We start from the raw sequence: 57,671 nt of genomic DNA, 5'->3' as shown, positions 1-57,671 counted from the left end.
AACGGGAAATGTTACGACTTCAAGGTTTCCCTGATTCTTACAAAATAGTTGGCAGTTATCAAGCTGTGAGAAAACAAGCCGGTAATGCTGTGGCTGTTCCTTGTGTTGCGGCTGTTATCCATTCGGTTATAGATGCAATGGCAATAACTGTTACCGAATCTACAACCCTCAAGCCTCATACCCCTAGAAAATTGACTTTGATGCTTGAGTCGGCTGTTAGCATATATACAGCTAGCGGAGCGTAAAAATGCCGACATTTGAAGATGCAAAAGAAAGATTAGATACCATTATCAACAAGGCACGGGTTGACCTTTATAAGCCAATTCAAATTGCCGAAGTGCTGAGACACTCACGGCTCAACGGCGATCTTAACATCCAAGACAAAAACACATACCAAAATCCCTCAATTGCTTGGCGCGATGAAGTAACACGGCGTTTGTTGGGCAAAATTTGCACATCTTCAGCGAGATACCAGCATGATGTGTGGAATTCTACAGCGATGTATCCTGAACTGCTCGCAGTTCTTGATACTGAAAACAAACGCACTCAAGGCGGAGTAGAGCGTTACATATACTTACGATTTAATGAACGGCAAGAAACGGTTGGGAGCATTATTGCTTTTGTGGAGAGTACATCCCCAAAAGATTTTCACTTGAGTGTTCTACTGGAAAAATTCATCAAACAAAGGGGTATCAGGCGAAGTATTGATAAAGCTTATGAAATTGTCACCTATAGCCTCTTTGAAACAATTGTGGTTGCTCTTAGTACAACTATCAAAGTCAGTATTCCCTCCGAAAATAAAGAATTACTTGCTGAGTTTTCAGATTTGACAGGGGTTTTGCTGGGGTTGGAAGTAGGAAAAGAAAGTTGGGAATTCCCGGCTCATGTCTATCGTGTAGGTGTCACTAATGCGGCTGATAGGGGCTTGGATATGTGGGCTAATTTCGGGCCTGCAATTCAAGTCAAACATCTGACGCTTGATAGCAAATTGGCTCAAACAATTATTGACCAAGTAGAAAGCGACAATATTGTGATTGTATGTCGTGATGCTGATGCAGAAGTAATCAAAGTTGTCACCCAGCAGATTAGTTGGGGGCAGCGTGTGCGTGGCATTGTGCGCGAGTCTCAATTAATTGAGTGGTATGAACGTTGCTTGCGTGGTCAGTTTGCCGCACAACTGGCGTATCCTCTAATTGAGCGTCTAGCAAATAGCTTTAAATCAGAGTTTCCACAGGCTAACGCTATTGTGGATTTTTTAGAAGAGCGTAAATATCTTTCAATACCTGTGGACGAAATTTGGGTAACAGAAATTGATGTCAAAGTAGAGTAAGAATAGAAATTATTGACAGTCAAAATGAGTATAAGACAACTAGCAGAATCTAGAGGTTGCTAGTTAATTAAAGCGAAGCTTAAGCCTTCTGGAGCGAGACGCTACGCAAACAGCGATCGCATCCCCCAATTTCTTTACACACCCTAATTCAATTTCAGAAATCTTTTAATTTTTTGACACCATTTCCCTAATAAAGATTTAGGCGCAGATTTATACTTAATCCGGGAACCATAAGCCGTTTTTGGGATTTTACCCTCTAACTGTGCGGCTTTATTTAAATCTGATGTGGCTCTATATTCATAACCTAATTGTGAGCAAACAAACCCACGGGATTTATAAGCAGCAGCATAGCGAGGGTTGAGCCTAATTGCTTGGGTGAAATAATCCAGTGCTTGTTGATATTCTCCTTTAGCGACACTCTCCACACCGTAATTATAGAAAGTTTCTGCATCCCAACGATTGACGGTTACTTGTGGAGAATTTTGTTGCACAGATGCAGCAGACTTGACAACAGGCGGATTTTGTGATTTTAGGAGATTATAAGCGGCGTTGATTTGTTTAATTTTTGTCTCTGCTTGTTGTTTCTGCTGGGGATTAGTAAAGCGATCGGGATGCCAAATTTTCACGAGTTGGCGGTAAGCTAGTTTGATCTCTATCTGCGATGCACCAGCTTTTAACCCTAAAATTTCATAAGCATGATTGATGTCAAAGCGATCGCGCATACTGAGAATAAGCTATATATAGATATATGTTAACTATTCCAGTAAACCGTCAACAATCAACTCAAACGCCCCATAGCGGCTACCATTGGGATGGTAGTAGTCGCCGTTTCTTTGAAGGCTGGTATTATCGTGTCACTTTACCCGACTGTGGTCAAACTTTCGCCTTCATGTATTCCATCGAAGATCCTATTGGTGGAAAACCCCATAGTGGCGGTGCGGCTCAAGTCCTCGGTGCGGATGATCAATATGTCTATCGCACTTTTCCCGATGTAACTAAATTTTGGGCTAGTCGAGATGTTTTAGCTTTAGGTCATTGGGGTAAAACTCACCTCAACACTCCACCAATGTACCTTTCCCCCACAGAGTTTACACGCCACATACAAGAAGGTTATCAAGCCACAGCCAACTTGAACCAAGGTTTTATTCAAGATCCTGCCACTGGTTTTTATTGTCGTTGGGAGTATGAAATTCAGCCTGTATATGGCTGGGGTAATCAAAATAGTATCCAGCAATCAACGGCTGGCTGGCTGTCGTTTTTACAAATCTTTGAACCGGGATGGCAGATTTTGATGGCGCACGGTTTAGCTAGTGGTTGGATTGACTGGAACGGTAAAATTTATCAATTCCAGAATGCGCCAGCTTACGGTGAAAAAAACTGGGGTGGTGCTTTCCCGCAAAAATGGTTTTGGCTCAATTGTAATAGTTTTGACGGTGAACCGGATTTGGCCTTAACTGCTGGCGGTGGTAGACGTGGTGTGTTGTGGTGGATGGAATCTGTGGCGATGGTTGGCTTGCATTATCAAGGTAAGTTTTATGAATTCGTTCCCTGGAATGCAAAAGTTACATGGGATATTCAGCCTTGGGGTAGATGGCAAATGAAAGCCAGAAATTTAGAGTATGAGGTTGAATTAACCGGAACTACCCATCTACCCGGTACACCTCTACGTGCGCCGACAGTCAACGGTTTACAATTCTGTTGTCGGGACACTATGCAAGGCAAGCTGAGTTTAGAGTTGCGGCAAATAAGGGGTAAAAACCCTCTAGTCATTCTCACAGCAGACAGTTATCTTTGTGGGTTAGAAATTGGTGGCGGTGATTGGAACAATTCCTGGCAGTCTAGCTAAAACTACTGCTATCATAATAGGTGCTTCGTAGTTGGGGCTGTAGCTCAGCTGGATAGAGCGAGCGCCTCCTAAGCGCTAGGTCGCCGGTTCGAATCTGGCCAGTCCCGTTATCAACCACTCATTCACTCAAAGTATAGCGATGGCGCAAGCCCCACCCTAGGTGATCGCTATGCCGTTCTCTGGCAAAATTACTCAATATTTGCAAAAACACGCTAATACGCATTTAATTCTGTATTAATTAAATATGCAAATATCTATTTGGGTGAATTTGCCCGTTGAACATTGTTATTTTTCGGATTATTAGAAAAAATTATTTCCACAATCAACGAAGTTATAGAGCCTTGAAGAATAATCTATTGTTTAAAGGTAAGTCATTTCAGTTTGTGGTTCTGTTTATACCACTACTAATGTTTTTGGGATACCAAGAAGCCAAAAACAATGACAAACAACCCGAAGCAATCATAGTGTTAGGCGGTTCTACCAAACACCTAGAAAGAGAAAAGTTTACAGCTAAATTTGCTAGTCAGCATCCAAATTTACCTATTTTAATTTCTGGCGGTAGTCCGCCTACATTTACCAGACGGGTTTTTGCCAAAGCTGGCATTAATTCCCGGCGATTACATTTAGATTATGAAGCGGTAGATACAGTAACAAATTTTACCACTTTAGTAGATGATTTACAAGCTCGCAATATAAAGAGTGTGTATTTAATTACCTCAGATTACCACATGCGCCGCGCCCGTGTAATTGGTGAGATAGTCTTGGGTAGTCGGGGAATTGGCTTTAAACCCATATCAGTACCTTCAGAAAACCCACCGGAACCGATTCAAAAATCAGTCCGTGACGGAGCTAGAGCCTTGTTGTGGGTAGCAACTGGTTACACAGGCGCGGATAAGAAAAAACACTGAGGTAAGAAGGCAGGGGAGCAGAGGTAGACAATGTAGACAAGGGAGAAATTCTTTCCCAGTTCACAGTCAACAGTCAACAATCAACTATCCCCATTTTGAATTTTGTAGGCGTAAGCCTTCCCTACGGGACGCTACGCGATGCCGTAGGCTATTTTGAATTTTGAATTGATTTGTCCCCACTCCCTGTTTTCACATCAAGCGGCGATTTCTTGGACTAGAACATAAGGCTGAAGGATGAGGGTGTTAAAACGCTTTTGGCGATCGCCATTCCATTCTCCCATTTGGGTAACTGAAGGTTTAGTGAGTAATTGCTCATTTATCCATTGTTCCACTGATGAGGTGTTATCAGAGGCGATCGCTTCTCCCACAGCCAGTAAATCTAAGTCTTGTGACACCACAATCACCGCATCTCGTTGCACATGAGGAATTAACCATTCCCACTCTGCTTCATCCAAGGTTTCTCTTAATTCTTCTCTTAAATCTGACATGATTTTTTGTTTTTGTGTGTATATGTTGATTTTACAGTAATTAGCTAAGGGGAATGGGGAATGGAGAGTAGCGGACACAGAGGAAATGCCGAAAAAAACTAATAACTAATAACTAATGACTAATGAATAATGACTAATAACTAATATCTAAACCTCTGATTTCATTGCATTAATTTCAAACAAAGAAACAATTACTCCTGTAATGGGAATTGAAATAAAAACCCCTAATAATCCTGCGACTCTTGCACCTACTAATAAAGCAAAAAATACCACTACCGGATTTAGATTGAGTGTCCCTTGCATCACACGGGGAGCAATTATATTGTCTTGGATTTGCTGGAGAACTATGCAAGCTGCTAAGACTCTTAATGCTAACCAAACATTTTGAGATAACACAATTAAAGTAATGGTGCTGATGCCTAAAGTAGCTCCTATCCCTGGAATAATATCCAATATTCCCACTATTAAAGATAATAATAAAGCAAAAGGTACTTTAAATAATATAAAGACAATAAAAGTTGATGTAGTTAGAAATAAAGTTAATAATAATTGACCTCGAAAAAAGCCTAAAAAATTCCGGCGAATCACCTTAGTAAATTTACCGCGATGCTGTTTTGGTACGATTCTGAGAATAAAATTCCACAGTTTTTCGCCGTCCAGTAGCATAAAAAAGGCGACAACCGCAATTATTATAAATGTAATAAAATTAGTCAAAATTTGTTGCACAATGGCTAAACTTGTGACTAGAGTTGATACGGCTTGATTACGTAACTGTTCTTGAACTACGCTTAAATCTATTTGTAGGTTACGATTACGTAAAATTTCTTCAACTCTTTCTAATAAGGGGACTAAAGAAGCTAAAAAAGCGGAGATACTATCAATTAACTGTTGTCCTTGGGATAAAACTGCTAAACCGACTGTGATAAATAACCCAGACAACACAAAAATACTAATCAGGAAAACTACAACAACTGCTATTCCTTTAGGTACAAAACGCCGTAACCATTTGACAGGATAGCTGAGTAAAAAAGCCAAAATTGTGGCAAAGGTAAAAATAATTATTAAGGTTTGAAAATAGGCTAAAAGTTGAATAATAGTCCAGCCAACGGCTACTAAGAGCAGAAAGCGGACTAAAACCGAATTATTTAAGCGATTCCACAGGTTTTTGGCTTCAAAGCCACTCATAGATGTTTGAGATAAGTTGAGCAACTGACTTTGAATTTACAAAAACCAACAGGCGATCGCTACTTTCTTAAAGCATATTTTCTAGATATTTTCACTAACGCCCTAAATCGTGCATCTCATTAATCACTGCGGCGCACTTTTGCGTCACCGTCTCCAATTCCTCTTTATTGGTTGAACTAGGAGTAGGAATTAACTGACCGATTCTCACAGTCAGGGGAACTGCACGAGGTAGGGGTGAACCTTTTTGTAAAATCTGCTCTGAACCCCACAAACATACAGGTAATATCGGTGCTTTAGCCTTAGCGGCTAACAAAGCTGCACCCCTTTTCGGATCTTGAATCCGACCATCGGGGGTGCGAGTACCTTCTAAAAACACACCCACAGCCCAGCCATTATCAAGATACTCTAGTGCGGCGCGGATAGCATTGCGATCGGCACTTCCCCGACTGACTGGGTAAGCACCATATAGTTTAATCGCCTGTGCCAACACTGGAACATTAAATAATTCTTCCTTAGCCATGTACGCCACAGGGCGACGCACACAATTAGAAACAATCGGCGGATCAAAGTAGCTAGCATGATTACTCACAACTACCAAGGGGCCAGATTGGGGGACATTTTCCACACCGTAAATCAGTCCCCGAAAATAAGCGTGAAGCATGGGACTGACAACTGACCACTTAAAAGCGTGGTAGAGTGCCAGACTAATAAACGGTTCGCGGCTTCGAGACATAAGGGATTGGGGGTTGGGCATGGGGCATGGGGCATTGGGCATGGGGTATTGGGCATGGGGCATGGGGCATTGGGCATTGAATTTTACTCTCTGCTTCTCTGCTTTCCCAGTCCCCAGTACCCAGTACCCAGTCCCTAGTCCCTAATTTGGTAATTCCGCAACCTTGCGGACGTTTTCTAAAATTAAATCAGGTGTGGTGCGTTTAATCAAACCTGTGAGGACGTTACCAGGGCCGATTTCTACTACTTTCTCAATGCTGTTGGCTGGTAGTTGTAAAGCAATTTCTCGCCAGCGTACTGAACCAGTCATCTGTTGACTGAGACGTTGCTTTAAAATTTCGGCATCAACGGCGGGAACTGGTTCAACGTTAGATAATACTGGTACTGTGGCAGACTGAAACTCTACAGTGTCGAGAACTTCTTGAAACTCCCTAGCAGCAGCAGCCATAAAGTGTGAGTGAAATGCACCGGAAACTTTCAGGGGAATGGCACGTTTAGCTTTCACTTCAGACATAACTGTTTGTACTGCCTCTGGAGTGCCAGAGATAACTACCTGTGCTGGGCTGTTGTCATTTGCTAACACTACATCAGGAGTTGTGGCAATCACTGTTTCTAATTGTTCGCGCTCAAAGTTCATCAAAGCTGCCATCATCCCCCCGGCAGCATTATCCATCAGTTCAGCGCGTCGCTTGACTAGCTGTAATCCCACTGACCACTCGAACACACCCGCAACGTAGAGAGCAATATATTCTCCTAAACTGTGACCTGCAACTAAATCAGGCTGGTGTCCTTTTTCTCGAATTAGGTCGGCGAGGATACTCTCAACCACATAAAGACAGGGCTGAGTGTAGAGTGTTTGGGATAATTTTTCTTCTTGGTTTTGGCAGATGTCTGTTACCGACCAGCCTAAGATGCTTTCAGCTTGGGCAAACTTGTCTTTGGCAGCAGGTATATCTAATAAGTCGGTTCCCATTCCTAATGCTTGAGAACCTTGTCCGGGAAACACCCATGCAGTTTTAGTCATTGGTCAATCGCTTCGCTCAAATTCAAAATTAAAAATGCAAAATTCAAAATGAAGAATCCAATTTTTGAATTTTGCATTTTGTAGGCGCAGCCTTCCCGCAGGGTATTTTGAATTGTTTATCGTCCCCATTGGAAAATTGCTGCGCCCCAGGTTAAACCTGCTCCAAAGCCGGAGGCGGCGATAATGTCGTTGGTTTTGATGTTACCTTGCCGCACGGCTTCATCTAAAGCGATGGGAATGGAGGCGGCGGAGGTGTTACCGTAGTTAGCAAGATTACTGATAACTTTGTCATTAGGAATCTTGAGGCGTTGGGCAACTGCGTCAAGGATGCGCTGATTCGCTTGATGTAGTAGCAGCCAGTCGATTTGGTCAACGGTGAGGTTGGCGGCAAATAAGGCTTTATCAATGATTTCTGGGACTTTTTGGGCGGCAAATCGATAAACTTCTTTACCGTTCATGGTGATGGGTTGATAAGTGCCTTGAGTAACGTTTACGCCTGGGATGATTTCTTGAGAAGTGCCTTGATAGCCGAGGTTGAGGTAGTGGTTTTGAGTCCCGTCACTTTTGAGGGCAAATCCTAGTAAGCGATCGCTTGTATTTGCCTGTAAGACAACTGCCCCAGCACCATCGCCAAACAATACGCAAGTGCGTCTGTCTTGCCAATCTACCCAACGAGAGAGGATATCTGCCCCGATTAATAGTACATTGCGGTATGCGCCTGTTTTAATGTATTGGGCGGCGGTGACTAGCCCAAACACAAAGCCAGAACAAGCGGCTGTCAGGTCAAAGGCTACTGCTTGGGTAGCACCTAACGCTGCTTGAACTTTACACGCACTACCAAATAAATCATCCGGGGTGGAAGTTGCCAGCAAGATTAAGTCTATATCGGCTGGTGTAATTCCGGCGGAGGCGATCGCCTGAAGACTGGCAGATGTGGCTAACCCACTCAGGGAATCTGTGGGATTGGCTAACCGTCGCTGACGAATTCCGGTTCTGGTAGTAATCCACTCATCAGAGGTGTCTACCAGTTCCGTCAGTTGTTGATTGTGAAGGGAAGTTGTGGGTACTGCCGAACCACTTCCTGTAATTGCTATACCTAAATTTTGCACTCCTAATCTCCCAAGCTATCAGCTGTTAGTCATTAGTCATCAGTCATTAGTCATTAGTCTTTAACTGCTAACCAATGACTTGTTACTAGCTGTCATTACTAGTTTTTTGGCTGATTGCTAACTACTCTCACTCTGTAGCATCTCATATCGGGATTGCAATTGTTGCATGACCTGATTATCTACAGCTTCTTTTGCCATGCGAATGGCGTTAAAAACTGAAGGTGCTTGAGAACTACCATGACCGATTAAACACACACCTGACACACCTAACAGCAACGCGCCGCCATGTTCGGCGTGATCCATACGTTGCTTAATGCGCTTCAGGTTCGGTCTTAAAATCGCTGACCCAATTTGACCGTGCAAACCTTGGGGTAATTCTTCCCGCAAAATTTGTAAAATCACGCCGCCAACCGCTTCGGCAAATTTGAGTAAGATGTTGCCCACAAAGCCATCGCAGACAATCACATCAAATTCACCAGACAGAACATCTCGTCCTTCCGCATTGCCTAGAAAGGCAATATGGGGATTAACTCGTAACAGTTCGTGAGTACGTAGGGCTAACTCATTACCTTTAGTATCTTCTTCGCCAATGTTCAACAAACCCACCTTGGGTTCATTTGTACCGAGAACATACTGACTATAAATCGAACCGATGACGGCGAACTGTTCTAAAAACTTAGGACGACAATCTACGTTTGCGCCCACATCCAGAATGAGAACTGGCTTACCTGCTTTGACGGTGGGAAAAACTGTCCCAATTGCCGGACGGTCAACCCCTGGCAATCTTCCCAAGCGAAGTAGGGCTGATGCCATTGCTGCCCCCGAATGACCAGCAGAAAATACCGCATCTGCCTGTTGTTGCTTAACTAAATCCATCGCCACATTAATAGAAGCCTTGCGTTTGCGTCTCACCGCATTCAAAGGCTCCTCATCCATTGCGATCGCATCCTCAGCCGGAATGATTTCCACTCCTGCCACATTAGTTTTTGGGGGCAAGGCAGCTTTAATTTGTTGGGGATCACCCACCAATAAAACTTTCACACCTAATTCTTCACTGGCTCGCACCGCGCCAGTAACGATTTCACCGGGAGCGTTATCCCCTCCCATTGCGTCAATTGCTATCCGCACGCCAGTCGATCCCATTGCTCAGTGCTTTTTAGAAACCTTACAAATTTTACCAGATGCCTTTGCTAAAAAATCTTAACTTTCCATCTGCCGATTACTGTTGTGATTTTTGCAACAAGTTCTCACGGTAAACCCACGATAACACGAAATATTGGGGATTGGGGATTGGGGATTGGGGCATCAATCAATTCAAAATACCCTACGGGTTCGCGGTAGCGTCTCGTAAGAGAAGCAAGCTACAAAATTCAAAATTCAAAATTGAAAGAATTCTAAGGAAAAAATTTCCCCCTGCCCTTAAGAGGCTCCCTCATCCCCCTCATCTCCCTCATCCCCCCTGCTCTCCAGTCCCTTCCAGTACCTAGCCCCCAGTACCTAGTACCCAATCAACTAGGGTTCTGACACCGAAACCAGTGGCACCAGAGCCGTTATAACCACTGTCTTTGTCTGCCCAAACTGGCCCGGCTATATCTAGGTGCGCCCAAGCTGTGTCTTTGACAAACTGTTTGAGGAACAAGGCGGCGGTAATCGAACCACCAGCACGCGGCCCGGTGTTTTTCATGTCCGCAATCCCAGATTTGAGTCCCTCAAAATATTTGTCTTCCATTGGCAGCCGCCAAATTTTCTCACCTGAACTGTCGGCAGCTTGTTCTAGTTGTGCTGCTAAACCATCATCAGGCGTGAATAAGCCAGCAATATCATCTCCCAAGGCAACGACACAAGCCCCGGTAAGGGTGGCTAAATCAACAACGGCATCTAATCCTAATTTGTCGGCAAACACTAAGGCATCTGCTAGGGTTAAACGACCTTCAGCGTCGGTGTTATTGACTTCAATGGTTTTGCCATTGGATGCGGTGAGGATGTCTCCTGGGTGCATGGCGTGGCCGCTAATCATGTTTTCTGTCACAGCCGAAATAAAATGCACTTCCACATCTGGCTTGAGTTGACCTATGGCTTTGGCAGCACCTAATGTAGCGGCTGCGCCTCCCATATCGATTTTCATGGTTTCAATACCGCTACCCGCACCTTTGATGTTGAGTCCACCAGAATCAAAGGTTAAGCCTTTGCCAATAATGCCTAGTTTACGCTTGGCTGTACCTTGGGGTTTATATGTCAGGTGGATGAATTTTGGCGGCAAATCAGAAGCTTGGGCTACTCCCAAAAAAGCACCCATGCCTAATTTTTCACAGTCTGCTTTTTCCAAAATCTCGATTTGCAAACCGTGTTCTTGGGCAATTTGTTGGGCTGTTTCTGCCATTGTAATCGGGGTGACGGCGTTGGCTGGGGCTGCTACTAACTCTCTAGCCAAGATTACCCCAGAGACGATTTGATTGGCTTTGGTAATCGCTGCTTCTTGTCCAGCGAATCCTAAAAACTCGATGGTTTCGACTTGTGCGCCTTTGTCTTCTGATTCTGATTTAAAGCGATTGTCTTTGTAAAGGGCTAGTTGCACACCTTCAGCTAGTGCTTGCACAGATGCAGATGGGTCATTGTTCCATAAAGGAAAACTACAGCCTAAAACTTTGGTTTTTTGTTTTTTGGCAACTTTCCCGACTGTCGCTGCCGCTTGTCTGAGGGTGTCTAGTTTGAGGGTATCGGGTTTTCCTAAACCTACTAAAATCACTTTTTTGATGGGGCTAGCACCTGTGACGCGAGTAAAGATGCTGCTGTTGGCTTTGCCTTTAAATTCTTCTTCTGCAATGACTTCTTTTAAAATGCCGGCAAACTTCTCATCTAAAGTTGCCAGTTCCCCTGTTAACTCTACTGCTTCTTCAAATAATGCGATCGCTAGCGTATCGCCAGCCCACTCTAGCAGAGGTTTGTCACTCAGTTGAATTGCCATTTTTGGATTTCGCGTAAATATTCCTTCTTGTACAAGTATTGCTCAAAATTTTCCGAGTGAGGGATTGGGGACTGGGGATTGGGGATTGGGGACTGGGGACTGGGGACTGGGGAGATGAGGGAGAAATTCTTTCTCAGTCAACCGTCAAAAATTAACAATTAACAATTAACAATCACCAATTTTGAATTTTGAATTTTGAATTGAGTTATGCCCCATGCCCAATCTCTAATGACTCATGACCTTTTGACACTCTCCGCCCTAAAAGTGCGGAGATTCTTGGGCTGAATCCTGCCTCCACCAACGATGTTGATTTTGGTCTTACAGTTTCATGTCTAGTCCGAAACATATCTCTCGATATACCCCACTTAAGGACTACTCCCCAAGCGTAAATTTGGGTATGCCCTACCCTATTTAATTGCTTTTCGACCTTACAGTTTGGACTTATTTTTACACCATTGACTGTTAGGCATTTTGAGATCACGGAGTAGGACGTTTTACCTGTTTCCTCCCTGCGGGACGCTACGCGAACATCGTTCTCACGGTCTACAACCTACTGCTAGTATACCAGAAAGCCGTCGTAGAACGACGGGGTTTTCAACCCAAATTTTCGATAATTGAAACAGTTAAAGCAGCGATTGCGTTCTCTCGGTGTTGATCCTGAGCAACGCTAATAACTATTGACTGTTGACTTGATTTTGATTTAAGTCAATATCAAATTTGTTAGCGATCGCTCTGATAATTTCTTGCTCTACTGCTGTGGTTTGCTTGTCTATTTGAGCAATTCTCTGACATTGCGCTAGTAAGGGTACGGCAAAATCAGGATCTAGTTGATTAAGTAGTTGCTCTAAGGGTTGGGGTGATTTGATGTTTTTGGCGATCGCTGATAATGAAGTTTCACTCAGGTTAGCGGCTTTGAGTTCTGGTAATATTTGTTGCCAAGTTTTTTCCGGGTGACTCGCTAAAATAACATGGACTAATATCTGATCCATGACGGCTTGTTGCGCGATCGCCGTTTCTAAATATTGTTCACTCTCGGCTTTTAATTTCGCCAGTGTTTCCGGTGATTCTACGGACACTGATTCGTCTAGTTTGGCTTCATAAAACCGACAAGCCGCATACCCTAAAGAATAACTCATTGTAGCATTGGCACTGGCGGCGATCGCTGCCCCAGCAAAGGGGACATTTCGCAACCAAACTAATCCGGCGGCTTTTAACAGCCGATTCCCACCTAAACCCAACCCAAAAATCGTCAATAGTTCCCCTTTACGTGCTGGATCTTGTAAGTCTAGTCCATACACCCCGGCAATTTGATACAGCATTTCTGTCTGCAATTTCATGGTTGCAGCTAAGTCTACTGCTAGCAACGCAACTGCTACTCCTGGCAAAATACTACTTGCTAACCCAATTCCACCGGCTTTAGTGGCTTTTTCCATCATGATGCGGTGAGCAATTTGTTGAGGTGATTCTTGGGGGTATTTCTGCTTGAGTTTGTTAACTGCAATTTCCACTTTTGCTAAATCAACATCCTCACTCGCACCGATCAGCCAGTTGAGATTTAAAAACCCAGATATTCTTCTAATTAACCAATTTTGCCCAATCTTATTGATAACTTGTCCTGTGATTTTAGTTGCTTGCCCAAATAAATTATATGTAGTTTGTGCTGTTGCTGTCCCTACTACCACTGCTGTATCTACAACTGTTTTTCCAGTATTAACAGCAGTTTCAGCCAAAGTATCTATTAGAGACGTTTGATTTTTATCTGCTTCAGTTTTTTGAGTTTCAGGTGAATTAACTGATGGGTTGATATTTGTGTTTTTATATGGGGATTCTTCAGACATTTTGGATAATTATCCTCATTACAGCCTCTCTTTTTCGGTTGTAATGAAAAATTTACCCGCTTGACATCTTCCAACCAGTGCAAATTATTTTTGCATGGGATGAAAAATTACAGCAGGTTACAGATTAACTTACTATCAAAGTATCTTTTGATGCAGTTTATGCTCTTGTAGTTCTAGGAAGTTATGAGCCTGAAGAATTTGGTAGAGGTTCACATCGTTCTCTAGTAAGCAAGCGTGTCCGCTTTCAGGTAGAATAACGGTTTTGGCGTTGGGGATGATATTCGCTATACGTTTGACTTCGGTGACGGAAGGTAAGAGGCGATCGCCAGCACCAGCAATTAACAAGACTGTTTGTTTCAGAGAACTCAACTTTTCTTCATCAACGCTAAACTCTCTTAACAAAGATATCCGCCAATTCACTGTCTCTGGTGGTACAGAACGCATTGTTTTCAGCAATTCATATCTAATACTGCGAGAAATTCGCGGCAAAGATGCCAAGAATGGTAATAAACCCAGTGCGCCAATCTCGTAAGCACATTCTGGAACTATATCCATCAGTTGAGATGTCCAATTTAACCAAGGCCGTAATTTAAAGGCGGATGCTGGGTTAATTAAAATCATCCGTTTAAACAATTGTGGGGCTTGGGTGGCGACTTTCATCGCCAAGCAACCACCAAAGGACTCACCACACAAGTAAACTGATCTCTGGGAACTTTTCTCTAATTCCGCATGGATTAAGTCTAAAACATTACTTGTGAGGATTTCCCAACTCGTGAGGTCTTTCCGTGGTATTGCTAAACAACGAACATCAAAGCCAACTTCTAATCCCGTAGTTTGCGATCGCAATAGTTGACCTGTTCCATCCATTCCAGGCAAATACACAAACAACGGATATTCTGGCTGAATGCGTCTAGGTGTAAGGAAACACGGCTTTAGTTCAACTTCTGGCATTATGGCAAAATAAACGTCAATTTCCTAGTTGTATCGGCTTCCAGCTATGACCATCTCATACTTTGTAGAGTGAGGATAAAAGCAGGTGACAGCACAATCATCAAGGTTAAGTTCCTGATCAAATCATAGCTTTAAATGTAACAAATACTTTAGATATAGTTAAACTGTTTAATAAAAAATTAACTTAAATTCAGCATTGCCCAGCCTCCTTATGAGATATAAGTGTTAACACAAGGTTGTCCAAGAGTATTGATGATTTCCCTAGAGATAATTCTAGAAAGAGCAGATAATTTTTCGATTCTTGGTGATGCTTCTAAGCAGTTATGTAACAGCATTTGCAACTTTAATAACACCCCTGAATTAATAAGTTAGCAATTTCACTGTGACAATATGTGGTGAGATCAGCCACTACATTTTTTGCCTGTTTACCGTAATATTGTTGTTGATGTTGCGGTGTAATCCAATAGGGACGACCAATTAACACTGCCACCCGATGATAAATTACTAGAGGATGCCAACCAGCTTGATTAAATAACGGTTCGCCAGGATCAAATAAACTTAAAAATTTTAAGGGAAAAGCAGCAGTGTTCACTTCTTCTAAAGAGGCGATCGCGATTGGTAAAACGGCTAAATCTGGTACGGCAGAACGTAATGCCAGATGAGCAAAACCCCGACGAAATTCACCCAGATGATTGGCTCTTGTGTATTTCACCATCGGATCTGCACCTTCGGGAAACACTCCCACCATCTGTTTTCTTTTTAATAGCTGCTGGGACTGTACAAAAAAGCTATGCTGGCGGTTTTGGTTGTCTTCTAAGGGAAAGCAGCCTAATTGTCCTGTAACAATCTCGCGCAGAATTGGCACTTGCCCCATGTAATGATGGCAAGCAAAGCGGATTGGACTGCCTAAAGCTGCCATTAAAATTAGAGCATCCATAAAACTGCGGTGATTGCTCACTATTAACAAACTGGCATCTTCAGGGATGCGATCCTCATAATAACGAAACATTCTGACTGAGAGTGCTGTTAAAAATGAGCGAGAAATATCTAGGGGTCTATTTATGCTCATAGTTCATCAATCTATTTTTTTTGGAAAATATCGCAGTTTATCTTGATTTAATTTTTACATTTCTTTACCAATACCATGACCGTCTTAAGGTAGAAATGTTTGAGCAGCAGAAGCAGCCCCAGAGCAAAGATTTCGGGGTTTTCATACTCTGCCACCAAAGATGTAAAAAAACATCCCCCAAGATTTCGAGGAGTGAATTCCCGTCTTTTGGCTGAAAATTTAGCGGAATTTATAAACATTAAAAAATCATGCTTAACCAGGGAAATTTGCTAATATTAAGTTAGAGTTTGAAAAAAAAGGTAGTAATGTTATATAATTGCTTGGTTTTACCTAACAGTAAACAAGAAACGTTTTAATAATTTGATTTTTATTTTGCATGAATATAGTGGATCAAACAGAAAAGACATTTGCACTCACAACACCTCTGTATTATGTAAACGATGTTCCCCACGTAGGCAGTGCTTATACAACGATGGCGGCGGATACACTGGCGCGGTTTTATAGACTGTTGGGGCGAGAGGTACTGCTGATTACAGGTACAGATGAACATGGGCAGAAAATCCAGCGTTCAGCAGAGAGTATTGGGAAAGCACCACAAGAGTTTTGTGATGGCATCTCTGCCAGTTTTGCCTCCCTGTGGGAATTACTGAATATTAAGTATGATCGCTTTATTCGCACTACTTCATCACGCCATGAAGCCATAGTGAAAGAATTTTTTCAGCGAGTCTGGGAATCTGGGGACATCTACCAAGGACAGCAAAAAGGCTGGTATTGCGTATCCTGCGAAGAATTTAAAGAAGAAAGAGACTTGTTAGAAGGGAAGCGTTGCCCCATACATACTAACAAAGAAGTTGAGTGGCGAGATGAGCAAAACTATTTCTTCCGTCTTTCTAAATATCAAACTCAATTAGAAGAATTTTACCAGTCGCGCCCGGATTTCATCCAACCAGAAAGTCGTCGCAATGAAGTTCTGAACTTTGTTAGCCAAGGTTTACAAGACTTCTCGATTTCTAGGGTGAATGTAGATTGGGGTTTTCCAGTACCCACGGATGCCAAACATACCCTATATGTCTGGTTCGATGCCCTGCTGGGTTACGTCACAGCACTGTTAGATCCTGATGTACCACCCACATTAGAAAACGCCCTAGCTAAATGGTGGCCGATTAACCTGCACTTAATTGGTAAAGATATATTAAGGTTTCATGCAGTTTATTGGCCTGCCATGTTGATGTCGGCTAAATTACCGTTACCCGAAAAGGTGTTTGGGCATGGCTTTTTGACCAAAGATGGTCAGAAAATGGGTAAAAGTCTGGGTAATACCCTAGATCCTGTCGCACTCGTTCAGCGTTATGGTAGTGATGCCGTTCGTTATTACTTCCTTAAGGAAATCGAATTTGGCAAAGATGGCGATTTTAATGAAGTTAGATTCATTCATGTTCTGAATGCAGATTTGGCAAATGACTTAGGTAATTTGCTCAATCGCACCTTGAACATGGTGAAAAAATACTGTGCTGACAATACTCTGTCAGTCGGTAATCCAGACATTCCTGCGGAAAATGCTTTGAAAGCGATTGGTTTAAATTTGGGTGAAAAAGTCAAACAAGCTTATGCAACACTAGCTTTCAACCAAGCTTGTGAGATGGTGCTGTCACTGGTGCAAGCCAGCAATAAGTATATTGACGAGCAAGCTCCTTGGACATTATATAAACAAGGAAAACAGCAAGAAGTAGAAGCCGTACTGTACACAGTTTTAGAATCTGTGAGACTAGCTGCTTATCTGCTTTCCCCAGTCATTCCTAATATCAGTAGTGATATTTATCAGCAACTAGGCTGGGAAATTGATTTTAACGAACAAATAGCAATTGCAATTAATGCTCCTTTTTCCACCCATGCAGCATGGGGATTACTTTCTAGCGCGCAAAATTTGGGTAAACCCCAACCAATTTTTAAACGCATAGAACCCATAAAAAACGATTGATAACTTGAGTTTTTGCTTGATGGCAATCTAGTTCAATCTCTTATTATTTTCGCAAAAAATTAATGGGGCTGAACTTGAAATTAGCCCCAGTAAATTATCATAAACCAATCTAGCATTCTTTCCTTGAAAACTTGTATCAAAAATATCAAAGATAAAATTGAGGTATGACAACAATGTTGAATAACTTAGAAAATGATTCCATATTCACACCGGAACAGGTGTTAGAAAATCGGGGTCGAGTAGCTATATTTATTGATGGCTCAAATCTATTTTACGCTGCTTTGCAACTAGGAATTGAAATTGATTACACGAAATTACTATGTCGCTTAACAGGTGGTTCTCGATTGTTGCGGGCATTTTTTTACACAGGTGTAGACCGCACTAACGAGAAGCAACAGGGGTTTTTGTTGTGGATGCGGCGTAACGGTTATCGAGTGATAGCTAAAGATTTAGTACAGCTACCAGACGGTTCTAAAAAAGCCAACTTAGATGTAGAAATAGCCGTAGATATGATGGCTTTGGTAGATTCCTATGATACCGCCGTGTTAGTCAGTGGTGACGGGGATCTAGCTTATGCAGTTAATTCTGTGAGTTATCGTGGTGTGCGGGTAGAGGTGGTCAGTTTGCGTTCTATGACAAGTGATAGCTTAATTAATGTCAGCGATCGCTATATTGATTTAGAAGCTATAAAAGAAGACATCCAAAAAACCCCACGCCAAAGCTATCCCTATCGACCCTTATCTGGTATGGGATTTTTAGATGACCCTAGCGATGGACAACTAGAAATTCAAGATTAATGACCAAACACCAAGGTAGACAAGGAAGAAAAGCCTATTGTCATCGGGGGGAACTAACAACAGTTTCCCCCATTTCTGTAGATTTGAATAGCCAGTTTTTCTTAAAAATCAGAAATTTTTGCCATTTTAAAACAAATTGGTATTACCTGCCTGTAATTGTTTTCTTAATCATGGGTTTAGTGGCTTGTGGAGGTAAACCACTCCAAAATGCCCAACCAAATAATTCTGAATCTCCTCAAGATAGTAATTTAACTTTCTTTGATGTGATTCTGGAACAAGCAGATGAAGTAGGGCGACCAGTTTGGAGAGTCAAAGCTAAACAAGCACAATACACCAAAGAAAAACAAATTGGTGAAGCTCAAAGTCCCTACGGGGAACTCTATCAAGATGGCAAAGTAATTTACCAAGTCACAGCCGAAACCGCCGACATCGAACAGGATGGGAAGCAACTATTTCTCAAAGGAAAAATAGTGGCGACAGACCCAATTAATGGCATTGTGTTACGAGGCAATGAATTAGAATGGCGACCCCAAGAAGATTTATTAATTGTCCGCAACCAAATTAATGGTACCCATAAACAACTCAATGCAGTAGCACAGGAAGCCAAAGTTAAAACCCGTGAACAGCGCATGGAATTTTTTGGCGGTGTAGTGGCAAATTCTGCCGATCCCCAGATGCAAATGCGGACTGAGCATTTAATTTGGCAGATTCCAGCCGAAAAATTAATTGCCAATCGCCCTTTACAAATTGACCGTTACAAGAATAATCAAATAAGCGATCGCGGTCGGGGTAACGCCGCCGAAGTCAACTTAAAAACTAAGATTGCCACAATTAAACAAAATGCCCAATTAGATTTATTAGATCCTCCAGTTCAAATTGCCAGTAACTCCATGACTTGGAATATCAACGGCGAAAAAGTTACTACAAATTCCCCCGTGCGCGTGTTGCATCGAACCGAAAACATCACCGTCACTGCTAACCGAGGGGAAATGCAAATTCCCCAAAAAACAGTTTATTTAACCGGGAAAGTTAATGCTGTCGGGCAGCGTCGCCAAACCCTTAACGCTCAAAAAATGACTTGGTATTTAGACAAAAAATTATTAGAAGCCCAGGGAAACGTCGCTTATCGACAAGTTGATCCACCCTTAAATTTTCAGGGTGAAACAGCTATAGGTAATCTACAAACAGAAAATATTGTGGTTAAAGGTGGCGGTTCTAGAAACAGAGTGGTGACTGAGATTATTCCAGAGACTAGGAATTAGGAATTGGGGACTGGGGACTGGGGACTAGGGACTGGGTAAAAGATTCTCCCTTGTCTTCCTTGTCTTCCTTGTCTCCCTTGTCTCCCCTGCTCCCCTGCTCCCCTGCTCCCCTGCTTCTTCTCTCTAGCCTAACCTTGATAGACAATTTCCTGGCGACTGATATTACCTAAATCCGGTAATGATTTAGTTGTATGCGGGGTGAGAGATGTTGGTACTGTGGGAGCTACTTCTAATTGTTGTACTAAACGTTGCAAAAGCTTGTCTTGTTGATTGCGGAAGGCTGTGATTTGTGAACCACGGTTGATGATGGCGAACCAAACCAAACCGCGATCGCGTGTGGGGACGACACCAGCTAAAGCACTCACATCTCGCAAAGTCCCGGTTTTCATCACAGTCGCACCCGGTAGATTTCTATATTGCATTGTGCCTCGCTGATCAAAACCAGAGGTGGGGAATAAATCAGCTAGGTTGAGTTGATGAGCAGCTGCTTCTTGTTGCAGTGCCATTAACATTGCACAAGCAGCCCTGGGCGAAATGCGGTTTTCTTGTCCGAGTCCTGAACCATTGATTAATTGAATTTCTGTCTGTGGTACATTAGCTAGTTGGGCAGCTTTTAACTGCACCACGGTATGGCCGCCTACTGATTCTGCTAGCATTTGCGCCATCTCGTTATTACTGTAAACGTTCATCTCCTTGACTAATTGGTGCATAGGTAGAGAACGATGGCGGATGAGCAAGGTTTGTTGAGGGTTGGGTTGGGCGGCGACTTTGACTTGACCGGCGATCGCTACTTGGGGTTTAGGTGTACCCTTGGGCATAATCGAGTGGGTGTAAGTTGCCGGACGAGTCCAAGTTTTAGAGTTTAGGGCTTGTCTGAGCATTTGCCCAGCTAACAGGGGTTGACGCTGGAAGTTCATGGCGAAATTGCCAGTAATTACCAAATTTCCTTTTATCTGCTTAATCCCCATTTTATTGAGAGTATTACCCAAGGCGATCGCCTCCTCCCAGACAAACATCGGATCACCACCACCAGTAATCACTAAATCTCCCTGCACCACCCCATTGACTATCGGCCCTGTAGCACTAATCATCGTGTCAAATTGGTGGTTTGGCCCCCAGGTTTTTAAAGCCACCAACGAAGTTGCAATCTTGGTCAGAGAAGCCGCAGATAGAGGTGTTTTACCTTGATGGTCAGCCATCAGCATCGGCCCTGACTGTATCCAAATTCCTTGACTTTCTGTGAGATTCTCGGTGATTAGCTGAGATTTCAGTAGCCCTTGGAGATATTCTTTCAGGGTATTAGCTCCGGCTGGATTGGGATCAGTGGCAATAACCAAGCCTGGACTACTTTGCCAAGTTAAAGCTTCTAAGGCATCTGATGGCTTGATGTTTACTCCAGCCATCTCCAGCCAGAGAGAAACCAAACCTGAACCCAACAATTCCAGCATGATGTAATCCCCTTGTTAAGATGTAGCAGAATAGAATAATATATTGTTGTTTACTGTGGTAATATACTGACTTTTTAGAAATTATCAGCATTGAGACATAATAATTGGTGTTTTTTTCTCCGGTTTGAGTCAATTAAGTTACAACCTTGTAGTTGCTACTTTGTAACTTCCTCACGCTTGAGAGTGAGTCAAAGAAGTCAATATTTAACTGGTGTAGTCAAAAAGCCTGATACTGTCCACAAATTCAACAACGACAACAGTAAAAGAGAATGGCTACAACAAATCAATGAAGGCTAATGCTCAGAAATTATACTCGTGATTCAAGTTTATGCAACTGCTCAGAGCCAGCGATCGCAGAGATATTTCACTAACTTATCGAGATTTAGCAAATTTTTCCATCCTCATAAGTAGAGCCGGAGAATCTCCGGCTCTGACCACAATCTTTTCCAGAGTAAAAATACTTATTTTTTTTCAGGATGTAATTGCTCGTCAGGGGTATGAATACCCATCCGGTTGATTGTGGCAATCATCTGATACAAACGTCCTAAGTCCCGTTGATTGAAGTACAAAACTAGACGAGGTAGTTCAACGGTTTCGTCTTGACTTTCTTGAGGTAAAGCTTGACTTTTTTCAATCTTTCCTTTCACAAGAATGTCGCTAAATTCAGCATTAAGTTGCTCTACTTCTGCATCTGATAATTCTTGCATTAAGCGAATTACCAACTGATCACCTACATAGCGACTGGAGTGATAAACCTGATAAAAACGAGTAATCGCATCACAAGCAACTTCCAGGTTATCTGTGACTGTGTACAGGCTGGGATCTTCAGGACTAACTAAACCTGTTTTCACCAAATGCTGATCAATATATTGGCTCCAAGACTGCCAATAATCACCACCTGGATGGTCGATTAAAACCACGGGTACGGGGCCAAATTTACCCGTCTGACTGAGTGTCATACACTCAAAAGCCTCATCTTGAGTGCCAAAGCCACCAGGAAATAAAGCAACAGCATCACTTTCTTTAAGCAGAAATAGCTTGCGAGTAAAGAAATACTTAAAGTGAATTAATTTAGGATCGCCTTCAATAATTGGGTTAGCTTGCTGTTCAAAGGGTAACTGAATATTTAAGCCAAAGGAATTTTCTCTTCCCGCGCCTTCATGCCCAGCTTGCATAATGCCGCCGCCGCCGCCTGTCATCACCATAAATCCCAACTTGGTGACAGCGCGACCAAATTGTAATGCCATTTGGTACTCTGCGGTTTCTGGTGATAGGCGAGCCGAACCAAAAATCGTGACTTTGCGAACGTGTCGGTAGTCATAGAATAACTGGAAGCCTTTTTCCATGTCTGCCAAAGCCGCAGACAGTATCTTCCAATCGAGACGATCAATGTCACTATCAGCCAGACGGACGATAGTTGCTAAAGCCTGCTGAATGAATTGGTGATGTTTTAATGTCGGTAAGCGATCAAGTAATTTAGCGATATCCGCTTGGAGAGACTCGAAGGTGTCAAACGACGCAGATGAGGTCATGAGAACTGCCAACACAATGGCATTACATTTTACCTAATTTTGGTGTGCAATGTATTAACTGCTGAAAACAGCTAATAAGGCAGACGCACTCAGGCGATTTTCAGGTGTGAAATGTCAGTATCTAGTGGAAAAAATGTGTCAATTCTAGAGCAAACTGTGATTTCTTGCTGATTGTAACCTCAGCTATCTGCCCAAAATCAATCTTCGAGGCATCATCTTGACAGATTACTTTGAGAAGAAATACAGAATTTATTTGGCGACGATAATTTTAACTTATTTTCCACTATTTAAAGTTTTATTGAGGCGCATAATTATGCGCCTGACAAACTTATTGACAAATACTGACCTAAATTTAATTCCAATAGACTAATCAACAGGGGTTGACTGCTGGTTGAGGTTCAACCAAGATACTTATCCAAAGTGTTGGCTAATGTACTTTTAGGTACCGCACCGACTACCATATCGACTTTCTGCCCACCTTTAAAAATCATCAGAGTGGGAATGCTGCGGATACCGTACTGACTAGCCACTTGGGGATTTTCATCCGTGTTGACCTTCACAACTTTTAGTTGACCTTGGTACTGAGCTGCAATTTCATCTACAACCGGGGCTACCATTCTGCAAGGCCCACACCAGGGAGCCCAGAAATCAACTAAAACTGGTACTTCGCTGTCGAGTACCTCTTGCTTAAAAGTAGAATCTGTAACTTGTGCGGCTGCTGACATGCCTAAAAACCTTTGCCAATTATATTTCTGACTTTCGTCAAAATTCTACCATAGCAAAAACAGCAGCCGAAAATCCCAGGATATACATTTACAAAGAAGCTAAAGAATTTATGCAAAAAATACAGACATAAGGAACCGCCCGAACAGTAGTCCGGGCGGAGTGTGGTGTGAGGAGTGAACGGAAACATGCGTCTCCGCTTTCTCTATTGTAGGCGACAGATGTGATTTTTCCCGTGAATGTTGAAAAGTCTGGAAAAATTTTTTGATGGATTTAGAGATATCTCTACTAAGGAGTAGGTATTTATTCTGTATTGGGTATAGGGATATATTTTCCTATTCCTTGGTTAAGGATTTAGGGCTATGGGGGGGCAGGGGGCAGGGGAAGCGGAGGAAGCGAGGGAGGCAGGGGTGCAGGGAGCAAGGAGCAAGGGGGAGAGAAATTTCCCCTTTTCCCCCTGCAAAGAGCCTCAATTCTTCTTATTTCCCAGTCCCCAATCCCCATTCCCCAGTCCCTATTCCCTTTATTTACCCATACCTAATTGTTGAGCTTTTTGGTAGACTTTGCCTTCTGTTAACAAAGAAGGAGCAATGACTACTTCGACTTGCTGCATTTCTTTGAGATTTTTTGCTCCTAAAGTACCCATGCTAGTCTTTAAAGCTCCTAACAGGTTATGAGTACCATCATCCAGCCCGGCAGGGCCGATGAGAATTTGCGCTAAAGAGCCTGTTGTACCGACTCTAATCCGCGTTCCACGGGGCAGTACGGGGCTAGGAGTTGCCATACCCCAGTGATAGCCCCTTCCGGGTGCTTCTGCGGCTCTCGCAAAGGGAGAACCAATCATTACCGCATCAGCTCCACAGGCTATACATTTACAAATGTCGCCACCGGTGATTAAACCGCCATCGGCAATGATGGGGACGTATTTACCAGTTTCTTGGAAGTATTCATCCCGTGCGGCGGCGCAGTCAGCAACAGCCGTTGCTTGGGGGATACCGACACCCAACACACCACGGGAGGTACAAGCCGCACCAGGGCCTATCCCTACTAATATTGCTGCTGCCCCGGCTTTCATTAAATCTAAGGTGACTTCATAAGTCACACAGTTGCCCAAAATTACGGGGATGGGCATGGAACGGCAAAATTCTGCTAAATCTAGAGGTGTGATTGACTCTGGCGAGAGGTGATTAGTAGAAACTACTGTAGCTTGGATAAAAAATAAATCTGCCCCAGCTTTTGCTACTACTTCACCGTATTTGCTAGCACCTGCTGGCGTAGCACTGACTGCGGCAATACCGCCTTGTTGTTTAATTTCCTGAATACGTTTTTCTATTAATTCTGCCTTGATTGGTTCGGCATATAGTTCTTGCATCAGAGAAACAAACTCATCTTTACCCACTGATGCAATCCGATCCAAAATGGGATTAGGGTCGGCATAGCGAGTCTGGATGCCCTCTAGGTTAAGCACGCCTAATGCGCCTAGCTGTGACAACCGTACAGCCATGCCCACATCGACAACACCATCCATTGCACTGGCAATAATGGGAATTTCTCGCTCAATATTACCTATTTTCCACCGAGTATCGGCTAAACTCGGATCAAGTGTTCTGTTACCGGGGACTAGAGCAATTTCATCAATGCCATAGGCTCTACGAGCTGTCTTTCCCCGCCCAAGTTGAATTTCCACGCTGTTAACTTTTCTGAATTCTGTTCTAGCTAGGGTATCAAATTGTGAGATCATTTGCAGCGATTTTTTCTGCTTTCGGGTGCAGCCTGATCAAAGCTACAATTGTTAAGATACTTGTCAGATTTGACGAAAGCAGCCTTGATCCAATCTGAGACCTTAGAACTACTTGAATGGCATCGCCTTTGCCAGCATCTTTCTACGTTTGCGGCTACTAAATTAGGGGCGATCGCATCACGCTGTCTACAAATACCTACATCCCCAGCCGTCAGTGAGCAGTTGTTAGCACAAACTAAAGAAGTCTATCAACTGGAAAGTCGTCTCACTCCCGGTTTATCTTTTGAAGGAGTTCAAGATATTGGTGACTCCCTAGAACGGGCAGAACTCCAAGGTATTTTGGCAGGGGATGAATTATTGGCGATCGCTACTACTTTGGCTGGTGCGAGAAATTTACGCCGTATTATTGATAACCAAGAAGATTTACCAGTCCTGAATGAATTAGTCGCCGATTTACGCACTTATCCAGAATTGGAGCAGGAAATTCACCGTTGTATTGATGAACGGGGACAAGTAACTGACCGTGCTAGCCAGAAAATGGGCGAAATTCGCACGGAATTGCGGAGATTACGCAGTCAAATCACTCAAAAACTGCAAAATATCTTACAAGCAAAATCAGGAGCAGTCCAAGAACAAATTATTACCCAACGGGGCGATCGCTTTGTTATCCCCGTAAAAGCACCACAAAAAGATGCTATCCCTGGTATTGTACATGACACTTCTACCAGTGGTGCGACTCTCTACATAGAGCCGAATTCAATTGTCCCAATGGGCAATCAATTACGGCAAACTATTAGAAGAGAACAAGCAGAATCAGAAGCTATTAGACGCGCCTTAACTGAGCAAATAGCAGCAGTTAAGCCAGATTTAGAAAGATTATTAGCTATAGTCACAACCTTAGATTTAGCAACGGCGAGAGCTAGATATAGTTTATGGCTGCAAGCTAACCCGCCCAGATTTATCAACCGGGAAGAACAGGAAATCATTACTTTACGCCAGTTGCGACATCCTTTGTTGGTATGGCAACAGCAGCACGAACAAGGTCATCCTGTGATTCCCGTGGATTTGTTAATCAGTCCCCATATTAAAGTAGTCACGATTACCGGGCCGAACACTGGCGGAAAAACTGTCACCTTAAAAACCTTGGCATTAGCCGCATTAATGGCCAAGGTGGGTTTATTTGTCCCCGCCCGTGAACCAGTAGAATTACCTTGGTTTGACCAAGTATTGGCAGATATCGGTGATGAACAATCATTACAGCAGAGTTTATCTACCTTTTCCGGTCATATTCGCCGCATTAGCCGGATTTTGAAGGCTTTGGGAACAGGGGACGGGGAAGATAAGGGAGATGTGGGAGATGGGGGAGATGAGGGAGAATTGTTACCCAGTCCCCAGTCCCCAATCCCCAGTCCCCAGTCCCTCGTCCTCCTCGATGAAGTTGGTGCGGGTACAGATCCAGCTGAAGGGAGTGCATTAGCGATCGCACTTCTACAATATCTGGCGGATCATGCCCAGTTGACAATGGCAACAACTCACTTTGGCGAGTTGAAAGCCCTGAAGTATGAAGATGTGCGCTTTGAAAACGCCTCGGTAGAGTTCAATGAGCAGACTTTATCCCCCACATACCGCTTACTGTGGGGGATTCCTGGGCGTTCTAATGCGTTGGCGATCGCTTTACGTTTGGGTTTAAAACCAGAAGTGGTAGAACAAGCAAAAACCCAAGTGGGAGAAGCCCAAGACGAGGTTAATCAGGTAATTGCTGGTTTAGAAGCCCAACGTCGTCGTCAGGAAACCAAAGCCGCAGAAGCCCAAAAATTATTACAACAGGCAGAACGGTTGTATAAAGAGGTATCAGCGAAAGCGGCAGCGTTAGAAGAACGAGAACAGGCTTTAAAAGCTTCCCAGGAAGTCGCAGTACAGCAAGCGATCGCCTCAGCTAAAGGCGAAATTGCTAAAGTAATTCGTCGCTTGCAGCAAGGGACACCCACAGCCCAAGATGCCCAACAAGCCACGAAAGCCTTAAATCAAATTGCCCAAACCTATCAACCAGCCGCACCGCCAAAACCGAAACTGGGCTTTATGCCCAAAGTAGGCGATCGCATTCGTCTAGCCAAATTTGGGCAAACCGCAGAAGTGTTAACACCTCCCGATGAAGATGGTGAGTTAAGCGTTCGCTTTGGCATCATGAAAATGAAGGTTAAGCTAGAAGACATCGAATCTTTAGATGGTCAAAAAGCCGAACCAGTCGCCAAAGCAAAACCAGCCCCAGCAGCGATTACCGCACCACCTCAACCAGCCTTAGCCATTCGTACCTCCCAAAATACCGTCGATTTACGTGGGAAACGGGTAGCTGACGCAGAAATTATTATCGACAAAGCCATTTCCGAAGCCCAAGGTCAAATCTGGATTATCCACGGACACGGAACTGGGAAACTGCGTCAAGGTGTTCACGCCTTTTTACAACAGCATCCCAGAGTTAGCCGCTATGAAGCAGCAGAACAGGCTGATGGTGGTAGCGGTGTCACCATTGCCTATATTGGTTGAGTGAAAGGGAACTCTTAACAGGGAACAGGCAACAGGGAAGGTGTTGGAAGGGGATTGTTACCCTGCCCAACACAATCGCCCAAGGGGAGGGGCTTCTGACCATCGGTGGGTCGAGGCAACAGGCAAAAATATGCTTGTATCTCAAATTTAGATATTGTAGAAATTTATTTGAAACTCAGCCTGATGAAGTTATTTTTTTGCAGAAATAAATATAACAGGTGTGAGTGGCTAATTGTTAATTGCTGATGATTGATTAGCTGATGATGCTGGCAATTAATCGTTAAATATTAAATTATTTGAACCTATTTTTTTATACTTTTGTACGGAAACAGCAGCTAAAGTATATAAATTTTACCACCAAAATTCAATTTCTACACTGTTGAAAATAAATTTTCATCTAGTAGAGTAAGACAGTGACAATTGCTGTTTACCAAAAGTAAGAAAAGCAAATGCAGTTGCAGAATTAACTATGCAGTTAGTAAAAAACTACAGGCTAATATGTTTTAGTTCTCTGCCCTTCTACCTCCAGCATAGCTGCCTTCTGCCTGCTTACGGTACGGGAAACCAACTTTAAAAATTCATAGTCTGGTTTCAAAATGAGTAACAGCAACAGCCCCTACCAGCCTGATCACCTATGCTAAAAGTTATGCACTCGGCCGCTGATTCAGCCACTCCTAATTCTCAGTGGGTGGACTTAAGTAAACTTCCCGACCCAAATGTTGTGCAATGGGACAACATCAAAACCAAGTTAGACTTGGTGCTGTTGGCGTTAGAAACTTTAACTGGTATTGGTTCCGAGGCGATGCTCTCGGCAGCAAACGAGCTGAATTTGGAGTCAAGAGTGCCAGACCGCGTAGCTTTATGGCGATTGCGACAGTCGAATCCCATACGTAAAGGTCAAGGAGGGCGAAAAAAGTTAGATGTAGAAGAAGCGCGATCGCTTGTTCTGATTATCTGTTACCTCGCCAAACAGCACCAGGAATTGATTCGCCGTGCGGTGGCTTTACTAGAACAAATGGCGGAAAAAAATCGAGAACCTCATCAGGCTGCTTTACTTGGAGATTATATTGATGCTTTCTGCAACACCTACCAAGAGCGGATGGAAGAGGACGAGCAAATCTCAACCGATTTACTCACTAAGTTGGCACTAAAACTACTTGTAGATTTATTGTTTTACAGCACTACTGGTGGACACCGCCGCCTCTGGTTAGCACTCATAGATAGTTCCGCAAAATTTTGAAACAATCTCCCTTGCAGTTCCTGCTATGCCTCTAACAAATTCTGTCATTCGTCGCTACACACCTCCTACCTGCACACTAGAAGTCATGGCGCAAAGTTCTGCTTTGTCGCGTTGGCTCTTGAAAACTGTTCTCAAGCAATTAACCTTTGAGTTACGCTTTGATGATCCACAGTTGCCAGAAGAACACAAGCTAATTATTCGAGGCGATCGCGACCAACTCGAAGCTTTGTGTGATGCTGTCACCAGTTACGTACAGGAACTTCTCCAACAATCGCCGGAAAACTTTTGGTTGAGTTTCTCTGGTCTTCAAGATTCCACTAAAGTATCTAAAGATACAGAATTAACAGATTTTCAGCAAACACCTTTATTAGCTAAGACATCAAAATCATTTACATCCCCAACCCCAGGGACAAAAATCTACTTAGAATCTAACAATTATTTAACACACAATTTATATCTCGGTTCTCTGGCTAATCAAGCGTCTGCTTCTGTTGTTCAACTAAGTCTATTACAACTGTTCGATTTGGCAACTGCCCTAGATGAATATGCAGCAGATGTCACCACATTACCCGATTTCAATCAAAGTAGTTCAATCGTCAACTGGCCTAGTTGGGTTCCCGTAGCGGCGATGTTAGTCATCGGCGTAGGTTTGACACCTTTGACTTGGCAATATGCTAATAACATCCGGCAAAAGCAGTACCAGACAGCTACAACAGCAACACCCAAACAAGAATCCGTTGCCCTACAACCAGCACCCACACCTAACTTTCCTGTACCCCAAACTCAACTAACTCCTCCTAATAATTTATCATCGCTGCCTAATGGCGCGACTCCTCCAATCCCCCCAAATACCAATTTACCAAGCACCACCCTGACATCTCCTGACCAAAATCTGGCTTCTACCTCTCCCATCACCCCGAATTCTGATTTAACTCCTAGTTCCTCAGCATCAAATCAGACATCGAATTTACCACCAACACAAATTCCATCAATTGTTGGCAGTTCATCAGTTAACATCCCAGGTCAGCAAATTGCCATTCAACCTAATTCTACAGGCTCAAGTAACTCAGCTGAAGCGAGTCTTCCCATCAAGCGGGAATTACCACCGAGAATGTCTTCTAATCCCGCCCCTGTTCCCCCTCCACTGGCTAATCTACCTGATGCTAGAGATTATTCACCAGTGGCTTCGCAACAGGCACCAGCTAGAATTAATTCCCCTGCAACTACCTCCTCAGCAGTGGCTGATCCTAACTCATTAATAGCAAGATTGAGGGGAGAATCTAACATTGGTAACACTCCTACACCTACAGAAGTGTCTGTCAACAGTAGCAGCACACTGTTTGATACACCCCAGGTAGCAGAAGTGAGAGAATTTTTCCAGAAACGCTGGCAGCCACCCACAGGATTTTCCCAAACTCTAGAATATAGTTTGATTTTGGGTGTTGATGGCGCAATTGAGCGCATTATACCTTTAGGAAAAGCCGCTAGGGATAACTTTGAGGTGGTGGGAATGCCTACTATTGGCGCACCCTTTGTTTCTGCTAATCGCTACGGACAAAATACCCGAATTAGAGTGCTTCTCAGTCCAGATGGCAAGGTGCAGACTTTTCCTGAATCTGATTAGTCATTAGTCATTAGTCATTAGTTATTGCTATTGACTATTGACGGCTACAGAATTGACAGCAGTTTTAGCTAATTAGACTACAGGGTAGAGACGTTGCATGCAACGTCTCTACATGGTTCTTTTGTGGTTCATTACTTGAAAATCGCTGTAAAATTTGACTTTTGACTTTTGGCTTCTAAATTTTCCCCTTAGGATTAATGCCACTTTTAGAACTGGTACAAAACTTGTAACAGTATTTACTTCTTCTGAGGGGTGATCAGCAAAATTTTGGGAGTACAGTTGAAAAACTGGTTTTAACAGTGATAACAGTGAATTTACCACTGATTAAAATCACGGTTAAACTACTCCCATCACAGGTAAAAAATATGCAACCTACTAGCCCTCAAAAAGATAGTACAGCTTGGATTATTCAAACCTGGGCGGCTTTTGCGCTGTCGGTTTCTATGACTACTTTTGGTATTGTTAATTTGCCGGTAGATAACTGGGTAAAAGGCTTTATGGGTATGGGTTTAGCTTTTTCAATTGGTTCTACTTTTACCCTAGCTAAAACTACTAGAGATTTACACGAAGCTAGAAAATTAACTGCCCGTATTGATGAGGCAAAAGTAGAAAAGTTGCTGTCACAGCATGACCCTTTAACTTTTAAATAAAGTTTCAGATGTGGCGAACTTAACTGATTAAGTCGGCACGAGGTTTAAAAGTTTCAATTTCCCGTAGTTTTTCGTACAGTTCCCGTTCTTCCTGAGTAATATTTTTCGGTGTAACTATTTGAATTTCGACTAATTGATCCCCACGTTTACCGTTTTCGGTGGGGTAGCCTTTATTTGCCAAGCGAAATCTTTGACCATACCTGACTCCTGGCGGGATGGTCATTTTTACTGGGCCGTCCAAAGTTGGTGCTTCTACCTGTCCGCCTAAGACTGCTTCTGAGGGAGTGACTGGAATTTGGCAGAATATATTGGCACCTTCGAGTTTAAATAATGGGTGAGGTTCAACGGTGATTTTCAGATAGAGGTCGCCGCCACCCATACCTTGATTTCGTAGACGGATACTTTGTCCTGTCACCATCCCTGGGGGCATATTAACTTCTAGCGATCGCCCATCTTCTAAGCGAATTCGTTCTTTACCTCCCTGATAAGCTTTTTCTAATGGTAGGGTTAATCTCGCTTCGATATCCCGACGCGCCGGACGGGGTGGGTTTTTGGGTACTGTATATTCCACCCGACTTTTTGGTGAACGAAATGGATCTGTAGTAGTGGTACTTGCACCATTTCTGCTGTCTCGACGCACACCTACGCCAATCACTTGATTAATAAAGTCTTCAAAATTGGAGAACTCACTGGGGTCTACATTTTGATTCCCATTGCGATCGCCTGTACGTTCCCAGGTTTTGGCTTTTGGTGCTTGTTTGCTAAAACCTTTTTGCTTCCAGTAGCGGCTAAATTGGTCATACTGGGCGCGTTTAGCAGTATCGGAAAGCACTTCATAAGCCTCACCGATATCCTTAAATTTTTCTTCTGCCGCTTTATTTCCTGGGTTAAGGTCAGGGTGATACTGCCTGGCTAACCGTCGATAATTCTTTTTAATTTCTTCATTGGTAGCATCTTTAGCTACGCCTAAAATTTCGTAGTAATCCCGAAAATTTTGCAAATTCTGCATATTCATTTATTTAACTTTTAAAGTTTAGATGTTGGTAATTGTTAATTAGTAATGAATAATATCAATATCTAATTACTAATTACGAATTACCAATTACTAAATCCGCATTTTGAATTAAGTTTATAGGGGGCATGGGGCATGGGGCATTGGGGATGATATGAATTCTTCCTCCTCATCTCCCCCCAGTCAAGAGTCCCCAACAAGCTACAGCCAATCATCATCATCATCCCAATTATCCTGATAACTGGGACGGGGCGATCGCCTGGATGGACGATTGTCATAGGTAGAACGGCTATCTCGTCCGTAATCTCGGTTATAATCGCGTCCGAAAGAATCCCGTTCTCGATAGTTATCACGATAATTATCTCTGTAATAGTCGCGATCGCGTTCTCTTTCTTTATCGCCTGTAAATATCTCCTTAATCGCGCCAAATAAGTCTTCGTCTTCGTCCTCCGCATAATATTCTCGGACTTCCCGATTTAATTCATACAGAGCATCTTGCAAGTCAGCGTAAGCTTGATCAATACCGCGATCGTCTTTTTCTTGGAGACTTTCCCGCAATTCTCGGCATATATTATCAATGCGTTGACGACGACTACGGGCGAACTGCATACCAAATTCTAAAGCGACTTCTCGCAATTGTCTTTCTGCTTGCAGAATCAACGCCTCAGCACGGGTACGTTTTTCTACCCGTTCTTTCCGTTCCCGGTCGATGTCAGCGTATTTCTGAGCATCCTGAATCATCCGGTTAATTTCGCCTTCACTCAAGGTAGAAGCACCTTGAATAGTAATACTTTGCTCACGTCCCGTGGTTCTATCTAAAGCTGATACCTGTAAAATCCCGTTGGCATCGATATCAAATGATACTTGAATTTGCGGTATACCTCTAGGGGCTGGCGGAATGCCGTAGAGTTTGAAACGTCCGAGGGATTTGTTATCCCCAGCCATTTCCCGTTCACCTTGAACCACATGGATTTCCACACTGTTTTGGTTATTTTCTGATGTCGAGAAAATATCAGAACGGCGGACGGGGATAGTAGTATTACGGGGAATGAGTTTTTTCATCACACCGCCGATAGTTTCTAACCCCAAAGATAACGGCGTGACATCTAATAACAGCACATCTTTAAATTCGCCGGCGAGAATACCCGCTTGAATAGCTGCGCCCATTGCCACCACTTCATCCGGGTTGACATTTTCACTGGGTTCAATGCCAATCAAATCGCGTACCAATTGTTTTACCATTGGCATTCGTGTCGAACCACCAACTAGCACGACTTCCTCAATGTCATCGGGACGTAACCCGGCATCTTTTAAAGCCCGTTTAACCGGGTTACGGACACGGCTTAATAAATCCGTACACAAACCCTCAAACTGCGCGCGGGTGAGACGAGTTTCCAGGTGTTTGGGGCCGTCTTCCGTGGCGGTGATGAATGGTAAATTAATGTCAGTGACGCTAACGGCAGAGAGTTCGATTTTAGCTTTTTCACCAGCTTCCATCAGACGTTGTAAAGCTTGGCGATCGCGTCTTAAGTCTACACCTTCTGCTTCTAAAAATTGCTCTGCTAACCAATCAACAATTTTCTTATCAAAATCATTCCCCCCCAGTTGCGTATCCCCACTGGTGGCTTTCACCTCAAACACCCCGTCGCCGACTTCCAGAATTGATACGTCGAAAGTTCCACCACCCAAGTCAAAAACTAAGATAGTTTCCGTATCACCCCTGTCTAACCCATAAGCTAGAGATGCCGCCGTCGGTTCATTCAAAATCCGCAAAACTTCTAAACCAGCAATTCTCCCAGCATCGCGGGTTGCCTGTCGCTGGGAATCATTAAAATAAGCTGGTACTGTAATAACTGCCCCTGTCACCGGTTCGCCCAAATAAGCACTAGCATCATCTGCCAACTTTTTCAGCACCATAGCCGAAACTTCTTCCGGCGCAAAATCTTTACTCAGACGAGGACAAGCTACTTTAATATTACCTAGCTCATCTTTGCGGATAGTATAGGGTACACGCTTTGATTCTGGATTTAATTCGCCATACCTGCGCCCAATAAAGCGTTTGACTGCAAAAAAGGTATTTTGAGGGTTAAGGACTGTTTGTCGCCGTGCCATTTGCCCAACCACCCTTTCACCTTCCTTGCTGAAGCCTACAACAGAGGGGGTTGTTCGCATTCCTTCTGCATTGGCAATCACCACCGGCTTGCCACCCTCCATTACGGCGACTACTGAGTTGGTTGTACCCAAGTCGATGCCGACTACCTTGCCCATGCGTTACTCTTCTCCTAAGTGTGTCTTATACATTTATTATGATGGGGGGGAACTACCTCTAGCTGCTTGCTACAGGGTGTAATTGCCTCAATGGTATAATAGCCATCATCTAGGCAACAATTGGAGGAATTATAGCTTGAGGAGTTAGTTGCAAGACTAGGATAACATCCACCATGCTTACTATGTTCTAGCCGCCTTGAATCTCATAGCCTAGTCACTCAACTACGTTGCATCTGTAAATTGGCAAATTCACCTCACCTTAATAGCTTTTTGCTGGATTCATACATAAAAACTTTGAGATTACAACTGTTCTAAACACTTGGATTTAAAAGCAAGATTACATAATTATCTAACAGAGATAGCACGAGAACGCGACCCTTACATGGCGACGGGCGGACATTTCTTGGTGCAAGAATACATCCGTCAAGAATTTGCCCAATGGGGAAGTGTGGAAATCCACACCTTCCAAGTAGGAAACGCATCGTTTAATAATCTCATCCTCAATTTACCTGCCCAAAATGCCCAAACTAGAAAACGGCTACTATCACCTATTTTAATCGGCGCACACTATGACGCTGTACCGGGAACGTCAGGAGCAGATGACAACGCTACAGGTGTAGCGGTATTATTAGAGTTAGCCCGGAAGTTTGCCACTAAACCCGCCACATACCCCTTGCGCCTAGTGGCGTTTGACATGGAAGAATACGGCTTGCTGGGTAGTGCAGACTATGCAGCCTTACTGCGACAACAACAGCAGCAGCTAAGGTTAATGATATCCCTAGAAATGTTAGGATATCGTGACAATAGCCCCAATTCGCAGAGATATCCAGCACCACTAGAAAAGTTTTACCCCAACACAGGTGATTTTATCGCCTTAATTGGCAACTTACGCACCATACCCGACTTACTTAGTATGAGTCGCAGCATTCGTCAAACTGGCATATCCAGTCAGTGGCTACCAGTACCCAAAAGAGGTTTAATAGTTCCCCAGACTAGATTAAGCGATCATGCACCATTTTGGGACGCAGGTTATCCAGCCATAATGGTGACAGATACAGCCTTTTTGCGAAATCCTCACTATCATAAACCGAGTGACACAATAGCAAGTTTAGACTTAGATTTTCTCGCGGGTGTGTGTGCTGGTTTAGAAATAGCTATTCGCAACTTAATTTAATAAAAACCCATCCTTCTCTCTCTGCGTTCCTCTGCGCTTACCTCCGCGCCACTTTGCGTTTAAAAAATTCTCTCCATACTTCCACATTTAAGATGATGGCGTTACATCCATCATAGATGCACGCACATTGGGAGACAAACTAATTAAATCATCAATATTCCGCTTCATAGTCTGGCAAATATTATCTAATGGTAAATCATTAGCATCATAACCAAAAGGATTTTCTATCTCTAAACCAATAGCTTCAATGCCAAATAAAGTAAAACTCACCACACCCACAACTAAACCAGTCCACCAGCCTAAACTTTCCACCATTTGAAAAGGTAAAAGCCAACAATAAAGTAACAGTAATTGCTTGAGGTGAATAGAATAAGCTAAGGGTATAGGTGTTCTTAAAATCCGTTCACAAGCCCCTAAATTATCAACCAAATTGTTTAATAGTTCCTGAATAGATGTTAATTGATAACTGTTTAAGCAATTGCAATTATATTGGTGTTGTAAATAATCTCCAATCCAAAAGGCGATTTCTAAAGGAGGATTATTCATGGTTTGGAGTTTGAAATATCTAGAAGGTGTGATTAAGTCTTCTAATTCACGATTGATAGGTTCTGCGCGTAGATGTAATTTAGTCGCCACAGCAAAAGCAACTAATAAATTTAAAACTGCAATTTTTTCTTCTCTATCATGAGGTGATTTCTCATCTACACATACCCAAATTTGTCTGGCGAGATTGCGGGTATTGTTGACTATTGAACCCCAACATTTTCTGCCTTCCCAAAAACGGTCATAGGCGGTATTGGTGCGGAAAACCAGTAATAAACCTAAGACGATACTAGGAATTACACTACCTAAAATTGGTTGAGAAACAGGGACTCGGAAGTAATAAAGTAGGGAAACGAAACCCCCAAATAAACCACAAGCAATAACACGTTTATAAATTGAGGCAATAACTGAACCTTTAAGTTGAAAAGCTACTTGAAACCAATGCTTTTTCTCAACAGCCATCTCGTTAACCTAAAAATGTTGGGCAAATTTATCTAGATAACTTAAAAATGATAACTCTGGATGTGGTATAATTGACATTGAGGAATTTACTACAAGTAAAGCGTAATTAAGCCGAAACGACTCGAAGTCGCGCCTATAAAAACGAAGTCCGCCTACGCCCAATAAGCTAGAATTAGGGGTTTTTGGGTGGGTTTTGGAAAGGCGATCGCCTACAGTGCAACATCAGCCCATCGCACTTGATGATTGATCACAAGCAACTCGCCTGATGAACAAATAGATCCCCGACTTTTTGAAAAAGTCGGGGATCTGAGTTTTGTGTACAGTGTCATTTATTGCTTTTGTTAAAATGTGTATATTATCTTCAGTATAATTAAGCAGGATTTAAACTGATTAATGTAGTAAATTTTTCCATGCCCAAAGAACACAAATCAAACTCATTGCTGACTCTGCTTTTGACTGTAGTGGAGTGCAGATAAACGTTCATATTCTGCTTGTTCTTCTGCCAAATCTTGATCAATTTCCTCTTTGTTGGCGTGATAATAAGTCAGTGCTGCATAAATTTGTGTTAGCGTTAAGTGGGGTTTATCAGCAGCAATTTCTTCTGCGCTGTAACCTTGCTTGTACAAAGCTGCTATTCGCCGCACAGATGAACCTGTCCCGGCAATAATAAGACGACCGCCATGTAAGTTAGGATATCTGGTAATCAGCGTCCCAATATCAGTGATAGTTACCAAGACCATTCTCCCTAGATACATCATCCTTAATCTAAGGTAACATTGATTTGCCTGACGCATACCGCAAGCGGAACTCGCAGAGTAGGCGCAAAGAAAATTGTAGGGTGCGTTACGCTTTGCTTTAACGCACCCCACTGGACTTTAATTTTGAATTTTAAATTTTGAATTTTGAATTCGGAGCGAAGCGACGTGACGATGGCTTGGGAATTTTGGATTGATCGTGGTGGTACGTTTACTGATATTGTGGCGAAGCGTCCCGATGGTAAGTTAATTATTCACAAGCTGTTGTCTGAAAATCCTGAACGCTATCGGGATGCAGCAGTGCAAGGTATTCGGGAAATTTTAGGCATTCCCACAGATGCGCCCATTGCTGCTGATGTGATTTCTGCTGTGAAAATGGGTACTACTGTCGCGACTAATGCCTTATTGGAAAGAAAAGGCGATCGCACAGTTTTAGTAATCACTAAAGGCTTTCGGGATGCGTTGCAAATCGGCTATCAAAACCGTCCGCACATTTTCGCCCGTCGGATTATATTACCAGAACTGCTCTACGAGCAGGTCATTGAAGTAACAGAACGTTACACTGCCCAAGGTGAGGAATTAATCCCCGTTGATTTAGAGGCTATCCGTCCCCAATTGCAAGCAGCATTTAATCATGGCATTCGTTCTTGTGCAATCGTTTTCATGCACGGCTACCGCTACACCGAACATGAAAAACAAGTTGCTGCTTTAGCCAGAAGTATTGGTTTTACTCAAGTTTCCGTCTCTCACGAAGTCAGCCCCTTAATGAAATTAGTCAGTCGGGGTGATACGACAGTAGTTGATGCCTATTTATCCCCAATTTTGCGCCGCTATGTAGACCAAGTAGCGAATCAGTTGGGGGACAAGGGGGACAAGGTAGACAAGGGGGACAAGGGAGACAAGGTAGACAAGGTAGACAAGGTAGACAAGGTAGAAAATTCCTCCTCATCTCCCTCATCTTCTCCCAGTCCCCAGTCCCCAGTCCCCAGTCCCCAGTCCCCAGTCAAACTAATGTTTATGCAATCAAATGGCGGACTAGCTGACGCTGAAAACTTTCAAGGTAAGGATAGTATTTTATCAGGGCCTGCCGGTGGGATTGTCGGGGCGGTGCAGACAAGCTTGATGGCTGGGTTTAATCAGATTATCAGCTTTGATATGGGTGGCACATCTACAGATGTCGCCCATTTCAACGGCGAGTATGAACGCACTTTAGAAACGGAAGTTGCAGGGGTACGTCTGCGAACACCCATGATGGCAATTCATACTGTCGCTGCTGGTGGTGGTTCAATTGTCCAGTATGACGGTTCGCGCTATCGGGTAGGGCCAGAGTCAGCCGGCGCAAATCCTGGCCCTGCTTCCTATTCCAAAGGCGGGCCGTTGACGGTGACTGATTGTAATGTTATGGTGGGTAAGCTACAGCCTGAGTTTTTTCCGCAGGTGTTCGGAGAAAATGCCGATTTACCTCTCGATGTAGAGGTTGTCAGAGCCAAATTTACTCAGTTGGCAACAGAAATTGGTGATGGTAGAAAACCAGAGGAAGTTGCAACGGGATTTTTAGCGATCGCAGTTGATAAAATGGCGAATGCGATTAAAAAAATCTCTCTCCAGCGTGGTTACGACGTTTCGGAATACACGCTATGTTGTTTTGGTGGTGCTGGTGGACAACACGCCTGTTCAATTGCTGATGCTTTAGGAATGCAGCAAGTTTTCATTCATCCCTACGCGGGGGTATTGTCAGCTTACGGTATGGGTTTAGCTGATGTCCGCGCCATGCGAGAGAAGTCTGTAGAAAGTGTGTTAAATCATGATGTCTTGTCTGAACTAGAGTCAATCTTTACCCAATTGGCAGAGGAGGGACAACAAGAATTAAACCACAGAGTGACAGAAGCAGGAGAGAAAATCGAGATTTATCGCAAGGTGCATTTACGGTATGACGGCACAGATGCGCCGTTAATTGTGGATTTTGGTGAGATAACCGCGATACAGACACAGTTTGAAACTTTGCATCGTCAGCGTTACGGGTTTATCGTTCCCGAAAAGCAGCTAATTGTCGAAGCGGTAGCTGTGGAAGTAGTAGCGCGACATGATGCACCACCAGAAGCTATAGTTTCACGCCGAGATAACCAACCACCAACAGCCGTTGCCACTGTGCAGATGTACACTGCTGGCGCATGGCATTCTACACCAGTGTATCAGCGAGAGGATTTACAACCAGGAGATTGTATTTCTGGGCCGGCGATTATTGTCGAACCAACGGGTACAAATGTGATTGAACCCCACTGGAAAGCACAGTTAACCCAACTTAGTCATCTGATTTTACAACGAAGCACTAAAAAAACGCAAGTCCCCCTTCTCAATTCCCCAGTCACTACCGAAAAAGACCCGGTGATGTTGGAGATATTCAATAATTTATTTCGAGCGATCGCTGAACAAATGGGGATAACCTTACAAAACACTAGCTCCTCAGTCAACATCAAAGAAAGGTTAGATTTTTCCTGCGCGATTTTTGATAGTGCTGGACAGTTAGTAGCTAACGCGCCGCATATCCCCGTACATCTGGGTTCAATGAGTGAAAGCGTCCAAGCCTTAATTACAGCTTATGGCGACAGCATCAAACCTCAAGATGTCTTCGTTTCCAACAACCCCTACAACGGCGGAACTCACCTCCCCGATATCACCGTCATCACCCCAGTCTTTCCCCAGTCAAGAGTCAAGAGTCCCCAGTCCCCCCTATTCTACGTCGCCTCACGGGGACATCATGCAGATATCGGTGGCATAACTCCCGGTTCTATGCCTCCTCACAGTCAAAATGTCACGGAAGAAGGAATATTATTAGATAATATCCAGTTAGTAAATGCTGGAGAATTTAGAGAAACAGAAATAAGAAACTCACTCGCCAGTGAACCTTATCCCGCCAGAAATATCAATCAAAATATTGCTGATTTAAAAGCGCAAATTGCAGCGAATGAACGTGGTGTTCAAGAACTGCTAAAAATGGTCGAACATTACGGTTTAGACACCGTACAAGCTTACATGGGGTTTGTGCAAGATAACGCCGAAGAATCAGTCCGGCGAGTGATTGAAGTCTTAAAAAATGGTAGTTTTAGCTATGCTTTAGATGATGGGAGTATTATTCAAGTAGCTATCACTATCAATCATGAAAATCGCAATGCCGAAATTGATTTTACTGGCACATCACCCCAACAACTAAATAATAATTTCAACGCTCCGGCAGCAGTTTGTAAAGCCGCAGTGTTGTATGTTTTCCGCACCTTAGTAGATGATGATATTCCCTTAAACGCTGGCTGTCTCAAACCTTTAGAAATCATCATACCGCAAGGGTGTATGTTAAATCCCACCTATCCGGCGGCGGTAGTGGCGGGAAATGTGGAAACATCCCAAGCCATTACAGATACTTTGTATGGGGCGTTGGGTGTTTTAGCCGCTTCCCAAGGAACAATGAATAACTTTACCTTTGGCAATCAACACTATCAATATTATGAAACTATCTGCGGTGGTTCGGGTGCTGGTGCAGATTTTCCTGGTACAGATGCGGTGCATACCCACATGACAAATTCACGCCTGACCGACCCAGAAGTGCTAGAATGGCGGTTTCCGGTAATTTTGGAAAGTTTTGGTATTCGTGATGGTAGTGGCGGTAAAGCTCAAAATCACGGCGGTAATGGGGTAATTCGTCGCCTCCGGTTTCTAGAACCCATGACAGCCGGAATTTTAGCAAATCATCGTGTAGTTGCACCGTTTGGTTTATGTGGCGGTGAAGCGGGGAAGGTGGGAAGAAATTATGTGGAAAGAAGTAACGGCACTGTGGAAGAATTAAATTCTAAAGCGGTGGTAGAGATGGATGCAGGAGATGTGTTTGTGATTGAAACTCCTGGGGGTGGGGGGTATGGGTTGAGACGAGAGTAGAACGCAGATAAACGCAGATAAACGCGGATGGATTGCATTGGGGTTTTGATACCGCGATCGCTACGTTTATTTTACTCAAACTCTAGGTATTTACAATTTTCATCCTCCACAAGCTTACGCAAACTTTGCAGGATTTTCAGTTTATAGGTGGCATTTATGTATTCTTGCTTTGAGGGTGAATCACCTAAATTATTCAGCACATCATCACTTTCTTGAACAATTGTATCTCGCAAGAAGTCGCTAAACTTTCTGCGATTTCCACCCTCAAGGGGGATAACAGAAGTTTTAACAGCTTCTCCATCAGGTTTCATCTCTATTTCTTGAGGTTTTGCAATCTTAGAAAAATCTGATTGCTGTAACCACTCGTAAAAGTTTTGTGAAACGTCAACTGCTTCTAAGGTCGCTTTGTCTTGTGAGTAGAATACTATATCTAACATTAGCCTTCCTCCTGAGCTTCAGATTCCATAAACAGCTTTTCAGGGACATTTTCTGCGTATGCTACATCATGCTCATCAAAGAGTTTCTTTGCTGGCTTTGTAATTATCCCTGTGGTTAAGACAGCAGATACACCTCCCTTATTAATAATCTTTTTTGCTAAGGTTGAATCAATCTGTTTACGAGTTTTAATCTCAATATATGGCATTTAGATGTCCTAATACTTATTGTACTCAGAGTTAATTTGGCGAACAATTGCCTTAACTCTTGGTTCATCCTCAGAGTTGTAGTAGAGAATATCGCCTCTAGAATCATCACCTATTGTTCTCTCACAAGGAATTCCTTCTGCTTTCAACCTGTTGATTACCCAGGTGATAAAGTCTCTGTGGGCTTGCAAGCGGTTAATTTTTTTGTCCTCATCTGTTTGCCATTCTCTGTCTGCCATTTGCAAATTCTCCGTAAGTTATAGTTAAATGTTCGTTAGTTGAGAAGCCTTCTTTAAAAAGCTTGAGTAGTTTATCTGTGATTGAAGTTTCTTTATATTCACAAATGACATCAATCAACAGGGATTTATATAGAGCTTTTATATCACCTGTTTTGAAGGCGCGACGTTTATAAACCTTATATAGCTGCTCTAACTCTTTATCTTTAGGAGTGTAGTTAATCGGCTGACTTAAATATTCAATATAAGCCCGAAACTCATCCTTTTCTAAAGTTGTATCAACATAATTCTTGAGCGAAAACCTACGCACTACTGCTGTATCGATTAAATTATCTACATTGGTGATCCCAAACAAAATCAATTTTTTGCTTGAGGATGGGTGCAGCCTATCAAGCTCTAATATTAAAGTTGTCATTGCTCGACGGATAGCATCATGCTCCTGAACCCGGCTACGGCTCATACAAAAAGAATCTAGTTCATCTATTACTAGAAATACAGATGAATTATCCGAACAAACTTTTCTTAGATTCTCGAAGGCTTGCTCTAAATTACGAGATGACTGACCTAAAGCGGGGTCGAGCATCTTTCCAATATCAATAGTGTAAAAATTAATTTCGTTACTAACTTCCGTTTTCAGGCGGTCAAACAGCAAATGACATAGAGTTGTTTTACCTGTATTTGGTGGCCCATAAAGAAGTATAGAAGGAACTAGATCATAAAAGATAAAATTCTCCACTGTTGCAGTATCTGCCGTTATCACGGCCTTGCAAAACCTAAACAAATGCTCTTGAAGGGAATCTAGTCCAAATAATTTGTGTTGGCAGATTCGCCGCTTTATTTCGGAATGAGGTATATGCAATAGTCCACTGGTTTCTTGAATGTGGCCAGACATACATAATTTCTTAGTGTGTTACACTTTCTTTTAACATAGCGATGAAACCAGACAATATCGTAATTACACTGATTATTGCCCGAATTATTCAGCTAATGCCCCACCAGTGAGCGAAGCAGCATCATTATATAATTGTGCTACAACTTTCGATTTAATCGCTCTGTACAGGATATTTATATAAGATTTTTTTACATAATATAGATACACAAATTATTTACACGTAATTGTTCTAGATAATCTGCTTTTTATTTTTGGCAGTAGGTAAGCCTCGCCTAACTACTGCTTTGGCAAACTGTTCAGGAATCACTTCTGGAAAATCCGAAAAGTCGATATCCTGATCATTCATAGCATCCAGTCGTTGCCAATCAGTCTGAGATTTGCTCGCAATAGGTTAGTTGTTCATATTTAGTTCAAAAATTTTCGGCATCCAGTCAACAAAAAGCGATCGCACTTTACCCAGGCGATCGCTCTTTGCTATACTTAGACTTATTAATTAAACTTTGGTACGGTCTGTCAAAATTTCATAACCAGTCTCAGTCACCAAAACTGTATGTTCAAACTGTGCTGACAAAGAATTATCCACAGTTACAGCCGTCCATCTATCTGCTAAAGTTCTAGTATGTTTAGAACCAGCATTTAAAATGGGTTCTATCGCCAAAGTCATCCCTGCACGCAGTTTCACATTAGGCATTTCTCTTGTACGATAGTTAAACACAGAGGGTTCTTCGTGTAAGTTGCGTCCTACACCATGTCCGGTGAATTCTTCCACTACACTATAACCATTAGCTCTAACATGATCTTCAATTGCCCCTGCTAAATCAAGCAAGTAAGCACCTGCTTTAACTTGTTCAATACCTTTATAAAGTGCTTCTTCAGCGACGCGAATTAACTTAGCGGCTTCTGGGGTAACTTCACCGACAGCGATGGTAATACAAGAATCACCATGAAACCCTTGAAAATAAGCACCAGTATCTACCTTTAATACATCCCCTGCACGAATGACTTTTTTAGGGTTGGGGATACCATGCACAACTTCATTATTGATGCTGGAGCAGATAGAACCAGTAAAACCATGATATCCTTTAAAGCTAGGTGTAGCCCCCATTTCACGAATGCGCTTTTCTGCATAAGCATCCAAGTCAGCCGTAGTCATTCCCGGCTTAACTAACTGCGAAATTTCCTTGAGGACAGTTGCAACAATTTTAGCAGATTGTCGCATAATATCAATTTCACGGGGAGATTTAATTTCGATTCCCCGACGTTGTTTAGGTGATGATGCTGGTTTAGGTGCTTGAGAAAGTAAATTGGTGAGGATGTTCATGAGAAACTAAAGATTACTTGCGCCTTGCCGCTAAAGTGACTGTGTTTTACCTAAAGTTTAATTGAGAAATAATATCTATATTTAAGTTAGCTTATTTTTTGTGACGAATTAGTGATTAGTCATTAGTGATTAGTCATGCGACAGAAGATTCTCCCTCATCTCCCTCATCCCCCTCATCCCCCTCAACTCTGATTTACTTACCTGCAATGACAATTTCCCCAATCATACCTGCTTCCGTATGTCCGGGTATAGAACAGCGTAAACTGTATTTACCTGACTTCATCGGTACAAAAACCCATTCAGCAGACGCACCGGGTTTAAGTTCCAACTCATGAATTGCGCCCTTAATCTCCACTTTACCAGCTTCAACCTTTTGACTCCAGATAGCATCAGCGAAATCTTTAGCAGTAAAATAATGCTTCAATTGACTAGGATTAGTCAACCGCAATAGATAACGCTTCCCTGGTACAAACTCCAAAGAACTCGGCTCAAACTTAAATTCATTAGCAGAATTACCCAAACTCACCGTAACCTCCGTCACAGACTGCCTAGACAAATCCCCCGAAGAAATTGCAGCGATCGCCGGACTCCCCCAACTCAAACCCAGACACAACAAGCAACCCCAAACCACCCTACCCCAACGCCCAAAACCCACCATAGTATAAAAACCCTCCCTCACCATAAAACCCTCCGCGTACCTTTGCGTTTCCTCCGCGCTCCTTTGCGTTTAAAAAATTATCTCACAACCTGACGCGCCAAAATACTAGGCCCTGCCGTCACCACCACCAAATGATCAGGATGAAATAACTCACGAGCCGCTTGATTCACCTCAGCCAGCGTCACCTGCCGAATCTTTGCTGTATAATGATATAACTCAGCCTGCTCAAAACCATAAACCTGATTCATCAAGATATTACTGCTTAACTCCTCTGGATCTGCCAAAGAAACCTGATAATTACCAATCAGAGTCCGTTTAGCCATCTCAACTTCCGTAGCAGTCACACCATGCTCATGGATATCTTCAAGTAGTTTACGGGTACTAGCGATCGCCTGATTAGCATCTTCTGGACTGGTTTGCATTTCAATCCAAAATGTGCCAAAATCCTTTTCAGCTTGAAAATGGCTAAAAATGCCATAAGTCAAAGCTTGGCGATCGCGCACTTCTGCACCTAAACGACTCGATAAAGTATCACCCCCGAAAATCTGATTTAATACCAAAGCTTGGTAAAATCTAGGGTCTTGACGCTTAATCCCGGTATAACCCATATAAGTAATTGCTTGAGTTTTACCAGGAACAACCGGATTAACTCGCACAATACTGCTAGGGTTCGATACTTCAGGATATTCTACACTAGGCGGTTCACCACTGACAAGCCAATCACCCAACTCTGCTGCTATGAGCGATCGCACAGATTCCGGTTGCAAATCTCCCACTAATACCAATACCATCGTATCAGGACGATAATATTTGTGTTGGAAAGCGACGACATCCTGACGTTTAATGCGTTTCAAAGATTCCTTAGTCGGGAACTTGTGTAAAGGATGCGCTTGAGGGTAAATTGATTGTACAAAGATGCGAAGAGCAACTTCCCCTGGCTCATCTAAATCTTGTTTGAGTTCAGATAAAGCTTGTTGACGGTTAAGTTCTAATTCTTTTTGGGGAAAGGTACTGTTTTTCAGCGCATCCGCTAACGTGTGGATTAAAACAGGTAAGTCTTCCGCTAAACTATCGCCCTCAATTTGTACACCAGTGCGGTAAGCTGCAAAATCCAAGCTTGCACCTCTATCTTCCAAAGCCTTGGCTAAGGTAGAAGCGTTTTTAGTTTTAGTTCCACTCATCAAACTATCGGCTACTAAAGATGCTAAACCGCTTTGTGCCACCGGGTCAAATTCTGAACCTGCTTTGATGTAACCGCTTAATGTGATTGTGGGTGTACTGTCATCCCTCAACAATAATATTTGTAAACCGTTAGCTAAAGTAAACTGCTGTGGTAATATTAGTTTAGTGTTTTGATTATTGTCCTGAATAGTATCAATTTTCGGAAGATACTGCATCATCTCCGAGGGTGGGACAGTGGAATTACCAGAGAACTTTTCTGTAGTGCGTGGTGATGATTTTTGTTTGGTTATTTCCTGGGTTTGACTGACAATAGGTTGAAAAATTCCCACTGTTTGAGCAGATTTAGTGAGATATTTATTTAATACAGCCACAACATCGGCGGTGGTGACTTGACGCACGGCTGCTAAATAATAATCTGTAAAACGATAATCCCCAGTAGTTGTCTGATCATTGCCTAATTGCATTGCTTGATCAGTGATATTGCGATTACTCAAAATTATCGCAGCTTCTAACTGACGTTTAGCTCTAGCTAATTCGGCAGAGGTGACACCATTTTGAGATAATTTAGCGATCGCCTGATCGAGAACTGATTGAATTTTACTCAAATCTTGGTCAGGATCAGCAGTCACTAACAACTCATACCAACCCGCTTTTTCTAAACTGACCACCGAAGCAGAAACATCAGTAGCTAAACCAGATTCTACCACAGCTTGATACAGTCGAGAATTTCTCCCTTCCGTCAAGATGTAATCCAGCACCTCTAAAGCTGGCATATCTTGATGATTTGCTGGTGGTAGTGGATATATAGCTTGTAATAATGTAGTTGATCCTGGTTCGCGGAGAATTAGGGGATTGGGGATTGGGGATTGGGGATTGGGGATTGGGGATTGGGGATTGGGAAATTTTGGGGATTGGGGATTGGGAAATTTTGGGGATTGGGAAATTTTGGGGATATTACCAAAGATTTGTTTTACAGTCGCTAAAGTTTTCTCGGTGGAAAAATCGCCGACGATGACTAAGACGGAATTTTCAGGATGATAAAACTGACGATAATATTTTTGTAGTTCCTCAACCTGGAACTTTTCTACATCTGCTTTCGTTCCACCCACAGGTAAACCATAGGGATGGTTGGGAAATACTCTTTGCAGGATAGCACGATTGAGGCGATATTCTGGACTATTTTCATAACCCTGCAATTCGGAAATAACTACCCGCTTCTCCCTCGCTAGGTGTTCGCTATCTATGAGCGCGTTTTGCATTCTATCTGCTTCTAAAACTAGCAGAGCTTCCAGCTTATCCCGTTCTACAGTACCATAATAAGCTGTTTGGTCATAGCTAGTAAAAGCATTGGAGTCACTACCCAAAGCACTAAACAACCAGCCAAATTGAGTTGGACGGTTGGTTGTGCCTTTAAACATGATATGTTCTAGTTGGTGGGCAATGCCGTTATGTCCCGGTGCTTCGTGGCGTGAACCGAATTTATACCATACTTGCACACTCACCACAGGTGCTGTATGTACTTCCTTGAGTAATACAGTTAAACCATTTTCCAGCACTGTGCTGTAAACATTGTCTGTGATTGGCAAATCTTTCAGCTTATTTGTCACTAATGTTGCTTGGTTATTCACTCGTCTAGAAGTAGTTATATATTGATTCTCAGCAAGTTGATTGCCAAGAAATAATACCGCAACTAATGAAATTACAACCAGCAATACATAGAAACGGTATCTATAGCAACCTGATAATATAGACATTTATGGTGGTAGATGTAATCATCTCATTACCTTGAGAATATGTTATCAGGTGAACAATCACAAGGTATATAAAAAGACAATCTTAATAGAAGTAATTAATTAAGTTTAGTTAATAAGCGGATAAATTCTAATGGTAAGCCATCAGTATCAGCAATGAAGGCGACTTCCCAAATGCGATCGCCTATTTGTTGCTGTGTTGGTTCTAACAATATTTTTAACGGTGGTAAATCTGATTTTTCTTGAACACATTCTTGTAAATTTGTCAACCACCCTGGTAAATCTGGGGTAAAGTCAGTTAAATCAAAAGACAGATGATAGTATCCCACATAATGCTCATCACCAAAAGCATCGGGTGCTGGTTTAGGTTGGGGAATTTGAATCAGTTCAATTCTGCCGCCTAAACCTTCCATCCAGCAAGCTAGGGTATAGCCTGTAGTGAAGCGTTCACAGACAGTAAAACCTAGTGTTTCATAAAAGGCGATCGCTTGATGGATATTGGCAGTCCGAATAGAAGCGTGGTGCATAATTTAGTGATTAGTCATTAGTCCTTAGTCATTAGTCATTAGTCAAAATCTAGAAATTATAGACTTGACTATTGACTATTGACTATGGAATCTTACTCAAACAATCGAAAATAAGGGTAGCGCACCGGCACACCCGGTTCTTTATCTAAATCGAAATTAATCACATCCCAACAAGGTTCTTCGGCGGGATCTGGACTAAATTCTACAGGTAAACCGTAAAGTCTGGCAGATGATGTTTCTTGCTGTCCTGAACGCCAAGGAGTGCTACGTTCTAAATAACCACTCATCAATTCCTGATAACGTTTGGCGATGATCACTCGTGTTGCTCGATAGCCTTGGGTGTATAACTTGTCTAAGGCTTCATGAATTTCAAACCGAATGCCATCAGGATGAGTATGTTGTCTATACCATTCATTATTCCATCGCCGCCAATGTCGCCCAGATTGGAGATGAACTAACTCTTCAGTTTTGGGATTCGCTTCAAATGCGCCATGACGAGGACATAAATAGGTATCAGTCAGTGTCAACGCCGGAATTGTTTGGCGACAATGCGGACACTGGATGTCAGGGCCAAATATAGGGTACTGCAAACCTGGATTCATCATGAAGTGCGTACAATCATAGTTTCGTCTTCACCAGCACCAGTGAGTTGGATTTTACACTTCCACTCCACCACTGTGGGGGGTTTGTTCATTGCGACAAAAAAAGGCATTGTGGCAAGAACAAGTTTCACCGTTGTCTGCCTCGATTTCGAGGTGTGACACTGTGATATTCTGGTTTTGCAACCAGCCTTCAAGGATGGAGTTTTTCCAGTGTTCCTGGGTACCATATTCATATTCTATCGTGTCTACCACTTCTTACTGGCCTTCTGTTGATTTTTCTCAAGCCGCCTTCATCGCACCTAACGCTGTGGTGATGGGTTCGGTAAATATAGCCCCTGGGGTAAGCATTTGGTATGGTGCTGTTGTCAGGGCGGATGTAGAACGCATTGAACTTGGCGAATGCACTAACATTCAAGACGGGGCAATTTTACACGGTGATCCCGGTTTACCCACCATTTTAGAAGACCATGTGACAGTAGGACATCGTGCTGTAGTACATTCTGCCCACATTGAGCGCGGCTGTTTGATTGGTATTGGCGCAGTTGTGTTAGATGGAGTCAGAGTTGGTGCAGGTAGCATCATAGGTGCTGGTGCAGTAGTCACCAAAAATATACCTCCTTTATCTCTAGTTGTCGGCATTCCCGGCAAAGTTGTACGTCAAGTCACCCCAGAAGAAGCCGCAGAACTCATCGAACACGCCGAACGTTACAAAAAGTTAGCCTTGGTACACGCTGGCAAGGGAACGGATATTGGGTTTAGGTGAGGGAGTAGGGAGCAGGGGGAGCAGAGGAAGCCGAGGAAGCCGAGGAGAAAAACTAACAACTAATGACCAATGACTAATGACTAATGACTCTTTTGTTAAACTTTCTTTACAAAACCCTATAGCAAAATTGCCCACTTCAGCTAAAAATAAAAATGAGAGTAGTTGATAAAACTTTAATTTCCACTAGATAGAGGGGTACTAGAAATGGATAATATTGATTTTCGTGTCGTCGTCGTTTTAGCTCCTATCGCTGTTGCTGGTGGCTGGGCTGCTTTTAACATCGGTGCGGCTGCTTTAAGACAAGTTCAAGGCTTTTTGAACAAACAAGCCTAAACTCTGCTTAAGATAACCATTTTCTAACCGACTGTTATCTTCACGACAACAGTCGGTTTTGTCGATTTTGGGGACTGGGGATTGGGTATTGGGGACTGGGGACTGGGGACTGGGGACTGGGGACTGGGGACTGGGGACTGAGTAAGAGTTCTTCTCCTCATCTCCCTCATCTCCCTCATCTCCCTCATCCCCCTCATCCCCCTCATCCCCCTCATCTCCCTCATCCCCCTCATCCTCATTCCCCACTCGTGAATATAAATTCTCTCCTCCAACCATTTCAACATTTTGGCGTTAACCTGGGACTTTCCCGTATTCATAGGCTTTTAGCTAATTTAGGCAACCCGCATCATCAAGTTCCAGTCATTCATGTTGCTGGCACAAATGGTAAAGGTTCTGTCTGTGCTTATTTGTCTTCTGTTCTGACTGAAGCGGGTTATCGTACTGGACGCTATACTTCTCCCCATTTGGTGAATTGGACTGAACGTATTTGTCTGAATGAAGTGCAAATTTCTGCTGAGGAATTTTGCGAATTGTTACTACAAGTGAAGGCGGCTGTCAACTCTGATGAGTACCCGACTTTATTTGAAGTGGTGACTGCGGCTGCTTGGTTATATTTTGCCCAGCAACAAGTTGATTTAGCTGTGGTAGAGGTGGGTTTAGGCGGACGTTTGGATGCTACTAATGTGATATCTGAACCTCTGGTGACGGTGATTACTTCTATTAGTCGGGAACATTGGCAACAGTTAGGTAATACTGTGGCGGAAATTGCCGGGGAAAAAGCTGGTATTCTTAAGCCTGGGTGTCCGGCTGTGATGGGAATGTTACCACCGGATGCGGAGAAAGTGGTGCGATCGCGCGCTCAAGAATTACAATGTCCATTAATCACTCCACAACCCGCACGAGAAATACAGCCAGGTTGGGCAGAATATCAATCAATTCAAAATAGCAATTTAATTAAATATCCTTTACCTTTACCGGGACAAATTCAATTAAATAATTCATCTTTGGCTTTAGCTACTTTAGAAATTCTACAACAAAAAGGTTGGCAAATTTCGCCAGATGCAATTATTAATGGTATGGCTAAAACTAAATGGCCTGGGCGGATGCAATGGCTAAATTTTTACAGCCAGAAATTATTAATTGATGGCGCACATAATCCAGCCGCCGCTAAAGTTTTACGCGATTATGTAGATAGTCTCAATTATCAAAATATCACTTGGGTGATGGGTATGTTATCTACTAAAGACCATGCTGATATTTTTCAAGTTTTACTGCGTCCAGATGAACAATTATATTTAGTACCAGTACCAGACCATAGTTCAGCTAATCCAGAAAATTTAGCCCAGCTAGCTAATAATATTTGTTCAGACTTAGGTGCTTGTGAGACTTACTTAGATTTATCATCAGCCCTAGAAGCAGCTTTTAACACCACAGATAACTTAGTGGTTTTATGCGGTTCTTTATATTTAATCGGTCACTTTTTGGAAAAGATTGCTGAAAATCATTTGTAATCATTCCTTCTTGGTTGTGATGTTCCAAAGTCAAAGGAAAAGGGCATTCTAGGTTTATAAAACAAATTGATATAAAACAACCACTAAACGGATGATTCAACAAAAAAACCCTATATTCCCGGATGCACTCAGGCAAATTGGCGGTAACGTTGTTTTAGCCTTCGCCTACTATGAAATGGCTGAAATTTCCCGCCATCTCGCCTCTACGCCTCAAGATGTAACTCCTGTTTGGCCTCCCGATGGCATTGCGGCTGGGGCTGTGCTGTTGTTCGGTAACGGGATGGGGTATGGTGTTTTGCTGGGTTCATTTTTCGCCAACTTTTGGGCGTTCCGAGATTCATCTAGTTTTTTATCCCTGTTGATTTCAACGCTACCAGTTTTCTTAATTGCCGTCGGCACCACTTTAGGGACTATTTTGGGTGCTTTCCTGCTACGCAAAACTACTAACCTGCGTTATCCCTTAGAACGTGTTACCGATGTGTTCAAATTTCTGATTTTCACCGGGATGGTAGGGCCGATAATCAATGCAACTGTGGGAGTGGCTAGCTTGGCGTTGAGTGGTAAAGTTCCCTTCTCGGCTTATGGAACTGTTTGGTTAACTTGGTGGATTTCTAATGTTTCAGGTATTTTTATTGTTACCCCTATTTTGCTGAGTTTTGGGCAATTTATTCAAAAAAACCAAGATTTAATCTTTTCATTGTTATCCCGGAGTTCAATGTCAGAGGATGATGAAAATTTGCCTCAGACTTTACACTCCCCAGGCAAATCATACTTTTTACGATTCTGGTTAGTGGTAGTAGAGTCAGTTATCCTGATGGGGTTGGTAATTCTAATCAGCAAGGTTGCTTTTGGTGACGGGTATCATCTGGAGTATATGTTGATTCCGATGTTGATTTGGTCTGCCTTTCGATTGGGTCAACCGGGTGCAACGCTGTTCACTTTTATTGTAGCTGCGATCGCCGTCATTGCTACTGTCAACGGTAAAGGTGGTTTTGCTAGTCAAAATCTCAACCAATCTTTAATCCAACTGCAATTGTTTATTGCCGTGATTACACTCACCATTTTGGTGCTAACAGCGACAATTGCCGAACTCACACAAGCACAAACTAAGCTACGTCTAGCTTTTGCTGAATTAGCCCAAACTAATGAAACTCTAGAGGTGCGAGTGCAGCAGAGAACTGAAGAATTAAACGAGAAAAATACTATTCTTCAGCAAACTCTAGAAAAGCTGAAAAAAACTCAATTACAGATGCTTCATAGTGAAAAAATGTCTGCATTGGGACAAATGGTAGCAGGGGTTGCCCATGAAATCAATAACCCGATTAATTTCATTTATGGTAACTTAAGCCATCTTTCTGGACATATCCAAGATTTGCTGACAGTATTGCAAGCTTACCAACAGCAATATCCACATCCAAGTCAACCTCTACAAGCGCAATTAGATGAAATTGACCCGGAGTTTATACGCTTAGATTTAGCCAAGATTATGGAGTCCATGACAAGCGGTACTGAACGCATCTCTAATATTGTGTTATCGCTGCGGAACTTTTCACGCTTGGATCAAGCAGAATGGAAGCCGGTAGACATTCACCAAGGTATTGATAGTACCTTGGTGATTTTACAACATCGATTACAAGGGAGTGGCGATCGCCCACAGATTCAGGTGATTAAAGAATATAGTGATTTACCACGGGTAGAATGTGATGCAGCCTCGCTTAATCAAGTGTTTATGAATCTTTTGAACAATGCGATTGATGCTTTAGAAGCATCTGATCAAGGGCGTTCCTTTTCAGATATTTCAGCTAACCTCCCTACCATATCGATTCAAACTTGTCAAATCCATACCAACCGTGTGATGATTACGATTAGTGACAATGGCATCGGTATTCCAGAAGAGATGCGCTCTAAAATATTCGATCCTTTTTTTACCACCAAAGCTGTTGGCGAAGGTACAGGCTTGGGTTTATATATGAGCTATCAAATTGTCAATCAGAAGCATGGTGGTAAACTCTGGTGTGAGTCCACACCGGGACAAGGTGCAAAGTTTATGATTGAGATTCCTGTCACAGCTAAAAGACTGACTTAACAAACCCAATACCCAATACCCAGTCCCTAACGATTATTCCACTGTTGCGCCGCATCTTCTACGGCTTTATCTACGGTTTTTTCGCCTAACATTGCGGCTTGTAAGTTCTCATAAATTGCTTTTTGCAACTTTTTAATGTCTTTCAACGCCGGAGTTAAGATTTCCGCTTGTTGTAGTTGTTGTGCGCTAACTACTCTCGCTTTTTCTACTGTAGTAGCATTAGCTGGAACATCTTTAAAGTAACTGTCAGCAAGGGCTTTTTTAGTAGATGGTAAAACATTAGCAGCTTGAGCAAAAGCTAATTGATTTTCATCATTGGTGAGGAATAAAGCAAACTTCACCGCCGCATCCGGGTTTTTGGTGTCGCGGGGAATGACGATATTCATCACAGCCACATTTTTCTTACCGGTATCGCCTGTAATTTGGGGTGCGATCGCCGAAGCTTGAGCGATTTTAGGCGCGTTGTTAGCAATCGTTTTCAGAAATTCCGGCCCTGAAGCTAATAATGCTGTCTCGCCAGATTGGTATAAATCTATGGCGTGGCGATGTCCTTGAGTTAATGCTTCTTTAGGTAATAACCCTTTTTTGTAAAGTTCCACCCAATACTGAAATGCTGCTTTCCCTTCAGGCGTATTAAAAGCCGCTTTACCTTGAGTATCTACGAGGGTGACTCCCATCTGCACAAATGATTGTAGAACTTCTGCGGAATCCTGGGGGACAAAAGTCACAAAAAACGCATATTTTCCAGTTTTCTCTTTAATTTGCTGTGCCGCTTGTGCTAATTCTGCGTAAGTAGTCGGTGGGTTACTTATACCTGCCTGTTTTAATAAATCAGTGTTATAAATAGTTAACCTTGTGGTGAGGTACCAAGGAATACCAAAACTTTTGCCATTGAGTGTGCTAGCTTGCCAAATATTTGGTAAATAGGAGGAACGTGCTTGTGCTGGGACTTTTTCATCTAAGTCTAACCAAGCATTCCGACCTGCTAATTGAGAAGCAAAATCTGGATTAAGGTTAACAACATCTGGTGGCGTTTTTGCGGAGACAGCTGTTAAAATTTTGTTTTCCATGGCTGCCCAAGGGACATCAACCCAGTTAACCTTTATACCTGGATTTTGTGTTTCAAAGGTAGCAATTAAACTCTGGAAGTAGTTAGTAAATTGAGGTTGGAGTTGCATTGTCCAAAACTCAATGTTTGCTGTTCCCGCAGCAGTTTGTTGAGTTTTTGTAGTCACATTTCCTGTACTGCAACTAACCATCCAACTGGTCAGTAATCCTAACAGCATCCAGGCAACCAGTTGTTTAAATTTTTGCAATTGTATCATCTTACCAGTATTTTTACGCTTGATTAGGGGCAGAAGCTTATGCAGAATTGTCGAGATTATAGGCTAAATCAATTACCCAATACGGATAATATTCTTGAGTAAGATTTAAGTTTTAACAATTAGCAGTCCATTGGGCATAAAAGCGGTGAAAAGTTTCAATAGTCTGTTTGGTAAATCTCAAAGCAGGGTGGGAGTTGAAATAGCACCAGAACGAGTGAATGTAGTGCAACTACGCAAGCAGCGTCAAGGCTTGAAACTCGAATCTTTCATATCGGTACCAGTTCCCGAAGGAATTGTCACCGATGGCCAAATCACTGACACCCCAGCAATGGCGCAACTAATTCAGCAAGCTTTGGCTGAAAGTAAAATTAAGACTTCACGAGTGGCCACTGGTGTTCCCGGACGGGAATCAATTGTCCGAATCATACCTGTACCAGCCGAGTTGGATGACAAAGAACTGCGGGAGATGGTGTTAAATCACGAAGCAGGATTGTATTTACCTTATCCCCGCGAAGAAGCTGATGTAGATTATCAAAAACTTGGGTACTTTGTAGATGAGGATGGCATTGAAAAGGTACATGTACTGTTAGTTGCTACCCGTAAGGAGGTGACAGATACATATATTAGTACGTTTGAGCAAGCAGGATTACAAATTGATGTTTTAGAGATTAACAGTTTTGCCTTGATTCGGATAATTCGCGATCGCTATCTGCGAGACTTAAGTCCACAAGAAGCAGCTGTGTTAGTGGATATAGAGTTTGATAGTACAGAAATCGCGATTATTGTCAATGGTGTACCGCAATTTTCCCGGACAGTACCGATAGGGACTTATCAAATCCAAATGCCCCTAGCCAGGGTCAATAGTCAACCGGTATCACGGGATATGGAGATGTTATATGATATCACAATTCCTGTAACTCCCGTAGATAGTGATAAAACCGGGATGACAGCCAATGACCCAGGTATGGCTGGACTTTTGCGAGTTTTGGGAGAACTCTCAGATGAGCTACGCCGTTCTATAGATTTTTACCTCAATCAAAGTGAAAATATAGAAGTAGCACAAATTTTATTAGCTGGCCCCGGAGGCGGATTACAACAATTAGATGAGTTCTTTACACAAAGACTCGGTATACCTACTAGCCAAATAGATCCGATAGGGTGTTTATCCTTAGAAGTAGATGAAGAAAAGTACCCGATCACACAAAGGTCTGGTTTAGGGATAATCCTTGGTTTAGGGATGCGGGAGATTTAAGTAAATGTACAGTTTAGATATTAACTTTCTTAAAGACCGTCCGGCTTACCAGCCGAAAGCTGATAAAAAATCAGGACTGAAACTGCCCACAGGGGATTTAACACCTGTGTATCTTGGGGTGGGGCTGGGTTTATGTTTTCCTCTGTTGGTAGGAGGTGGGTTGTGGTTCTTGCAGACAGAAAATACTAAACTAGAGCAAGCGATCGCCCAACTAGAAGAAGAAGGCAAAAAGTTAGATGCGGAAATCGGCAATATAAACAAAATCAAGGGCGACATTAATACTATTAAAGCCGAAACACAAAGTTTAGTCAGTGTATTTGACCAGATTAGACCTTGGTCGGCGATGTTGCAAGATTTGCGCGATCGCATCCCCGCCGCCGTACAGATTGAGAATATCAGGCAAATTCCACCAACTCCCCCAGCCGAAGGAAAACCCGCCTCTAACCCCGCAGGTGGTATAGAAATCACCGGCTTGGCTCGCTCTTTTAACGATGTCAATGACTTCTTGTTAAGCCTGCAACAGTCCCGGTTCTTCAAGTCCTCTGACGGCCGAATCACTACAGCCGCCCTAGTAGATGCACCCATACCAGCAACTCCTACTAAAAATGGTGTAGCAATTAAGCCTCCTCAAGTAGTAAAATATACAATACAATCCAGCCTGAGTGATGTTCCCGCCTCTGAGTTAATCAGAGAATTAGAACAAAAAGGCACAGTGGGATTAGTAACCCGGATTCGCAGTATGCAACAAACAGGAGTCATTACAAAATGACGCTGAGTGATGATTTAAATTTTGCCGAACACGCCGGAGACTTAGAAGCCGCACCCGCTTACCCTGTGGTTTTTGGTGTCACCTTTACCCCGAAAATCATCGGTATAGTCGTCGGAGTCTTAGGTATAGCAGGAGCCATGTATATGCTGCTTAACATGGTAATGCCAGCTTGGGAAAGCTATCAACAAAAACAAGCACAAAACAACGATTTACAAGGACAAATCCAGCAAAAGCAAGCCACTGTCAGACAAATTGGCAAAATCAAACAAGACTTAGCCCAAGCCAAACAGCAAAAACAACAGATTTTAGCTTTATTTTCCGATGAAAAAACCTTAGATACCCTACTTTTGGATATCAATCGTTTAGTTGAATCTGGAAATAGTCAAATTCCTGTAAATGCAGTCAGAGCCAAACTACAAAAGTTTGTACCAGTCACACAAAAACCAGAAGTTGTCACCGATAATTCTCTAGGAGCAGCAGTCAACGGCAAACTCAAACGCGCTAGCGTTAATGTGGAAATCGTTGGTACTTACGAACAAACCCAAGCGATTATTCGCAATATAGAGCGTTTACAGCCATTACTAATAGTCAGAGATTATCAATCAACACTAGCAAACATCCAAGCAACAGATCCATCCGGCAAACCTATACGGAGGATAGGGCCAGCACCAATTACAACATCTTTTCAATTACAAGC

The 57,671-nt window shown here is 42.8% G+C and carries 50 protein-coding genes, 1 tRNA gene and 1 pseudogene (1 of these 52 running past the window's edge); 21 read left to right on the top strand and 31 right to left on the bottom strand.

Annotated elements, in window-relative coordinates; translation table 11 throughout:
• Positions 1-245, top strand: the final stretch of a protein-coding gene (locus AACS98_RS17020) for a DNA cytosine methyltransferase (protein WP_084386927.1). Its footprint begins 799 nt before the window's first position; 245 of the gene's 1,044 nt are visible here — the last part of the coding sequence; the start codon falls outside the window, past its left edge; its stop codon occupies positions 243-245.
• Positions 246-247: 2 nt separating this feature from the next.
• The gene (locus AACS98_RS17015) at positions 248-1,330 is read left to right on the top strand and encodes a HaeII family restriction endonuclease (RefSeq protein ID WP_084386926.1); all 1,083 of its coding nucleotides are present in this window, start codon (positions 248-250) and stop codon (positions 1,328-1,330) included.
• A 143-nt stretch (positions 1,331-1,473) separates the two neighbouring features.
• Here the strand turns inward: AACS98_RS17015 and AACS98_RS17010 are convergent, their stop codons facing one another.
• Complete coding sequence (locus AACS98_RS17010; RefSeq protein ID WP_066381982.1) at positions 1,474-2,052, bottom strand: J domain-containing protein; 579 nt, start codon at positions 2,050-2,052, stop codon at positions 1,474-1,476.
• Positions 2,053-2,078: 26 nt separating this feature from the next.
• Between AACS98_RS17010 and AACS98_RS17005 the strand changes: the two genes are divergently transcribed.
• From AACS98_RS17005 to AACS98_RS16995, 3 genes are all read left to right on the top strand, one after another.
• Positions 2,079-3,176, top strand: coding sequence for a tocopherol cyclase family protein (locus tag AACS98_RS17005; RefSeq protein ID WP_066381978.1), 1,098 nt, complete (start codon positions 2,079-2,081; stop codon positions 3,174-3,176).
• A 33-nt stretch (positions 3,177-3,209) separates the two neighbouring features.
• Positions 3,210-3,283: transfer RNA gene (locus AACS98_RS17000), tRNA-Arg, on the top strand.
• A 300-nt stretch (positions 3,284-3,583) separates the two neighbouring features.
• Positions 3,584-4,084, top strand: a complete 501-nt coding sequence (locus AACS98_RS16995; protein WP_369815996.1) for a YdcF family protein — start codon at positions 3,584-3,586, stop codon at positions 4,082-4,084.
• Between the two features lie 194 nt (positions 4,085-4,278).
• Here the strand turns inward: AACS98_RS16995 and AACS98_RS16990 are convergent, their stop codons facing one another.
• From AACS98_RS16990 to AACS98_RS16945, 10 genes are all read right to left on the bottom strand, one after another.
• Positions 4,279-4,572, bottom strand: coding sequence for a DUF2288 domain-containing protein (locus tag AACS98_RS16990; protein ID WP_066381976.1), 294 nt, complete (start codon positions 4,570-4,572; stop codon positions 4,279-4,281).
• A 147-nt stretch (positions 4,573-4,719) separates the two neighbouring features.
• Positions 4,720-5,757, bottom strand: coding sequence for an AI-2E family transporter (locus AACS98_RS16985; protein WP_066381974.1), 1,038 nt, complete (start codon positions 5,755-5,757; stop codon positions 4,720-4,722).
• Positions 5,758-5,851: 94 nt separating this feature from the next.
• Entirely contained in the window at positions 5,852-6,490 is a 639-nt protein-coding gene (locus AACS98_RS16980; RefSeq protein WP_066382358.1) for a lysophospholipid acyltransferase family protein, read from the bottom strand.
• A 141-nt stretch (positions 6,491-6,631) separates the two neighbouring features.
• Positions 6,632-7,513: an ACP S-malonyltransferase gene (gene fabD, locus AACS98_RS16975; RefSeq protein ID WP_066381972.1), complete on the bottom strand. Its 882-nt coding sequence runs from the start codon at positions 7,511-7,513 to the stop codon at positions 6,632-6,634.
• Positions 7,514-7,629: 116 nt separating this feature from the next.
• Positions 7,630-8,622 (bottom strand): beta-ketoacyl-ACP synthase III, encoded by a 993-nt coding sequence (locus AACS98_RS16970; RefSeq protein WP_066381970.1) that lies wholly within the window; start codon positions 8,620-8,622, stop codon positions 7,630-7,632.
• Between the two features lie 117 nt (positions 8,623-8,739).
• On the bottom strand, positions 8,740-9,765 hold the full coding sequence (gene plsX / locus AACS98_RS16965; RefSeq protein WP_066381968.1) for a phosphate acyltransferase PlsX: 1,026 nt from the start codon (positions 9,763-9,765) through the stop codon (positions 8,740-8,742).
• Positions 9,766-10,105: 340 nt separating this feature from the next.
• Positions 10,106-11,587 (bottom strand): leucyl aminopeptidase, encoded by a 1,482-nt coding sequence (locus AACS98_RS16960; RefSeq protein ID WP_066381967.1) that lies wholly within the window; start codon positions 11,585-11,587, stop codon positions 10,106-10,108.
• 674 nt (positions 11,588-12,261) lie between these two features.
• Positions 12,262-13,425: a hypothetical protein gene (locus tag AACS98_RS16955; RefSeq protein WP_066381966.1), complete on the bottom strand. Its 1,164-nt coding sequence runs from the start codon at positions 13,423-13,425 to the stop codon at positions 12,262-12,264.
• Positions 13,426-13,560: 135 nt separating this feature from the next.
• The gene (locus AACS98_RS16950) at positions 13,561-14,376 is read right to left on the bottom strand and encodes an alpha/beta fold hydrolase (protein WP_066381964.1); all 816 of its coding nucleotides are present in this window, start codon (positions 14,374-14,376) and stop codon (positions 13,561-13,563) included.
• Positions 14,377-14,719: 343 nt separating this feature from the next.
• The gene (locus AACS98_RS16945) at positions 14,720-15,445 is read right to left on the bottom strand and encodes a lysophospholipid acyltransferase family protein (RefSeq protein WP_066381962.1); all 726 of its coding nucleotides are present in this window, start codon (positions 15,443-15,445) and stop codon (positions 14,720-14,722) included.
• A 376-nt stretch (positions 15,446-15,821) separates the two neighbouring features.
• Between AACS98_RS16945 and metG the strand changes: the two genes are divergently transcribed.
• From metG to lptC, 3 genes are all read left to right on the top strand, one after another.
• Positions 15,822-17,423, top strand: a complete 1,602-nt coding sequence (gene metG, locus AACS98_RS16940) for a methionine--tRNA ligase (protein WP_066381957.1) — start codon at positions 15,822-15,824, stop codon at positions 17,421-17,423.
• Between the two features lie 173 nt (positions 17,424-17,596).
• A complete protein-coding gene (locus AACS98_RS16935) occupies positions 17,597-18,220 on the top strand; it encodes a LabA-like NYN domain-containing protein (RefSeq protein WP_015140250.1) in 624 nt (207 codons plus the stop codon).
• 170 nt (positions 18,221-18,390) lie between these two features.
• Positions 18,391-19,482 carry an LPS export ABC transporter periplasmic protein LptC gene (lptC, locus tag AACS98_RS16930; protein ID WP_066382357.1) on the top strand — a complete coding sequence of 364 codons (1,092 nt, stop codon included), beginning with the start codon at positions 18,391-18,393 and terminating at the stop codon, positions 19,480-19,482.
• Between the two features lie 128 nt (positions 19,483-19,610).
• On the opposite strand, the gene AACS98_RS16925 is transcribed toward lptC, so the two are convergent.
• From AACS98_RS16925 to AACS98_RS16910, 4 genes and pseudogenes are all read right to left on the bottom strand, one after another.
• A complete protein-coding gene (locus tag AACS98_RS16925) occupies positions 19,611-20,930 on the bottom strand; it encodes a D-alanyl-D-alanine carboxypeptidase/D-alanyl-D-alanine-endopeptidase (RefSeq protein ID WP_066381954.1) in 1,320 nt (439 codons plus the stop codon).
• Between the two features lie 461 nt (positions 20,931-21,391).
• On the bottom strand, positions 21,392-22,462 hold the full coding sequence (locus AACS98_RS16920) for an LOG family protein (RefSeq protein ID WP_066381952.1): 1,071 nt from the start codon (positions 22,460-22,462) through the stop codon (positions 21,392-21,394).
• Between the two features lie 398 nt (positions 22,463-22,860).
• A pseudogene (trxA, locus tag AACS98_RS16915) lies at positions 22,861-23,211 on the bottom strand (thioredoxin); the annotation flags it as partial.
• A gap of 497 nt (positions 23,212-23,708) precedes the next feature.
• Positions 23,709-24,872 (bottom strand): GuaB3 family IMP dehydrogenase-related protein, encoded by a 1,164-nt coding sequence (locus AACS98_RS16910; RefSeq protein WP_066382356.1) that lies wholly within the window; start codon positions 24,870-24,872, stop codon positions 23,709-23,711.
• Between the two features lie 138 nt (positions 24,873-25,010).
• On the opposite strand from AACS98_RS16910, the gene AACS98_RS16905 reads away from it, so the two are divergent.
• The 4 genes from AACS98_RS16905 to AACS98_RS16890 all read left to right on the top strand — a co-directional run bounded on the left by AACS98_RS16905 (position 25,011) and on the right by AACS98_RS16890 (position 30,984).
• Entirely contained in the window at positions 25,011-27,470 is a 2,460-nt protein-coding gene (locus AACS98_RS16905; RefSeq protein ID WP_066382355.1) for an endonuclease MutS2, read from the top strand.
• Between the two features lie 634 nt (positions 27,471-28,104).
• Entirely contained in the window at positions 28,105-28,710 is a 606-nt protein-coding gene (locus AACS98_RS16900; RefSeq protein ID WP_066381947.1) for a DUF3038 domain-containing protein, read from the top strand.
• A gap of 25 nt (positions 28,711-28,735) precedes the next feature.
• The gene (locus AACS98_RS16895; protein ID WP_066381940.1) at positions 28,736-30,334 is read left to right on the top strand and encodes a DUF4335 domain-containing protein; all 1,599 of its coding nucleotides are present in this window, start codon (positions 28,736-28,738) and stop codon (positions 30,332-30,334) included.
• 365 nt (positions 30,335-30,699) lie between these two features.
• Positions 30,700-30,984, top strand: a complete 285-nt coding sequence (locus tag AACS98_RS16890) for a YiaA/YiaB family inner membrane protein (protein WP_066381936.1) — start codon at positions 30,700-30,702, stop codon at positions 30,982-30,984.
• A 19-nt stretch (positions 30,985-31,003) separates the two neighbouring features.
• On the opposite strand, the gene AACS98_RS16885 is transcribed toward AACS98_RS16890, so the two are convergent.
• Positions 31,004-31,993 (bottom strand): DnaJ C-terminal domain-containing protein, encoded by a 990-nt coding sequence (locus tag AACS98_RS16885; RefSeq protein ID WP_198161152.1) that lies wholly within the window; start codon positions 31,991-31,993, stop codon positions 31,004-31,006.
• Between the two features lie 204 nt (positions 31,994-32,197).
• Positions 32,198-34,264, bottom strand: a complete 2,067-nt coding sequence (gene dnaK, locus AACS98_RS16880; protein WP_066381932.1) for a molecular chaperone DnaK — start codon at positions 34,262-34,264, stop codon at positions 32,198-32,200.
• 319 nt (positions 34,265-34,583) lie between these two features.
• Here dnaK and AACS98_RS16875 point away from each other — a divergent pair, with 319 nt between their 5' ends.
• Complete coding sequence (locus tag AACS98_RS16875) at positions 34,584-35,438, top strand: M28 family peptidase (RefSeq protein WP_066381930.1); 855 nt, start codon at positions 34,584-34,586, stop codon at positions 35,436-35,438.
• Positions 35,439-35,525: 87 nt separating this feature from the next.
• Here the strand turns inward: AACS98_RS16875 and AACS98_RS16870 are convergent, their stop codons facing one another.
• Together AACS98_RS16870 and AACS98_RS16865 are read right to left on the bottom strand one after the other, a co-directional pair.
• Positions 35,526-36,443: a bestrophin family protein gene (locus tag AACS98_RS16870; RefSeq protein WP_066381928.1), complete on the bottom strand. Its 918-nt coding sequence runs from the start codon at positions 36,441-36,443 to the stop codon at positions 35,526-35,528.
• A 434-nt stretch (positions 36,444-36,877) separates the two neighbouring features.
• On the bottom strand, positions 36,878-37,177 hold the full coding sequence (locus AACS98_RS16865) for a DUF433 domain-containing protein (protein ID WP_066382354.1): 300 nt from the start codon (positions 37,175-37,177) through the stop codon (positions 36,878-36,880).
• A 195-nt stretch (positions 37,178-37,372) separates the two neighbouring features.
• On the opposite strand from AACS98_RS16865, the gene AACS98_RS16860 reads away from it, so the two are divergent.
• Complete coding sequence (locus AACS98_RS16860) at positions 37,373-41,125, top strand: hydantoinase B/oxoprolinase family protein (protein WP_066381927.1); 3,753 nt, start codon at positions 37,373-37,375, stop codon at positions 41,123-41,125.
• 71 nt (positions 41,126-41,196) lie between these two features.
• Here AACS98_RS16860 and AACS98_RS16855 read toward each other — a convergent pair whose 3' ends face one another.
• From AACS98_RS16855 to AACS98_RS16810, 10 genes are all read right to left on the bottom strand, one after another.
• Positions 41,197-41,562 (bottom strand): hypothetical protein, encoded by a 366-nt coding sequence (locus AACS98_RS16855; RefSeq protein WP_066381924.1) that lies wholly within the window; start codon positions 41,560-41,562, stop codon positions 41,197-41,199.
• The gene (locus AACS98_RS16850) at positions 41,562-41,768 is read right to left on the bottom strand and encodes a hypothetical protein (RefSeq protein WP_066381921.1); all 207 of its coding nucleotides are present in this window, start codon (positions 41,766-41,768) and stop codon (positions 41,562-41,564) included. Before AACS98_RS16850 ends, AACS98_RS16855 begins: the two co-directional genes overlap by 1 nt.
• A gap of 9 nt (positions 41,769-41,777) precedes the next feature.
• On the bottom strand, positions 41,778-42,005 hold the full coding sequence (locus AACS98_RS16845) for a hypothetical protein (protein ID WP_066381919.1): 228 nt from the start codon (positions 42,003-42,005) through the stop codon (positions 41,778-41,780).
• Complete coding sequence (locus AACS98_RS16840; protein ID WP_066381917.1) at positions 41,977-42,894, bottom strand: AAA family ATPase; 918 nt, start codon at positions 42,892-42,894, stop codon at positions 41,977-41,979. The genes AACS98_RS16845 and AACS98_RS16840 overlap by 29 nt, the downstream gene beginning before the upstream one ends.
• A gap of 493 nt (positions 42,895-43,387) precedes the next feature.
• On the bottom strand, positions 43,388-44,215 hold the full coding sequence (gene map / locus AACS98_RS16835) for a type I methionyl aminopeptidase (protein ID WP_066381916.1): 828 nt from the start codon (positions 44,213-44,215) through the stop codon (positions 43,388-43,390).
• A 193-nt stretch (positions 44,216-44,408) separates the two neighbouring features.
• Complete coding sequence (locus AACS98_RS16830; RefSeq protein WP_157087532.1) at positions 44,409-44,897, bottom strand: plastocyanin/azurin family copper-binding protein; 489 nt, start codon at positions 44,895-44,897, stop codon at positions 44,409-44,411.
• A 53-nt stretch (positions 44,898-44,950) separates the two neighbouring features.
• On the bottom strand, positions 44,951-47,809 hold the full coding sequence (locus tag AACS98_RS16825; RefSeq protein WP_066381915.1) for a M16 family metallopeptidase: 2,859 nt from the start codon (positions 47,807-47,809) through the stop codon (positions 44,951-44,953).
• A gap of 95 nt (positions 47,810-47,904) precedes the next feature.
• Complete coding sequence (locus tag AACS98_RS16820) at positions 47,905-48,333, bottom strand: VOC family protein (RefSeq protein ID WP_066381914.1); 429 nt, start codon at positions 48,331-48,333, stop codon at positions 47,905-47,907.
• 92 nt (positions 48,334-48,425) lie between these two features.
• Positions 48,426-48,935: a TIGR02652 family protein gene (locus tag AACS98_RS16815; RefSeq protein ID WP_445206787.1), complete on the bottom strand. Its 510-nt coding sequence runs from the start codon at positions 48,933-48,935 to the stop codon at positions 48,426-48,428.
• A gap of 54 nt (positions 48,936-48,989) precedes the next feature.
• Positions 48,990-49,187 (bottom strand): hypothetical protein, encoded by a 198-nt coding sequence (locus AACS98_RS16810; protein WP_157087531.1) that lies wholly within the window; start codon positions 49,185-49,187, stop codon positions 48,990-48,992.
• On the opposite strand from AACS98_RS16810, the gene AACS98_RS16805 reads away from it, so the two are divergent.
• Positions 49,177-49,698, top strand: a complete 522-nt coding sequence (locus tag AACS98_RS16805) for a gamma carbonic anhydrase family protein (protein WP_066381906.1) — start codon at positions 49,177-49,179, stop codon at positions 49,696-49,698. The two genes, AACS98_RS16810 and AACS98_RS16805, sit on opposite strands and share 11 nt — an antisense overlap.
• A 204-nt stretch (positions 49,699-49,902) precedes the next feature.
• Positions 49,903-50,031, top strand: a complete 129-nt coding sequence (locus AACS98_RS16800) for a photosystem II protein Y (RefSeq protein WP_066381904.1) — start codon at positions 49,903-49,905, stop codon at positions 50,029-50,031.
• Here the strand turns inward: AACS98_RS16800 and AACS98_RS16795 are convergent.
• Positions 49,993-50,277 carry a hypothetical protein gene (locus AACS98_RS16795; protein ID WP_084386925.1) on the bottom strand — a complete coding sequence of 95 codons (285 nt, stop codon included), beginning with the start codon at positions 50,275-50,277 and terminating at the stop codon, positions 49,993-49,995. The two genes, AACS98_RS16800 and AACS98_RS16795, sit on opposite strands and share 39 nt — an antisense overlap.
• Positions 50,278-50,279: 2 nt before the next feature.
• Between AACS98_RS16795 and AACS98_RS16790 the strand changes: the two genes are divergently transcribed.
• Together AACS98_RS16790 and AACS98_RS16785 are read left to right on the top strand one after the other, a co-directional pair.
• Positions 50,280-51,542, top strand: coding sequence for a bifunctional folylpolyglutamate synthase/dihydrofolate synthase (locus AACS98_RS16790; RefSeq protein ID WP_066381900.1), 1,263 nt, complete (start codon positions 50,280-50,282; stop codon positions 51,540-51,542).
• 91 nt (positions 51,543-51,633) lie between these two features.
• Positions 51,634-53,628 carry an MASE1 domain-containing protein gene (locus AACS98_RS16785; protein WP_066381898.1) on the top strand — a complete coding sequence of 665 codons (1,995 nt, stop codon included), beginning with the start codon at positions 51,634-51,636 and terminating at the stop codon, positions 53,626-53,628.
• 26 nt (positions 53,629-53,654) lie between these two features.
• Here AACS98_RS16785 and AACS98_RS16780 read toward each other — a convergent pair whose 3' ends face one another.
• A complete protein-coding gene (locus tag AACS98_RS16780) occupies positions 53,655-54,953 on the bottom strand; it encodes an ABC transporter substrate-binding protein (RefSeq protein ID WP_066381895.1) in 1,299 nt (432 codons plus the stop codon).
• Positions 54,954-55,098: 145 nt separating this feature from the next.
• On the opposite strand from AACS98_RS16780, the gene pilM reads away from it, so the two are divergent.
• From pilM to AACS98_RS16765, 3 genes are all read left to right on the top strand, one after another.
• Positions 55,099-56,205 (top strand): type IV pilus assembly protein PilM, encoded by a 1,107-nt coding sequence (gene pilM / locus AACS98_RS16775; protein WP_066381893.1) that lies wholly within the window; start codon positions 55,099-55,101, stop codon positions 56,203-56,205.
• A 4-nt stretch (positions 56,206-56,209) separates the two neighbouring features.
• Positions 56,210-56,974: a PilN domain-containing protein gene (locus AACS98_RS16770; RefSeq protein WP_066381892.1), complete on the top strand. Its 765-nt coding sequence runs from the start codon at positions 56,210-56,212 to the stop codon at positions 56,972-56,974.
• Positions 56,971-57,671 (top strand): pilus assembly protein PilO (locus tag AACS98_RS16765; protein ID WP_066382352.1); only part of this gene is annotated, 701 nt, incomplete at its 3' end. The genes AACS98_RS16770 and AACS98_RS16765, both read left to right, overlap by 4 nt.

The sequence above is a fragment of the Anabaena sp. CA = ATCC 33047 genome, assembly GCF_963870205.1.
Taxonomy (GTDB): domain Bacteria; phylum Cyanobacteriota; class Cyanobacteriia; order Cyanobacteriales; family Nostocaceae; genus Trichormus.
The sequence above is the reverse complement of the archived record's forward strand: the minus strand, read 5'-3'. Positions and strand labels throughout refer to the sequence as shown.

What these genes read in the sequence shown, in the direction of transcription:
- AACS98_RS16900 (WP_066381947.1), top strand. Translation starts at nt 28,105, where the DNA reads ATGCTAAAAGTTATGCACTCGGCCGCTGATTCAGCCACTCCTAATTCT.
- AACS98_RS16920 (WP_066381952.1), bottom strand. Translation starts at nt 22,462, where the DNA reads ATGACCTCATCTGCGTCGTTTGACACCTTCGAGTCTCTCCAAGCGGAT.
- AACS98_RS16950 (WP_066381964.1), bottom strand. Translation starts at nt 14,376, where the DNA reads ATGCCAGAAGTTGAACTAAAGCCGTGTTTCCTTACACCTAGACGCATT.
- AACS98_RS16995 (WP_369815996.1), top strand. Translation starts at nt 3,584, where the DNA reads ATGTTTTTGGGATACCAAGAAGCCAAAAACAATGACAAACAACCCGAA.
- AACS98_RS16980 (WP_066382358.1), bottom strand. Translation starts at nt 6,490, where the DNA reads ATGTCTCGAAGCCGCGAACCGTTTATTAGTCTGGCACTCTACCACGCT.
- AACS98_RS16945 (WP_066381962.1), bottom strand. Translation starts at nt 15,445, where the DNA reads ATGAGCATAAATAGACCCCTAGATATTTCTCGCTCATTTTTAACAGCA.
- AACS98_RS16890 (WP_066381936.1), top strand. Translation starts at nt 30,700, where the DNA reads ATGCAACCTACTAGCCCTCAAAAAGATAGTACAGCTTGGATTATTCAA.
- AACS98_RS17005 (WP_066381978.1), top strand. Translation starts at nt 2,079, where the DNA reads ATGTTAACTATTCCAGTAAACCGTCAACAATCAACTCAAACGCCCCAT.
- AACS98_RS16825 (WP_066381915.1), bottom strand. Translation starts at nt 47,809, where the DNA reads ATGTCTATATTATCAGGTTGCTATAGATACCGTTTCTATGTATTGCTG.
- AACS98_RS16860 (WP_066381927.1), top strand. Translation starts at nt 37,373, where the DNA reads ATGGCTTGGGAATTTTGGATTGATCGTGGTGGTACGTTTACTGATATT.
- AACS98_RS16855 (WP_066381924.1), bottom strand. Translation starts at nt 41,562, where the DNA reads ATGTTAGATATAGTATTCTACTCACAAGACAAAGCGACCTTAGAAGCA.
- AACS98_RS16985 (WP_066381974.1), bottom strand. Translation starts at nt 5,757, where the DNA reads ATGAGTGGCTTTGAAGCCAAAAACCTGTGGAATCGCTTAAATAATTCG.
- dnaK (WP_066381932.1), bottom strand. Translation starts at nt 34,264, where the DNA reads ATGGGCAAGGTAGTCGGCATCGACTTGGGTACAACCAACTCAGTAGTC.
- AACS98_RS16870 (WP_066381928.1), bottom strand. Translation starts at nt 36,443, where the DNA reads ATGGCTGTTGAGAAAAAGCATTGGTTTCAAGTAGCTTTTCAACTTAAA.
- AACS98_RS16785 (WP_066381898.1), top strand. Translation starts at nt 51,634, where the DNA reads ATGATTCAACAAAAAAACCCTATATTCCCGGATGCACTCAGGCAAATT.
- plsX (WP_066381968.1), bottom strand. Translation starts at nt 9,765, where the DNA reads ATGGGATCGACTGGCGTGCGGATAGCAATTGACGCAATGGGAGGGGAT.
- AACS98_RS16780 (WP_066381895.1), bottom strand. Translation starts at nt 54,953, where the DNA reads ATGATACAATTGCAAAAATTTAAACAACTGGTTGCCTGGATGCTGTTA.
- AACS98_RS16830 (WP_157087532.1), bottom strand. Translation starts at nt 44,897, where the DNA reads ATGGTGAGGGAGGGTTTTTATACTATGGTGGGTTTTGGGCGTTGGGGT.
- AACS98_RS16935 (WP_015140250.1), top strand. Translation starts at nt 17,597, where the DNA reads ATGTTGAATAACTTAGAAAATGATTCCATATTCACACCGGAACAGGTG.
- metG (WP_066381957.1), top strand. Translation starts at nt 15,822, where the DNA reads ATGAATATAGTGGATCAAACAGAAAAGACATTTGCACTCACAACACCT.
- AACS98_RS16820 (WP_066381914.1), bottom strand. Translation starts at nt 48,333, where the DNA reads ATGCACCACGCTTCTATTCGGACTGCCAATATCCATCAAGCGATCGCC.
- AACS98_RS16815 (WP_445206787.1), bottom strand. Translation starts at nt 48,935, where the DNA reads ATGAATCCAGGTTTGCAGTACCCTATATTTGGCCCTGACATCCAGTGT.
- AACS98_RS16850 (WP_066381921.1), bottom strand. Translation starts at nt 41,768, where the DNA reads ATGCCATATATTGAGATTAAAACTCGTAAACAGATTGATTCAACCTTA.
- AACS98_RS16955 (WP_066381966.1), bottom strand. Translation starts at nt 13,425, where the DNA reads ATGTCTGAAGAATCCCCATATAAAAACACAAATATCAACCCATCAGTT.
- AACS98_RS16840 (WP_066381917.1), bottom strand. Translation starts at nt 42,894, where the DNA reads ATGTCTGGCCACATTCAAGAAACCAGTGGACTATTGCATATACCTCAT.
- AACS98_RS17015 (WP_084386926.1), top strand. Translation starts at nt 248, where the DNA reads ATGCCGACATTTGAAGATGCAAAAGAAAGATTAGATACCATTATCAAC.
- AACS98_RS17010 (WP_066381982.1), bottom strand. Translation starts at nt 2,052, where the DNA reads ATGCGCGATCGCTTTGACATCAATCATGCTTATGAAATTTTAGGGTTA.
- AACS98_RS16845 (WP_066381919.1), bottom strand. Translation starts at nt 42,005, where the DNA reads ATGGCAGACAGAGAATGGCAAACAGATGAGGACAAAAAAATTAACCGC.
- lptC (WP_066382357.1), top strand. Translation starts at nt 18,391, where the DNA reads ATGGGTTTAGTGGCTTGTGGAGGTAAACCACTCCAAAATGCCCAACCA.
- AACS98_RS16800 (WP_066381904.1), top strand. Translation starts at nt 49,903, where the DNA reads ATGGATAATATTGATTTTCGTGTCGTCGTCGTTTTAGCTCCTATCGCT.
- AACS98_RS16960 (WP_066381967.1), bottom strand. Translation starts at nt 11,587, where the DNA reads ATGGCAATTCAACTGAGTGACAAACCTCTGCTAGAGTGGGCTGGCGAT.
- AACS98_RS16925 (WP_066381954.1), bottom strand. Translation starts at nt 20,930, where the DNA reads ATGCTGGAATTGTTGGGTTCAGGTTTGGTTTCTCTCTGGCTGGAGATG.
- AACS98_RS16990 (WP_066381976.1), bottom strand. Translation starts at nt 4,572, where the DNA reads ATGTCAGATTTAAGAGAAGAATTAAGAGAAACCTTGGATGAAGCAGAG.
- fabD (WP_066381972.1), bottom strand. Translation starts at nt 7,513, where the DNA reads ATGACTAAAACTGCATGGGTGTTTCCCGGACAAGGTTCTCAAGCATTA.
- AACS98_RS16885 (WP_198161152.1), bottom strand. Translation starts at nt 31,993, where the DNA reads ATGCAGAATTTGCAAAATTTTCGGGATTACTACGAAATTTTAGGCGTA.
- map (WP_066381916.1), bottom strand. Translation starts at nt 44,215, where the DNA reads ATGAACATCCTCACCAATTTACTTTCTCAAGCACCTAAACCAGCATCA.
- AACS98_RS16895 (WP_066381940.1), top strand. Translation starts at nt 28,736, where the DNA reads ATGCCTCTAACAAATTCTGTCATTCGTCGCTACACACCTCCTACCTGC.
- AACS98_RS16770 (WP_066381892.1), top strand. Translation starts at nt 56,210, where the DNA reads ATGTACAGTTTAGATATTAACTTTCTTAAAGACCGTCCGGCTTACCAG.